Below are 56,895 nucleotides of genomic sequence, written 5' to 3'. Positions count from 1 at the left end.
TGTGTTCGGGGCTGCTGGTCGCCCTGGGCCTGTCGCCGCAGCTTGCCAGCACGCTGCAGATTCCGTTCACGATCGCGGCGGCGGGCGTGTTCTATTGCAGCTTCTATCCGTCGTACACCTCCGTGTTCGGCATCAACAGCGCCAGCCCGAACCTCGACAACGGCCACAGCGCCCAGGCATAACGCGATCCGGCGGGGCGGCAATGCCCTGCACACCTTCACCACCCGCCCCTCGCGCGACACGAACGCCACATCGATGGCATACCGCATGCCGAAGGTGTGTACCGCCCGGCACGGGACCAGCAGGATCCCCGATCGCGGCCCGGGCGGCGGGCGGCCCAACAGGCCCCGCATCCGCCCCATCGCCCCGTGGATCCGTAACAGCCTGAGCCGGCCGCCCGGCGCGCCCATGCGGCCCTTCACCCCGCCCCCCGCAGCAGTTGAACCGCAATGGGAAACGCCAGCACGATGAACGTGCAGGGAAAGATGCAGCCGATCAAGGGCAGCAGCATCTTGACCGGCGCCCGCAGCGCCTGTTGTTCGGCGCGCTGCTGGCGGACGTGGCGGCACTGCGCCACCTGCGCCCGCAATACCGGCGCCAGGCTGATGCCCAGGGCATCCGCCTGGGCCAGGGCGGTCACCCAATCGTGCACCAGCGGACTGCCGCAACGCTGGGCCATGGCCCGCAAGGCCACGGCCCTGGTCACGCCCGCCCGCATCTGCGCCAGCGCATCCGCCAGACTGTCTCGCAGCGGACCGCCCGGCCCACTCGAGGCCGCCGCCAGCAACGCCCCCTGCGCACTCAGCCCGGCCTCGACGCAGAGGATCATCATGTCGAGCACGAATGGCAACCCCCGCTCGATACGCCGACAACGGTCGACCCCGCGCGCGCGCAACCAAAGGCCAGGCAACAGGCCGGCCAGGCCCGCGCCGGCCAATATCCACGGCAGCGCGGCCGCCAGACCGCTTGCGAGAGGCATGCCAGGCAAGGCGCCATCGGTCACGCTGTCTGCCAGCCCTGCCGTCAGCCCCACGCCCGCCAACAGCGCACCGCCCACCGCCGCCAGCAGACTCTGGGCCAGGAAATGTTCGGCACGAACGGCCGCTGGCAGCCCCGCCCGCGAGACCCTGCCGGACAGCCATGCGTATCCGCGGCGCGGGCAAAGCGGCACCAGGCGGGGCGCAAGCCACGCGATCCAGGGCGCGCCCATGCGCCACCACCACGGCAGGGCCAGATCCCGCCCGATTGCCCACGGTACGCGCCGCAACAGCCGCCACGTGATCCAGGACGGCCCCCATGCCGCGCCCGCCATCGCCAACACCAGCCACATCCCGACCTCACTGTTCAGACATCGACCCGGACAACGCGCCGGATCAGCAAGACACCCAGGGTTTCCAGCGTGGCCACGAGGGCCAGCACCCCCCACCCCTGCGGCGTATGCCACAGCGGCGCCATGCTGTCGGGTTCGAGCCGCTCCAGCACGGCCAGCAACAGCAACGGCAACGCCCCCACGATCCAGGCCTGCAGGCGGCCCTGCGAGGTCAGCACCCGGACGCGATCCTGCAACTGCAGCCTGGCGCGCAAGGTCTGCGCAATGCTGTCGAGCGCCTCAGCCAGATTGCCACCGGTTCGCGCCGAAAGCCGCATGGCCGCCACCACCAGAGTGGTCGACTCGGCCGCCATCCGCGAGCTCAGGTGTTCCAGCGCTTCCTCCCAGGGCACCCCCAGGCGTTGCTCACGCAGCATCAGGCTGAATTCCTGCGCCAGCGGTCCGCCGCCATCGGCCACGACTTGGCGCAAGGCAGGCGCCAGGGCGACACCGGCACGCAGCGCCGACGCCAGCATCAGCAAGGCCATGGGCAACTGCTGCTCGAAACGCCGCACGCGGCGGCGATGCAAGGCCTTGACCAGGCGGCGCGGCACCCGCCACGCCGCCACGCCGGCAAGGGCAGCCGCCACCCCGCTCGAGGTGGCCATCAACGTCAGGGCCGCCGCCAGAGCCGCCAGCGCCACCGCGCCCGCCCACAACCGGGCCGGCTCGACGAACACGAACAACTCCTCGAGCCGGCTTCCCGCCTCCCGCGCGTAGCGCTCGCGGTGACGCAGCAACGCCGGCGCCAACCAGTGCTGTGCCTGCCATGCCAGGAGCGTGATGCAGGCCAGCGTGGTCGCCATGGCCAGCCAGATCATGGCGTCGCCTCGCGACCTGCCCCGACAGTCCCGCGATCGAGGCCGAACCACGCCATATCCAAGTCGACGCCGGCCGCCAGCCATTCCTGCGCGAAGCCGGGTACGATGCCGCAGCCGGTAAAGCCGCCCGCGCGCGTGTGCCGGAACAGCTCCTGCAACTGGATCCGTCCGCTTTCCATGCCGGTGATTTCGGCGATGGCTGCCACCACCCGCCGTCCGTCCGACAGACGCGCCTGCTGCACGATGATGTCGATGCTTGCCGCGATATGCTCGCGGATCGCCGCCAGAGGCAGATCCAGCCCCGCCATCAGCACCATCGACTCCAGCCGCGCCAGGGCGTCACGCGCGGAATTGGCGTGCAGCGTGGTCAGGGACCCTTCATGCCCGGTGTTCATCGCGGTCAGCATGTCGAAGGCCTCCGCGCCGCGGCATTCGCCGACCACGATCCGATCGGGCCGCATGCGCAGCGCGTTGCGCACCAGCTCGCGGATGTCGATCCGTCCTCGGCCTTCCTGGTTGGCTGGCCGCGCTTCCAGCGCCACCAGGTGGCCATGGTTCAGCCGTAATTCCGCCGCATCTTCGACCGTGACGACGCGTTCGCCCTGCGGAATTTCGTTCGAAAGAACGTTCAACAGCGTAGTCTTGCCGGCGCCGGTCCCGCCCGAAACCACCAGGTTCTTGCGCTGTTGCACGCACCTGGCCAGGAACCGCGCCATGGCGACGCTGAGCGTGCCCGCCGCCAGCAGATCGGACATGGCGGGCCGATGCGCGGGAAACTTGCGGATGGTCAGGCTCGCGCCCTTGAGCGCGACCGGCGGAATGACGGCATGCACCCGCGAGCCGTCCGGCAGGCGCGCGTCGACCAGCGGCGAGCTTTCGTCGATGCGGCGTCCCAAAGGCGTCACGATGCGTTCGATGACGCGGCGCACGGACTGCTCGCTGGTGAACGCAGCGGCGTGGCGCCACAGCCGCCCATCACGCTCGATGTAGATTTCGTCGTGGCGGTTGACCATGATCTCGGTCACATCGGGCGCCGCCAGCAGGGGTTCGAGCGGCCCCAGCCCGACCGCCTCGTCCAGGACCTCCCGGCACAGCGCGGCCCGATCGGCCTCCGGCGGCAGCGCCGCATCATCGGCCAGGATCCGCGTCAGCAGCCGGGCCGCCTCGGCACGCAGCATGGCATCGCTCATGCCGGCTACGTCGCGGCGGCGCAGGTCCAGCGCGGCCAGCAGCGCGGTGTGCAACCGACGGCGCAGATCCAGGCCGGGCAACGAGGATGGCGGCGCGCCAGCAGGCTCCGTGGACACGCTGCGCGGCGTTGCCGCCGGCAGCGGGGCCGCCACGGCGCCAGGGGTGTCCGGAGGGGCCGGCGCCACCCGCAGACGGCACGGCCCGATGAGGATCTCGTCATCAGGCCGGACGGGCGCGTGGCGTATTACGCGCAAGCCGTTGACGAACGTCCCGCCCAGGGCGCCGAGGTCTTCAAGCACGATCTCCGACGCCTGGCGCAGCAAGCGCGCATGCTGGCGGCCCACGCGCCAGTTGGCGATGCGCAGGTCGCAATGGCCGCCCCTGCCGATCAGCGCGGGCGCGGCCGCCCGGATCCTGCGCGTGGCGGTGTCTTCAAAAGTCATCTCGATATCAAGCATGGCATTACTCCTGTTCGGCTGAAATGGGTTTTGCGGCATCGCGAATCCATTGCGATCCCGCTCCCGCGTAGACGCTCCACCCGCCTGCGGGTAGCGCCGTGCCCAGCCGCGAGGGTTGTGGAAATGCGGCGTCGACCAGCTCGCGCCCGCGCCGCACCCGCTCGGCCATGGCGGGCTCGCTGCGCGATACGATCCGGGGCGTCACGAAGATCGCCAGCTCGGTCTCGCGCAGTTGATAGCGGCGCGACGAAAACAACGCGCCCAGGATCGGTATGTCCTTCAGCCCGGGCAGGCCGCTGGCCTCGTCGGAGCGCTCACGCGACAGAAATCCGCCGATGACCAACGTGTCGCCAGAGCGCACGTTGAACTCGGTCGATGCGCGACGGGTGCGCAGCGCCGGCCCGCCGGCCGCGGTCAGGGCCATGTCGACGGAGCTGGCCTCGACTTCGATCAGCGAGCGGATCACGCCATTGCGGTCGAGGCGTGGCGTGATCCGCAGCGACACGCCATACGGTTTGAACAACGTCGTGGGATTGCCGCGGGAATCGGTCGAGACATAGGGCACCTCGCCCCCCGCCAGGAAGGTCGCGCTGGCGCCGCTGCGCGCCAGCAACTGCGGCTGCGCCAGCATCACGGCCTCGCCGCTCTGGGCCAGCGCGGCAATGCGCGCCGACAGCAATGCGTTCACGCCGAAGTAGCCCGCCGCGGACGCAACCGGCGCGGCGGTCTCAACGACCCGTTCGCCGGGCCGGGCCATCCGGCCACGCGAGCCGGCATCCCACGCCAGGGCCGCGTTGAGTCCTCCCTGTGTCACGCCATCCCAGCGCACGCCGAGCTCACGCAATCGCGAGCTGGGAATCTCCACCACTTGCACATCCAGCAGCACCATGTTGTCCCAACCCACCTGCCCGGTGAAATCCACGACTTCGGGATACCGCTGCGCCAGTGCCGCGACCCGGGCGCGGTCGTCGTCGGACAGGTCATCCCCCTCGATCAGGAGGCGTCCGCCCACCAGGGTGCTGCGCGTGCCGGGAATGCGCGCCAGCAGGGATTCGACTTCGGCGCGCAGGCGTGGCGCACCGGCCGCCACCACCCGCACGTCGTAGCGCGTGATTCCGCCTTGCGCCCACACATGCATCGACGACACGCCTTCGGCGCGCGCCGACACCACGACCTCACGGTCATCCGTGGCCACCGCGTTCAGCACCTGGCTGTCGCCGATGGCCACGCGCGTGACGCCCGGCAACACCAGCACGCGGCTCTCGCCGACCTGCATGTCGAGCGTCTCGCCCGCCGGCCACGCCGGCGGCGCGGCCAAGCCCAGGCCCAGCGCGCACAGGATCACGATGAATCCAATCTTCATGGATGCTCCGATTCAAAATCCGCCAGGACCGCGGCTTGCGTACCTGTGCGTTCGTCCGGCCGATCGCCGTACAGGATGGTCACGCCGGGGACCCGCCGGGACGTCGGTTCCCGCTCGATCGGCCCCCACGTCTGGCGCCCCGCCGCGGCCTCGGTCTGCGCGGGATCATTGCGGCTGCGCAGCACAGCGGTCAGTGCCCCCGCCTGCCTGGCCGAGAGGTAGCGCATGGCCTCATCGGGACGGGCCGCCAACGTGATCCCGACGCCCCCCTCGCCGTCCGCGTTGGCGGTTGTGCTCAGTACCCGCAGGCCTTGCAGTACCGGCGCGATCGCCTCGTGTCCCCGGTATGACCGCGAGGTGTAGATGTCGATGGCATCGCCCTCCCGCAGCAGGCCCGCCAACCCGCCCAGGTCAGTGGCCGGCACCATGAAAGCACGCAGTCCCGGTTGGATCTGCGTGGCCAAGGAACGCGACGGTGCCGGGTCGGCCGCGCCCAGGCAGGCCCTGAGTAGCAGCTCGCCGCCGGCAAGGTCGACACCCAGCCGGGCGCCCAGCACACTGTCGATCGCCTGTGGCTCGATACTGGCCGCGGGCGCCCACACGGTCGGCACCTCGCGTACCGCCAACTGCGCGGCCTCCAGCACCGTGCCTGCCGGCAGGTCGCGGGCCGCCACCAGGCGGCGAACCAACGGCGTGCGCGCCTCGGCCCGCAGCCCCTCGACACGTTGCCGCACATGCTCGCGAACGGCCCATGCCGACACGAGACCCGCAGCCAGCGCCAGCAGCGGGACGGCCAGCTTGCGCACGCCCTGGAAAGCGACACGCGTCATGGCTCCCTCCGCCTGATCCACAGTCCACTGCCGCCATCCAGCGGTGTCAGCAGCCAATCCAACTGCTCGCCGCGGCGGCGCCATGACTGCCAGGCGCCGGCATCCGCGGCCTGGCCAGCGTCATGCCAGCCTTGGCGCTGCAATCCCTGGCGCAGGATCGGCGCCAGGCGCGCCGGGGGCAGCACATGCTGCCAGATGCGCTCGGACACTCGGACACCGGCTTCCACCGAAAGCAAATCGAACCTCAGACGCACTGGAGGCGGCAGCCAGGCCGGCCGCGGCGCATCCCTGCGATCCGCCGCCTGCAACGCCGACACGCTGCCGACGCTGCGCCCCGCCGCGGGACTTGTCAGCAACGCCACCCAGTAGGCCCCCCCCACGCGTCCGGACAAGATGGCCATCCCGGCCAGCACCGTGAGATCGCGCAACCCGGGTTGCTGGCGCGCCAGGGTTCGGATCAATTCCGGCACATCGACCGGCGCGTCGAACATCACCGCCTGCAACGGCAAGCCGTGCAACCACAGGTTATCGGACAAAGGCTCGACCCGCGATCCCGCCGGGAACCGCAACGCCGCAGGCGTCATCGCCATCGACGGCTCGGACCTCGCCAGTGCCCCCGCGCGCACCGCAACCGGCGGCACGGTCGCCACGGTGACCAAGCCGCAGATTGCCAGCCTCCGGGTCACGGTCAGGGTCAGGGCCAGCCCCTTCATGGACGCGCGCTCCCATCGTCTGCCTTCCTGTCGGCCGGCACCACGTCGGCCCAGGACGAAAGCCAGTCCAGCGACAACGCGGGCCGGCGCCACGGGACATCCACGGCCGCGATGGCCGGCGCGATGGCACGCGCCAGAATTCGGGCGTCCGCGGCCACGCGGCCCCACGCCGCCGCAGAGGCGCCAATGCGTCGCTGCGTATCCCGCTCGTCGCGCGCATTGCCCGCGTCGGCCGCGACACTCAGGCGACGCGCCAGGCGCACCCCGCCCCAGGCAGCCACGCCGGTGACGTCGGCGCGGGACGTGGCCGACACCCGGCGCACCGGCCCCCACCACCACGCGCCGGCGCCGGCCGCATCGTCCGTCACCTGAAGGCGCGCGGTATCCCTGGCGCCCGCCGGGACGCCCATGGCGATCGACATTGCAACCCGTCGGCTGGACTGGATCAGCGTCAGCGCGCGGTACTGCACCTTGCCGGTCCAGGCGATCGCCAGCAGCATCAGAATCAATACCGGCAACAGGACCAGGGCCTCGACCATGGCCTGCCCGCGCTGCCCGATGGTTCCGCCCGTCATGGTGCCTCCCCGCTCTGCGGCGCTCGCGGCGCGGGCTCGGCCGACAACCGCGCCTGCCAGTACGGACGGAACAGCGTGGCGAGTTCATCGTGGTCACCGGCGCGCCCCGACGGGCGCGCGAAATAGGTTTCGGCGGCAGTCGTGACGGTGATTGTCCGACGCTCGCCGCGGCTGCCCTCGGGCGCCACCGGCTGGCCACGCGCAGGGGTCCGCGCCATCGCGCCCAGATGCTGCCTCACGGCCAGCACGAAGCGCAGTGGCAGGGCGCCGTTCACCACCTCGTAGTCATCGGGCACCCCCTGGCCGGGCCAACGCCTGCCCTGGGCCAGGGCATAGGAATTCGCCAGCGGCGTGGCGACGCCGGCACCGAGGCTCCAAGAGGTCGATTGTTTCACCCAGCGCCAGAAATCCAGCGTGGTGAAGTCGGAGGGAGGATCCTTCGCATATTCCACCTCGGCAGGCGGCTTGGCATCCGTTTCCAACACCGCGCCCCAACCCATGCTGTATTCGCGGTAATAGCAACCCGCCCAGCGATTCCAGCGCGAGGAATGGAACGACTGCGTGTCCAGCGCTCCCCAATGTCCCTGCGCATCCAGCCAGGTTGAACCGCGACGCCGCAAGGCATGGGGCGATGCCGGGCATTGCGCATTGGGCGGCACGGCACTGTGCCGCGTGCCGTCGCGCCGGTCGAGAAAGCCGTAGCGCTGCGCCGCCTGCTCGACCGCCGACCAGACCCCGACACCGCGCGTCGCGGTGCGCCGTCGTACATATCCCGGCCAGCCATCATGCAGCAAACGCGGCACCGGCTGGCTGGCCGCCGCTTCGCCGGCGTAGTTGTCTCGCAGCACGGCCCGCATCAGGCGCTCGCGCTCGGCGGGCAACCCCGCCACCGCCGCGGCCGATCCCGCGGCAAGCACCGCGTGCGCGACACGCTCATGTTCAGCGTAGAGCCGCGCCAAATCGCGCTGTGCCGGGAGATCGGCACGCGCCGCGCGATAGGCCTGGCCGACGTCGCGGCCGAACAGGCTGGCGAGCAGGTGCCCGGGCGGATTGTTGCGCCGCCGTTGGCCGGCGAGCGTGTCCGCGAAGGCCAACGACGCGCCCAGCGTCACCAGATGCGCCATCGCGATCTGGTGCGCGATCTGCGCGCGGTTGGCGTAGGCCAGGAAATTGAGTTGCCGCGCCTGCGCCAGCGCGCCGCTGTAGGCCGCCGCATCCGCCGCGTGGGTCAGGCGCGCACGTGCCTCGACCGTTCGCCCCAGGCCGTGCAACACGACCAGCACGGCCGCCAGCACGCCCAGCAGCGGCAGGCCCAGCGCCAGCACCTGGCCGCGCTGTCCGGCCTGGCGCATGCATCCCGAGACAGGGCGGTTCATGGTTCGACCACCGCGTTGCCAGTGAAGGCCTTGAGCGAACGCGCGGCCGTCTGCCCCGCGGCCTTGCGCACCGCCGCCTGCGCGGCACGCGACTGCGCGCCGCCGTCCTCGCCCGCCAGCTCACGGGCCATGGCCGCGGTCTGCGACCGCACCACCTGGCCGAAGTACTGGTAGACGGCGATCGCCGCCACCGCCACCAGCGCCACGATCACGATGTATTCCGTCATGCCTTGCCCGGCCTGACGCTTCAGATATCCCGACACTGCCAATCTCCCCACGCGATGAAATGAGGATCCAGTGTCCGCGCCCGTGCAGACCGCCACAATTCGCGGATGCCGAGCTGGATGAATATGTCACATCGCCTTGACGGCGGGCCGCAGCGCTATCGAAAACCTCCCCAAGCGGCGCGACGCCAGGGGCCGAAGAATGTTGTAAACCGCTAATATTCATCGGGTTTTCCCTATTGTTCGGCCCCAGGCGCGGCAGTAGATTGAAGTCGCCGGGCTGTCTGACACCCATCGCGTGCGAAGCCGGGCAGGAGCGCCTCAGACTCATCTCGAGCTGGGGCGCTCTTCCATTTCGGGATTCGCCTGGCACGGCGCGCCGCTCCCGCCTGGCATTACAAAATCTATACAGAGTCGCGCAATCCCGTCACAGCACGCTGGCTAGCATGGCGTCTTTCCGTTCCAGGATCGACCGACCCATGCTTGCCCATGCCCCACCGCCCTGGGCCGCCCGCCCCGGGCATGGCCCTGCCCGCACCCCCGCCATCGATGCGCTGCGAGGGCTGGCGATCCTGTGTGTCGTGCTGCTGCATATCCAGATCCATATCCCGCAGGAACAAAGCCTGCTGGGCAAGGTGCTGCCCGCCGCCCTCTTCAATCTCGTCTTTCGCAGCGGCTACTACGGTGTCATCATCTTCTTCGTCATCTCGGGCTTTCTGGTCACGCACGCGTCCATCGCGCGCTGGGGCAGCCTCGAAGCCATGCCCTGGCGCGCCTTCCTGCGGCGCCGCTTCGCGCGCATTTATCCCTGCCTGCTGCTGTTGGTGTTGCTGCTGGCCGGCCTGCACCAGGCCGGCATGCCCGGCTTCGTCATCGACAACACCAGCGCGACCCGCGCCGTGGCCGCCGCGCTGGGATTGCATCTGAACTGGCTGGAGGCACAGACCGGTTACCTGCCGGCGGCCTGGAACGTACTGTGGTCGCTGTCCATCGCGCAAGCGTTCTACCTGGCATTTCCGTTGCTCGGCCTGCTGTCCTTGCTGGCGGGCCGACGCGCCCTGGTCCTGACCTTGCTATTGTTCGTCGCGCTCGGGCCTTTCGCACGCGTGGCCTTCAGCGATAACGCGATCTGGGCGCAGCATGCCTACCTGTCCGGCATGGACGGCCTGGCCATCGGCTGCCTGGCCGCGTTGTATGCCGCGCGCCCGGGGCTCACACATCCTGCGCCATCGCGCCGCCCCGTCCGCCCGCTGCTGCTGGCAGGGACAATGCTGTTCGTGCTGGCGTTCCTGCTGCGCAAGGCCACTGCCTCGCTGGGGCTGACGGCGCTAGGCGTGAACGTCACGGTACTGGAGATTGGCGTGGCCTGCCTGCTGATCGGCTGGACCCGACGCTCGCGCCCGCCTTGTCAGAATCCGCTCCTGGCCGCATTGCGATGGGCCGGTCACAACAGCTACGAGATCTACCTGACGCACATGTTCCCGGTTCTGTTGCTGGCGGCCGCGTCCTGCCGCAATTCCGGCGGCATGGTCTCGACCTGGTGGCGCGCGGGCGCGTTGACCGCCACCAGCGTGCTGGCCATCCTGCTGTCGGCCATGCTGGGCGGGCTGCTAGCCCGTTACTACTCGGGGCCCATGCGCCGCTGGCTGGCGGGATCGCGCTGAGTCCGCGGCCGGCCCCGCCCACACGCCGCTGACAGTCCGCCGGGGAGGCAAGCCGTCAAAAAAACCATAGGATCGGTTATCCTCCGCTGCAAAAACAGCGAGGAAAAATCACACGTGAGCCACGCTCATACCATCACGACCGGCAAGCTGGCGCTGGTGCTGTCCAACCGGCTGGGTGACACGTTATACCAGATGACCCTGGCCAACAATCTGCGCAAGGCCGGCCACGACCTCACCGTCTACGGCGTGCATGGCCATGCGCTGCGCGAGTGGTTTCCGGCTTTCGACATCCAGCCGCTGCCGCCCGACATTGGCGGCCTGGCCGGCTACGACACCATCGTGCAGATGGATCCCGACAGTCCCTTCGACGGGCTCACCCGCGTCTGCAAGCGCTTTCTGAGCACCAAGGAATGGGGCAAGATCCGCGCCGCGCCGCGCCGGCACGATGCGCCCAACGGCATCCTGGACGAATTCCGCCGTTTCTCGGCCGATGCCTTCGGCCTGACCGACTGGAGCCATGACAATGGCCTGTGCGCCCCGGCAAGGCTGAAGGCGCGTCGCCACGACAAACGTGTCATCCTGCATCCGACCTCGAGCGAAGCCGAACGCTGCTGGACGCCGGGCAAGTACGTCATCGTCGCCCGCCGCCTGCGCGCCATGGGGTACGAACCGACCTTCGTGCTGGCGCCGTCCGAGCGCGCCTTCTGGCTGCCACTGCTGGAACAGGCCCACGCCGGCCTGGTCGAGGCCCCCTCCATCGCCGGCGTTGCCGCCGAGGTGTACGAATCCGGCTGGTTCATCGGCACCGATTCCGGCATCGGCCACTTAGCCTCATGCTGTGGCCTGTCGACCGTCACCATCGTCGACCGCCCCCGCAACATGCCGCGCTGGCGCCCGGCCTGGGCCGACAACATCATCGTCAAGCCCTGGTGGCTGCCCCTGCGCTCCCTGCGCCGCAAGTATTGGCGCGAGGCCACCACGGTCGCCGCCGTGATGCGTTGCTTCGGCCGCATGGTGCGCCGGCGCGGCCACTGATCCCTGAATGCCACCGGGCCGGTTGCCCGCGCATCGGCAACCGGCCCGGTGCGTGGGCGCCACGCCCGGCGGGCGTGGTACCGCGCGGCTCAGGCGGGCGCCTCGACGTTCCGGGCCGACCTCGCCCGCTCCATCGCGGCTTCGTAAGCCCCCAGCGTCTCCGCCATTTTCTGCGACAGCATCAAGTTGCGGTCGGCAAAAGTCCGCGCCTGCCCGGCAATCCTGGCCGACTCGTCGGGATGCGCCCAGATCCACGCCAGATGATCGGCGAAACCCGCCACATCGCCCGCCGGCGCCAGCCAACCAGTGCGGCCGGGATGCACGATCTCGGGCAACCCGCCGACCGCGCTGGCCACCACCGGGCAGCGGGAGGCGTAGGCTTCCGGCACCACCCGCGACCAGGCCTCGTTGACCGAAGGCACCAGTACCGCATCAGCGGCATGGATAACGTGGGCGATATCTTCGCGATGTCCGGCAAAGGTCACGTGGCCGCCAATGCCCAATTCAGCGGCCAATGCGTGCAGCAATTTGCCGTAGGCCGCCGTCGCGCGCGTCGGCGCGCCCACCACCAGCGCGCGTGCCGGCACGCCGCGCTGGCGCAGGGTGTGCACCACGCGCAGCAGATCCTCTTGCCGCTTGTCGGGACGCAGCATGCCGATGGTCGCCACCACGAACGCGGCCGGATCAATGGCCAGTTCCTCGCGCGCCGCGCGCCGCATCGCGTCCTTGTCCGCGCCGACGAAAAAGCCCTGATCGGCCCATTCGCCCACGACACTGATACGGCCCTGGCTGGCAAAGCCCGCCGTCATAATGTCGCGTGCCCCGCCCTGGCTGGTGGTGATGACGCGGTGGCAGCCCAGCTTCCACTCCAACCGGCGGCGCCACGAGGTGCGCAACGGCCGCGAGAAATGCCAGGTCCGCACCAGCGAACACAGGTCGCGGCACAGCGCGCTGGCCTTCGCGTCGGGCGTGCCGTGCGCATCAATGACCTGAATACGCAGATCCTTCACCAACCGCCGCAGCCTGAGCACCCCCGACCAGGAATACGGGGAATTGAAATCCATGCCGACAGCCGCCAGCCCCCAACTGCGCGCCAGCTTGAGCGTCTCGCTCCGCGGCGGGGCCGCGATCGCGACCGCATGGCCGTGCTCCCTTAGCCAACGCGCCTGATCCAGGACCCGAAATTCCAATCCACCCAGGTTCGGGCCGGAGAGCGTGTGCAGAATTTGCATGAAAATGACGACCCAGGCACGGTGTCGCCCCGGCGGGCCATGGCCCCCACCGGCCCGAAACCGCCTGAAATTCTTTTTTTGTGAAATTTAGCTACGGGTCAGGAATATAGGTGGCTAAAAAGGGACGAATTAAGCAAGAGTTTTAATAATTGTTAATTTATTTGCTTATTCTGTAACTTTTTAATTCAGCCAAATTCCCCGAGCGACGAACGCGCTGCCGTCCTCGGGGGCGGGCCTGGCGTATGACGCGCTCCAGGGGCATCCCCTCCCCGCCACGATCACCCCGACGGCAATCGCCAGCCACTTGCCCCCGCGCGCGATCACTGCGGCTGCGTCACAACCCCGCCTCTGAGGGCGCGCCCGCCCCGCACCGGCAGCGCCTCGATCAACTCGTCCAACGACAAAGCCCGTTCAAAATACCAGCCCTGCACCTTGGTCACGCCATGCTGGGAAATCGCCTGCACCTGCTCCGCGTTTTCGGCGCCTTCGGCAATCACATCGAGGTGCAGTGACCTTGCCAGGTCGATGATCTGGATCGCCACCGTGCGTTTGGGCCCCTGCTCGACCATGCCTTGGGTAAACACCCTGTCCAGTTTCAAGTAATCGACCGGGAACGATCCCAGGTAAGCCAGGCTTGAATAACCTGTTCCAAAATCGTCGATCGCCACCTTCACGCCCATTTCACGTATGGCTCTGATGGTTTCGCGCGCGTTCGCTTCCAGCAACCCGCGCTCGGTCAATTCGATGAGCAGCGCTTCGGGAGGAATGCCGGTCACCTGCAGCAACCGCTCCACCAGGTCACGCCCCGAGCCCGACCGCGCTTCGTTCGCCGAGATGTTCAAGGACACGTAAAAACCGTGCACGCGCGAGGTGATCTGTGGAATGTCCCGGGCCGCCAGATCGAATACTTGCGCGGCGATCTCTTCCGACAATCCCAGCCGTTCCGCCGCGGGAATGAAAACATCCGGGCCGATCGGCTCCGCCCCGAAAGGGCGCGCCCAGCGCAACAAAGCCTCGGCGCCGATCCACTTGCCCGTGGGGATATCGACGATCGGCTGATAGGCGAGATAGAACTCGCGGTGTTTGATCGCTCTGCGCAGATGATGCGCCAGATCCTGGACGCGGCGTTGCCGCCAGACGATCAGCCCGCACAGCATCAGGCCCGTCATGGCCCCGGCCACGCCCACCGCCCAGCGGGTCGCGGCCAGATTGTGCAGATACGCATCGCGCGGAATCGCCACCAGCGCCACATGCTGAAACGTGGAAGACGGGGCCAGCGCGACCACCGTTCCCGACACCTCCGTCACCATGGCGCGGCGGCCGGCCGCCCCGAGCAGCCATTCAGGCTGCACGTATCCGACACCGAAGAAGCGATTGGTGGCGCCGGGATAGAACAGCCCCAGTGTCGCCGCGGGTTCGAGCAACATCGCCGAACTGACGAGGTCGCCACGATTCAGGAAGATCGTGTAGCCATTGCGCGCCAGCGCGATGTATCGCAGGCTCGGCGCGGCCGGCAGCACCACCTCCGGCCAGACGCGGATGCCCTGCGCCGTGACGAAGTCCGGCGTGCCCAGATCGGTTCCATCCAGGCTGCGGCCCAGCGATGAACAGATGACCCGGCTGTCTTCGGTGTAGGCAATCGCGCGCAGCACCGGCGATTGCAGCACCAGGCGCCCCATTTCGGCCTGAATGTATGAAGCGCACGGCAGCGTGCCACTGAGCCCCCCCAGCGATCCGCTCACACTCTCCAGTTGCCGCGTGACGCTGTCGGCGCGCGTGAGCATTACCTCGGATAGGGCGGCGGCCTGAACCTTCGCCTTCTGGACGGCAAAATAGGTAAGCAACTCCAGCCCGATATAAATCGGCACGGTCGCCGCGAACAGCAGGCCGGCGGTGAACACCAGCGTTGTCACAACTTTTCCCATGCGACCAACACCTCTATCAAGTGTTTGACTATGACCGCAAGCTTCCGGATCATTATCAGCGAAAATCAAATCGCATAGCGAGAAACTGAATCTTCCGGCATTCTGGATCCGGCACAATCACGAACCCCCTGTCGGTCGAGAAATCCATGGCGGAAACCGATTCTGCGAATGCCCCCACGCCAAAACTGCCCTCCATCCGGCGTGCCCTGCTGTGGCTGGGCATCGCCTGTACGGTACCCACCATCCTAGTAGCCTCGGCCGCCACTTACGAGGCCTATCTGCTGCGCAAGGAACGGGTCTACGAGACGGCCGTGATCACCACCCGCACCCTGGTCGCGGAACTCGATCGCGAGTTGCGCGCCATCGAGGCCGGACTGCGGATACTGGCCACCTCCGAAGAGTTGCAGCAAGGCCGGCTCGGCGCATTCCACCGGCGGCTCCAGGACGCGCTGCAACTGCAGAACGTCGACGGCTATGTTCTGCTGGATCACCAAGGCACCCAGGTGGTGAACAGCAACGCCCCGTTTCCTGGCCCCACCATCCACACGGCCCTGCCCGACGCCGTGCTGCGCGAAGCGCAGTCGCCACAGGGCGTGGTCACCAATCTCTTCAATACCGCATTGCGCGGCGAGCAGACCATCGCGGTCGGCATACCCGTCTCGCTGCAGGGTCAGGTGCGCTACAGCCTGTTCGCCGAAGTCAAGCCCCAGCGCATCAGCCAGGTACTGCGCCGGCAGGCGATGCCGGAAGGCTGGGTCGCCGCCGCACTCGACAGCCAGGGGCTGATCGTGGGCAGGACCCGCGACGAGGCCCGCTATGTGGGCCAGCACGCCGTACCGTCGCTCAGAGCCGCGATCGCGGACTCGCCGGAAGGCACCTTACGCAGCGAGACCAAAGAGGGCAATCCGGTGCTGACGGCCTTCAGCCACAGCCGCGACCGGCTCTGGGCGGTGGCGGTGGGCGCGCCGATCAGCTCCTTGCAATCGGATCTGTGGCGCTCCATGGTCTGGGTAATCGGAGTGGGCCTGACGATCATCGCCATGGGTATCTGGGCGGCGTACCGGCTCGCGCTGCAGATCCGCGCATCCATCACCTCATTGAGCGAACCGGCCATCGCGCTGGGGCGGGGTGGCGCGGTCTCGGTGCCCGCCACCCAATATCGCGAAACCGCGCTGCTGGGCGACTCGCTGCTGCGCGCGGGCCAATTGCTGTCGCACGCACAGCAACTGGCCTACCAGGACCCGTTGACCTCGCTGTGCAACCGCGTCCTGTTCACCGAACTCGCCGCCCACGCCCTGGCTGCCGCCGCCAGGGTCTCGCGCCCGGTCTCGATCCTGGCGGTCGACCTGGATAACTTCAAGGCGGTCAACGACACCTACGGCCACAAGACCGGCGACCTGGTGCTGAAGATCGCCGCCGAGCGCATGACCGGGGCGCTGCGCGAGGCCGACGTCCTGTCGCGCTTCGGCGGCGACGAATTCGTGGTGCTGCTCGACGCCACCGACGGCGCCACCGCCGAACAGGTGGCGGCAAAACTGAACGCGGCGCTAGCCGCGCCCTACCCTGGCGTACGCGTCGCGGTAACCGGTTCAATCGGCATCGCGACCTATCCGGTCGACGGCGACAGTCTTGGCCAGTTGTTGCAGGAAGCCGACAGGGCGCTCTACGAAGCCAAAGCCGCCGGCCGCGATCGCTACACCAGCGCATCCCCTTCGCTCAGGGCCGCCACCCTGGATCAATACGACATGTCGTAAGTTCTTGGGCAACCCGCGCCGCACAAGCCCCCTCGTCCCCTCATGCCACGGGCGTGCCGATGTGGAACCGCAATTACAAGATCGCCAATCTGGGGTAAAAAGCTGTCCTGACACAAACCTTAATTCAGCTACCCCGCGAACCCGATGCTGCGCTCGTCTGCCCTGAACCCGCGCCCGCGATCCACGGAGCCTCCCCCCGCGTCCCCCAGGTTTCATGTCAGGCTCGACAGCGCCACCATGCCCGACGCGGCGGACGTCTGGCGCACGCTGGTGCGCCCCTACGTCGATGCGCGCATCGAGTCCGATCCGCGACAGTTCTTCGGCGAAATGGCCGGCACGCATCTGGGCGACAGCATGATCAGCCGCAGCACCAGTGCCGCCACCATGGCCAACCGGCGCCACGCCCTGGATATCCGCCTCGGACAGATGGACCACTTGCTGATCCAGTTGCTGCTGGCCGGCAGCATCCGCGGCCAATATGGCAAGCGCAAGGTCGACGTGCCACCCGGCTCGATCAGCCTGCTCGACCTGGGGCAGACCCTCGATACGCGCACCGACAGCCTGACCACCATCACCCTGACCGTGCCCCGTGACCGGTTGCCCACTTCGCTGCGTGGCCGCAACCTGCACGGCATCGTCCTGCCGCCCGAAGACGGGGCGACGCAATTGCTGGCATCGCACCTGCAAGCGCTGATGACGCACGCCCCCCGGCTCACCCACACGGCCATGGCCGCCCACGTCAATGCCGCGCTGATGATGCTGTGCGGCGGCCTGTCGCAACCCGTGCCGGCCACCGCCGATACCCAGGAATCCGTGCGCGACAGCATGCGCAGGCTGGCCCAGCGCCAAATCGAACGCCATCTCGATTCCGACCAGATCTCTCCCGAGCACATCGCCACAGCGATCGGCGTTTCGCGTGCCGCCCTCTACCGCCTGTTCGAACGCGACGGAGGCGTGCGCGCCTATATCCAGGCACGCCGGCTGGATCGCTGCTTCGACGAACTGCTGCTATCGACCGGCAGCCGCATCATCATCGCGGATCTGGCGTATCGCCACGGATTCTCCAGCGAAAGTGTGTTCAGCCGGGCGTTTCGCCGACGCTTCGAAATGAGTCCCGGCGAGGTTCGCACCCGCGCCCAACGGGCGCGCGCGAGCCAGCACCTGGACACCAACGGCACCCCCGACGTAACCACGGTCAGAGCTTGGCTGGAGAGCATCCGCGGCTACCCGGCCGCCACGATCCAAACGGGCTGATCCGCGGCAGGCGGGTGATTTACACGACGGATGAAATTGACAAGGCCCCAAGCAATCCTTTTATGAACTCCGTGTTGCGCAGGCATTCCTGACTGCAACTCCAAGGCGCGCAGCTTGTGTGCGGTCAGGTCACGGGTTGGGACGCTTCCATTAAGCCACGCATTTACCACGCCCGATAGCAGTATCCACCAACCCCGGATGGCTCACTCTTTGATCCCAACACTAAACAAAACAATAACGTCCGGCGGTAGGGCAATATCCTCCATAGGTACCTGAGGAACTCTGATTGTGTCGCTCCTAGCGTGAAGCGCATATGCCCCTGGCAACAGAAAAAATTCTTCACTCCATCGGCCGTCGCGACCAATATGGCCTTTAATAGGCTCAGATTGCCGGCCCTCCTTCCACAATACCAACCGCAGCGGGGCACCCGGCGTACCCGTTCCAGTCACAACTAGCGCCCCTTCCCCAACCGTTAAATGCTGCGTCGGATACACGATAGCAAAGTCAGACATAGCTCTTCCTAGGACGTTAGTGGCAAATTGGTATTAACGCCTCTTTTGCTACAACTCCCTTTTTGATAGCTGACGATTTCAATTTGATTTCGTGCACCACTACTAGTGTCAATAATCCCATCGTCCTGAAATTGCGCTCACCTCGCCCCACCCAGCTTGCCCGCCACGCAGAGGACGTCAAGATTACGTCAATGTCGGCGCTGGAAACGAAACAGCCGCCATTGCTGGCGGCTGTAGCTGCCTGATTGCTCAGGACTTTTTTGGTAGGCCCCCCGAGAGTCGAACTCGGCACCAACGGATTATGAGTCCGCTGCTCTAACCAGGCATGAGCTAGAGGCCCAGGAAACGATTACTGCCCTTCCAGGAAGCTCTTCAGCTTGTCGGCCCGGCTGGGGTGACGCAGCTTGCGCAGCGCTTTAGCCTCTATTTGGCGGATGCGCTCGCGCGTGACGTCGAATTGCTTGCCCACTTCTTCCAGGGTCTGGTCGGTGCTCATTTCGATGCCGAAACGCATGCGCAGGACCTTGGCTTCACGCGGGGTGAGAGAGTCTAGCACTTCCTTGACGACATCGCGCATCGAACCATGCAGCGCCGCATCCGAAGGCGCCAGCGTGGACGTGTCTTCGATGAAATCGCCCAGGTGCGAATCGTCGTCGTCACCGATGGGCGTTTCCATGGAGATCGGTTCCTTGGCGATCTTCAGGATCTTGCGGATCTTGTCCTCGGGCATGTCCATCTTCTGCGCCAGGGTCGCGGGATCCGGCTCGGCGCCGGTTTCCTGCAGGATCTGGCGGCTGATCCGGTTCATCTTGTTGATCGTTTCGATCATGTGGACCGGGATACGGATGGTGCGCGCCTGGTCGGCGATGGAACGGGTGATGGCCTGACGGATCCACCACGTCGCGTAGGTCGAGAACTTGTAGCCGCGACGGTACTCGAACTTGTCCACGGCCTTCATCAGACCGATGTTGCCTTCCTGGATCAGATCCAGGAACTGCAGGCCGCGGTTCGTGTACTTCTTGGCGATCGAGATCACCAGGCGCAGGTTGGCCTCGGTCATTTCGCGCTTGGCCTTGCGAGCCTTGGCTTCGCCGGTGGCCATGCGCTTGTTGACGTCCTTCAGGTCCTTCAGCGGCAGCACGACGCGCGTTTGCAGGTCGATCAGCTTTTGCTGCAGTTCCTGCACGGCGGGAATCTGGCGCTCCAGCGTTTCGGCGTACGGATGGCCGGCGGCCACTTCGTCGACGACCCACTGCAGGTTGGTTTCGTTGCCCGGGAACACCTTGATGAAATGCGTGCGCGGCATGCCGGCACGATCCACACACGTGTGCAGAACCGCGCGTTCGAGCTGGCGCACTTCTTCCACCTGGTTGCGCAGTGTGTCGGCCAGCTTCTCGACCATCTTGGCGGTGAAGCGGATGCCCATCAGTTCGTTCTGGATCGACTCCTGCGCGCGCACGTAGACGTCCGACTTGTAGCCGTCCTTCTCGTACGACAGGCGCATCTTGTCGAACTGCTTGCCGACCTCGTCGAACTTGGCCAGCGCCTTCACGCGCAGGTCTTCCAGTTGCTTGCTGGACATGCCGCCGGCGGGGCCGTCGTCGCTTTCGTCTTCATCCGCGGTGACACCGGCGCCGGCGTATTCCTCGCCGTCTTCCGGATCGACCAGACCGTCGACCACTTCGTCGATCTGCGCCTGACCTTCACGCACGCGCATGACGTGGGCAAGGATTTCGTTGATGGTGGTCGGGCAAGCCGAGATGGCCATGACCATGTGCTTCAGGCCGTCTTCGATGCGCTTGGCGATCTCGATTTCGCCTTCGCGCGTCAGCAGCTCGACCGAGCCCATTTCGCGCATGTACATCCGCACGGGGTCGGTGGTGCGGCCGAAGTCGGAGTCCACCGTGGTCAGCGCGGCTTCGGCTTCGTCTTCGACGTCATCGTCGTTGGAGGCGACCGGCGCGTTTTCGCTCATCAGCAGCGTTTCGGCATCGGGCGCCTGGTCGTAGACCGCGATCCCCATGTCGCTGAACGTGCTGATGATGCCGTCGATGGCCTCGGCATCGACCAGGTCATCGGGCAGATGGTCGTTGATTTCGCCGTAGGTCAGGTAGCCGCGATCCTTGCCCAGCTTGATCAGCTGCTTGAGGCGGTTGCGGCGGGCTTCGTACTCTTCGGCCGAAACAGGGCCGCGGGCGATCAGATCCTTGGGATCGGCCTTGCCGCGCTTGCCACCGCGCTTGGGCGGCTTCAGATCGGGCAGGACTTCGCCTTCGCCGTCCATGGTGTCGTCGAAACCGTCGGAATCGTTGTTGGCGTTCTTGGCCGGGCGACCCGGACGGCGGCCGCTGGGGGCCGGACGCGCGCTGCCGACCAGGTCGGCAAGCTTGTCCTCGGCCTTCTTGGCACGAGCCTTGGTCACCTTTTCGGGCTTGTCTGCCGCCGCCGTCTTGGCAGCCGCCTTCTTGGCGGCCGTCTTGGCGGCGGGCTTGGCGACCTTCACCGCCGTCTTGGCGGGCGCTTTTTCCGCCGCCATGCTGACGACACGCTTGGCCTTCGTGGCCTGCGTGTCGGTCGCATCAATTGCAGAGGAGGATTTGCCGGTGGATTTGGTCATAGTCGCTTCCGTGGTCGTCGCAACCCGTTCGGGCATGTTGCACCGCATGATGCCGCTGCCGGGCAAAGGCCCTTCGCGGTATCGATACGGGTAAATCCGGTGAATCGGCGGAAGCCTTGCGGCTGCGTTGTTCGCAGCACCAGCTCTTGCGAGCCCGCCTGGCGTCGTTGCGGTGCGTGACCGGCTGGACGCCTGACGTGCAAGGCTTCATCCCGCGGCGGACTCCGGGCATCGAGGGGGGCTGCCTGCCTATAAATAGGCGTTGCTTGCCTGGCGGGCCTTGCCCTTGGCAGCTAGATAGACACAGCACCCAAACCTCAGACGCGACGCGAAGATAACCGCCGCCGGACTGCGTGATTCACCACTCAGCTATAGTAATTAACTATGTAACAAATTTGACGCGCCCATCCGCTTTTTTTCGCGCTGGCGCATGGGGCGTTCCCCACCGGGCTTCCCGCCCCAGGGCTTACCGGTCAACCGGTACCACCCTGCTCGCCAACCCGCACACTTCAGCCGACCTGCCCGTCAAATCCTTAAAACCATTAGATTCCGGCGACGCAAATAGATTCCGCCCGCCGCATTTTTTTTGCCGCAGCCCGTTGTCACTGCCGCACAATCACATTCGCACTCTCAGCCACTACTGCCCTGCCGGCCGCGCTCCCTGCCGCCTGCCTGCATTCCCGGCGGCCTTCATTCCTGGCCCATCATTCTTGGCCCATCATTCTTGGCCCATCATTCTTGGCCCATCTTTCCCGGCCGCTTTTCTTTCCCGGCCGCTTTTGATCCACAGGCCCTTCGGCTCGCGGTGGAAAACCCTTGATTTTACCGCATTTAGCGTATGCCGGCACCTTTTAGCACCAGCATGCGGCTTGACAGCTCCAGGTAACGCTTGCGCGCCTCCTCGGTCGCCAGGCCAGCCGCCGCCAGCTTGGCCACTTCCGCCTTGGCCGCATCGAATTCGATGCGGCGCAGCGCGTCGTCCCACTCGGTCTGCGGATCCGGCAGATCCTCCTGGGACAGTATGTCGACCCGCAAGCCCTTGAGCACCGTCGCCAGATCCGAGTCCGGGTCGGCGGCTTCCAACAGCGCACCCACATGGCGCGCCCCGCTGGTTTGGGCCAACATGATCAGATCCCTTACCAACCCCAGATGGGGGCCGTGGTCGATGACTTCAAGCTGCTGGTCGCCCATCGAGTCCACCAGCTCCGGGTGGGCCAGCAACAGGCTCAACAGGCGCTTGGCCAGCGACGGCATGGTGCGGCGCCCTTCGAAGCCGCCGACATCATCACGCCTGCCCTTCCAGTTGCCCTTGCCGCCCTTCCAGTCACTCTTGCCCTTCCAATCATTCTTGCCCTTCCAATCCCCCTTCCCCTTCCAGCCCTGCTGGCCGGCACCGGCGTTCCAGCCACCGCCCGGATCGCCGCCCGGCGCGGAAAACTGGCCGTAGTCGGTGTATTCGCCGTCATCGGCCGGGATGTCGTGAAAATCATGGCCGCCGAAGTCATAGCCAGCTTCCGGCGGCGCGCCATCATGCGATGCCACGGCAGCGCCCCCGCCCGCTTCCGCGGCGCCTGGCCGGACCGGCGCGCCGAACGGCTTGGCGGGTTGCTGCGCCAGCACCTGCGCCATTTCTTCGGGCGTCAGTTGCACCAGCTTGGCCATCTCGCGCTCGATCTGCACGCGCAATGCGCACTCCGGAATCGATGCCAGCAGCGGCTTGGCCTCGTGCAGGCAACTGGCACGGCCTTCGGCCTCGTCCATGTTGTGCCGCGACGCCAGCTCATCGAGCAGGAAGCGCGACAGCGCCACCGCCTCGCCCAGGCAGGCGCGAAAGGCTTGCGGCCCCAGTTCGCGCACGTACGAATCGGGATCGTGTTCGCTCGGCAGGAACAGGAAGCGGATGGCGATATCGTCGCGCAGCACCGGCAGGCACGCCTGCAACGCGCGCCACGCGGCACGCCGGCCGGCGCCATCGCCATCAAAGCTGAAGATGACCTTGTCGCTGGTGCGCAGCAGCTTCTTGACGTGATCCGGCGTGGTCGCGGTGCCCAGCGTTGCCACGGCGTTGGCGATCCCTTGCTGCGCCAGCCCGACTACGTCCATGTAGCCTTCGACCACGATGACCTGCCCTTCCTGGCGGATCGCCTGGCGTGCCTCCCACAGGCCGTACAGCTCCTGGCCCTTGGAAAACAACGGGGTTTCCGGCGAATTCAGGTACTTGGGTTCGCCTTTGCCGATGATGCGGCCGCCAAAGCCGATCAGGCTGCCGCGCGCGTTGCGGATCGGAAACATGATCCGTTCGCGGAAGCGGTCGTAGCGACGGCCGTCTTCGGACTCGATCACCAAGCCCGATTCCACCAACGTAGGATCTTCGTAATTGGGAAAAACCTGCGACAGCCCGTGCCTGTCCGTGCCGGACCAGCCCAGGCCGAAATGCGCCGCGATCTCGCCGGTCAGGCCGCGCTGCTTCAGGTAGCGGATGGCCGCGGGCGAGGCACGCAACTGCTTCAGGTAATGGGCCTGGGCCGCGTCCAGCACTTGCGTATGGCGGGATTCCTCGGCCTTGCGGCGCGCGGTTTCCTGCTGCTGGCGGGGACTGCGATTTTCTTCGGGAACCGTCATTCCCGCCGAAGCCGCGAGCGTGCGCACGGCCTCGGGGAAACTGGCGCCCGTGTGTTCCATCAGGAAAGTGATGGCACTGCCATGCGCTCCACAACCGAAGCAGTGATAGAACTGCTTGGTGGGGCTGACAGTGAATGACGGACTTTTTTCGTTATGAAAGGGGCACAGGCCAAGCAAGTTGGCCCCACCCTTTCGCAACTGCACATACCGCCCGACTACATCAACGACGTCGACCCGGGCGAGTAGTTCCTGGATGAATGATTCTGGAATCAATAGATTCGGGAATCAAAAATCAATACAGGCGCGGGGGCAGTTGCTGGCTACGGATGCGCTTGTAGTGGCGCTTCACGGCGGCGGCGTGCTTGCGCTTGCGCTCGGCCGTGGGCTTCTCATAGAACTCGCGCGAGCGCAGTTCGGTGAGCAAACCGGTCTTTTCGATGGTGCGCTTGAAGCGACGCAGAGCGGCTTCAAACGGTTCGTTTTCCTTCAGTCGAACGATAGGCATAAAGTGATTGGCCTGCTTGTAGGGTAACAAAAGTTGATGACAAACCTGGCTTGCTTACCAGCAACGCCACGGGGGTTCCCGGCGGCGACCCGCCTGTCAGCCCAGGCCGCAGACCATGCATACGCGAATATAGTAATCGGGCATGCCCATCCGGGCCAAGAGAACCGCGCCCCCGGCTTGCGCCCTGGCACCGATCCCTCATTTTGCGCTTCCAGGCGGCTACGCCAAGAGCCTTGCAGCGCTAAAGTCGCTGGCGGTTTCCGTTACCCAAAGACTACCCAGAGAGTAACAAGCCAAGTTCGGTTTAGCGATAACCAGCGATTCTAGCATGGTCATGGCCATTTTGACTACAGGGAGGACAGTCTGGCGCCATCTCGCGATCCGCCCGGCCCAGGCCAAGCACGGGCAGCATGGGCTGGCCGATTATCCGTCCCCGTATGGCTTCAGCCCTTCGATCCTTTGCGGATCCAGGCTTCCAACTGATGCGGACGCAGGCTGTCGTAGTCTTCGAACGGCTGGTGAATCCAGGGGTTCGTGGGCAGCTTGTCGACGTAATAGTCGGGCTGCGCCTGGGAATGCCCCTTCCACCACAGCACGGCGCTACGCAGTTCGGTGATGTCGGCGAACTGGCTCTTGAGGTGGTCGTACACCTTCATGAAGGTCTTGCCGGTATCGACCATGTCGTCCACTAACAACACCCGCCCGGACAGGGTGCCGCGCGTGATAGTGATGAACTGCGCGATATCCATATCGCCCTGCTTGGTGCCCGCGGCTTCACGGTAGCTGCTGGTCGCCAGAATGCCCAACGGCACATCAAAAATCCGGGACATGACGTCGCCCACGCGCATACCGCCACGCGCCAGGCACAGAATCTTGTCGAACTGCCAGCCCGACTGATGTACCTGCAAGGCCAGGCGCTCAATCAAACGGTTGTAGTCGTCCCACGTCACCCACAGATGGCTATCGTCACTGGTTGGCGCGCTCATAGGCAAGGATCTCCTGCGTAGAAATACGAAAAGGCCGCCGCCGGTATGAGCCGGCGGCGGCCTTGCGAATAATAACCCGATGTCAGCCCTTCAGGGGATGACGCAGCACAATGGTTTCGTTGCGGTCGGGGCCGGTGGACACGAGATCGATCGGCACGCCGCAGACTTCGGCCACGCGCTCCAGGTAGCGGCGGGCGGCCTGGGGCAGCTTGTCGTACTCGGTGATGCCGACGGTGGATTCACTCCAGCCCGGCAGTTCTTCCAGCACCGGCTGGGCTTGCGCCACCGCGTGCGCGCCATACGGCAACACGTCGCGGAATTCACCGTTGACGCGGTAGCCAACGCCCAGTTGGATGGTCTCCAGGCCGTCGAGCACGTCCAGCTTGGTGATGCACAGACCGGTGATGCCGTTCAGGCGCACCGAGCGCTTGAGCGCGGCGCCGTCGAACCAGCCGCAGCGGCGCGGACGGCCGGTGACCGAGCCGAATTCCTTGCCGATGGTGGCCAGGCGAGTGCCGATCTCGTCGACCAACTCCGTCGGGAACGGGCCCGAGCCGACGCGCGTGGTGTAAGCCTTGGTAATGCCCAGGACGTAGTCGAGCGACTGGGGGCCGACGCCCGCGCCGGCCGAGGCGGCGCCGGCGACGCAATTGCTGCTGGTGACGAACGGGTACGTGCCGTGGTCGACATCGAGCAGCGCGCCTTGCGCGCCTTCGAACAGCAGGCGCTTGCCTTCCTGCTGCATGGCGAACAGGGTGCTGGAGACGTCCGCCACCATCGGAGCGATGGCCGGCGCCAGCGCCATGGCCTGATCGCGCACTTCGTTGGCCGACACCGCTTCGGCGCCCAGGTACTGGGTCAGCACGAAGTTGTGGTAGTCCAGCACTTCGGCGAGCTTCTCGTCGAACAGCGCGGGGTTGAACAGATCCTGCACGCGCAGCGCGCGGCGGGCGACCTTGTCTTCGTAGGCCGGGCCGATGCCGCGACCGGTGGTGCCGATCTTGCCATCGCCCTTGCGCGCTTCGCGAGCCTTGTCGACAGCCACGTGGTAGGGCAGGATCAGCGGGCAGATCTCGGAGATGCGCAGACGCGAGCGCACGTCCAGGCCGGCGGCCTCGAGCTCTTCGATTTCCTTGAGCAAGGCCTCCGGCGACAGCACCACGCCGTTGCCGATGAAGCAGGTGACACCGGGATGCATGATGCCGGACGGGATCAGGCGAAGAATCGTCTTCTTGCCATTGATCCACAGCGTGTGGCCGGCGTTATGGCCGCCCTGGAAGCGGACCACGCCCTGGACGGATTCCGCCAACCAGTCAACGATCTTGCCCTTGCCCTCGTCACCCCACTGGGTGCCGATTACGACTACGTTCTTGCTCATGTTACGAATCAATATCGAGTTTCTCGGGAAATCCGGAAATCTCCCCGCGGCCCTCTCGTTGCCGAGAGGGAGTTAGTCACAGCGTTCTGACCGTCCAGGCGCCATCCTGCAGCGCCAGCTCGCGATCGCAAACGAATTCGTCCTGATCCTGCTCGTGACCGGGCAATACCTGAACGACGATTTCCCCTGACCGGCGCAGGCGGCGGACCGCCTCGACCAGGGCCGGGGCTTGCCCCCAGGGCGCGCGAACCGCACGCGCCCGCTCCGCCGGCGGCAGACCCGCCGCCAGCTTGCGTAAATCCAGACTGAAGCCGGTGGCCGGACGCGCGCGCCCGAACGCCAGGCTGACGTCATCGTAGCGGCCGCCGCGCACCAGCGCATCGCGCCAGCCCTCGGCGTACAGCGCGAACTTGATACCCGAGTGATAACCATAGCCGTCGACATCGGCCAGGTCGACACCGATGTCGACGTTGGGCATGCCATCGACCAGCACCTGCAGCGCGTCCAGCGCAGCGACGACACCGGGCAGCAGCGGCAGGTCATGACGAGCCCGTTTCAGCACCTCGGGGCCGCCGTAAAGCTTGGGCAGCCGTTGCAGCGCATTCCACGTTTCGGCACGCATGCCGGGGGTGCGGGCGGCCAGTTCCGTCAGACCCGGCACGTCTTTCTCGCGCATCAGGCGGATGACCTCCTGGGAGACGGCGGCGGCGGCGGGATCGGCTTCGACGATGCCGCGCAACACGCCGGGATGGCACAGCACCAGCCGTGGGCTGCGCACCCCTGCGATGGCCACGGTTTCCAGCACCAACTGGACGATTTCGAGGTCGGCCTCAAAGCCGGCATGACCGTAGATTTCAGCGCCGATCTGTAGCAGCTCGCGGCTGGACAGCAGATCCGCCGGGCGCGCATGCAGCACGTTGCCGCAGTAGCACAGGCGGGTCACGCCGGCGCGGTTCAACAAGTGCGCATCGATGCGCGTGACCTGGGGAGTCATGTCGGCGCGGACGCCCAGCGTGCGCCCCGACAGCTGATCCACCAGCTTGCAGGTACGCAGATCCAGATCGCTGCCGGTGCCGGACAACAATGAATCGATGTACTCGACCAGGGGCGGCGCGACCAGCTCGAAGCCGTAAGTGCGGTACAGATCGAGAAGTTCGCGGCGCAATTCCTCGATGCGCCGGGCCTCTGCCGGAAGTACGTCGGCAAGGCTCTCGGGCAGCAACCAGTTACCCATGAATGTTTACCTGAATAACGCCTAGAGATGCGTGGGCGTCGCCCAAACGAAAAAGCGGCTGAGGGGGCGTAAGCCCGCTCAGCCGCTGCGGAATGTTTTCTAGCTTACGCGGTATTGTACATGGTTCGGCCCGCCGTGCCAGCCGGGGCCCGCCGCGCCCGCACCCGTCCCCGGATTACCCGACCCCCCCGTCCGTCGGGCGGAAAAAAGCCCCTTGGAACATCAAGGGGCTTCGGGATGCCGCAAGCGGCGCCGCCTTACCTGGCGGGAGGCACGGTCACCGGCGCCAGGGCCTGACCGGCGGGATCCTTCATGAACTGGAAGAAACTGGAGCTGGGGTCGACCACCAGCACGTCGCCCGGCTTCGAGAACGAAGCACGATAGGCTTCCAGGCTCTTGTAGTACGTGTAGAACTGCGGGTTCTTGCCGTAGGCCTGCGAGTAGATCGCGGCCGCCGCGGCGTCGCCCTCGCCCATGATCGCCTGAGCCTTGGCGTAGGCCTGGGCCACGATCACTTCGCGCTGGCGATCGGCTTCGGCGCGGATCTTCTCGCCCTCGGCGGCACCGATCGAACGCAACTCGTTGGCGACGCGGGTACGTTCGGCTTCCATGCGGCGGTACACCGATTCCGAGATCTCGGGCGCGAACTCGATGCGGCGCAGGCGCACATCGACGATCTGCACGCCCAACGGCTCGGCGCGCTTGGCGACGTTGGTCAGGATTTCGGCCATGATCTTGTCGCGTTCGGTCGAGACCACGTCGCGCACCGTGCGCACGTTGACCGAGGCGTTGAGCGCGTCGCGGATCAGGGCCTGCAAGCGCTCCTGCGCCACGCGTTCGTTGCCGCCGGTGGACACGTAATACTGACGCGGATCGGCAATGCGCCACTTGACGTACGAATCGATCAACAGGTTCTTCTTTTCGGAAGTCTGGATGCGTTCGGCTTCGTTGGTTTCGATGGTCAGGATGCGCTTGTCGAGCGTGACGACATTCTGGAACGGCGGCGGCGCCTTGAAGTACAGGCCGGGCTCGCTGATGACCTTGCGCACTTCACCCAGCGAGAACACCAGGGCGTAGTCGCGCTCGCGCACCACGAACACGCAGGAAGAGAGGGCGGCCAGCACGATGAGCAGGCCGACCAGGATGGGCATAAGACGTTGCATGATCAGAAATCCTCCGGGTTAGCGCGACTGGCGGTCGCGGGGCAGCGCGTTGCTATTGCTGCTGCCGGAGGGTTGCGGGGCCGGCGCCGCGTTGCCGCGCAGCGGCGCCTGGAGCGGCGGGCTGACCAACGCGGGCGATCCGGGATTGCCCACCGCGGACTTGCTGGCGTCCTGGGCGGCCAGATGCATGATCTTGTCCAAGGGCAGATACAACATGTTGTTGTTGCTCTTGGTGTCGACCATGACCTTGCTGGCGCGCGTGAAGATGTCCTGCATGCTCTCGAGATACATGCGCTGGCGCATGACCACGGGAGACTTCTCGTATTCGCCCAGGATGCTGGTGAAGCGCGCGGCATTACCCTGCGCGTCGCCCGTCACCTTGGCGCGATAGCCCTCGGCCTGCTCCAGCATGCGCGAGGCCTGGCCACTGGCCAGCGGCACGACCTGGTTGGCATAGGCCTGGCCTTCGTTGATCTGGCGTTCGCGATCCTGGCCGGCCTTGACGGCGTCGTCGAACGCGGCCTGCACCTGCTCGGGCGGCTGCACGTTCTGGATGGCCACGGTACTGACCTGCACCCCGGTCTGGTAGCGGTCGAGGATCTGCTGCATCAGCGTCTGGACCTGGCTGGCGACCGCGGTCCGGCCTTCGTACAGCACGAAGTCCATGGACTGCTTGCCGACCACCTCACGCATGGCGGTTTCGGAGGCCTGGCGCACGGAGTCGTCCGGGTCGCGAGTCATGAAGAGATAGTCGGGCGCGCCGTCGGCACGCAGGCGGTACTGCACGACGAACTGCATGTCGACGATGTTCTCGTCCGTCGTGAGCATCAGCGCCTCGGGCAGCACCTTGTTGCGGGCGCCGCCACGAAAACCGACTTCGAACGTGCGCAGTTGCGACACGTTGACCATTTCATGGCTCTGAATGGGGTACGGCAGGCGCCACTGGAAGCCGGCTTGTGAAGTGCTCTTGTATTTGCCGAACTGCGTGACGACGGCCACCTGGCCTTCTTGGACGATGTAGAAACCGCTGGCCGCCCAGATGCCGACCGCGACCAGGGCGATCACCCCCAGCCCGATGCGCGCACCGCGCGGCGACGGCGGCGTCATGCCGCCGCGATTGCCACCGGGGCGATTGTTGCCACCCCCGCCCTTGCGGCCGAACAACGATCCGATGCGATTATTGAAATCGCGCCAGACCTCGTCGAGGTCTGGGGGACCGTCTCCGTTGCCTTGGGGCCGCTTGGGCGGCGGCTCGGAGCCATTATTGTTTCCACGACCCCAACCGGGGTCATTCAGATTGAAGAGTTTGATAATTCGAGGCATTGTTTCCCACAATCTGTCCGGTCTCCGCAATTGCCCCGCGCAACGCGTCCAAACCGGCGCGCTCGGTGGCGCTTACAAATACTCGCGCAATCGTACCATGGGCGTCACGCTCCGCCCGGGGTTCCAGGCCAGCGCGGTCGATCTTGTTGTATACCAGAATGGTGGGAATCGCGGCAGCCCCGATTTCGGCCAGGACCTTGTTGACCTCGAAGATCTGCTCGTCACGCTGCGGGCTGGCGGCATCGACCACGTGCAGCAGCAGGTCGGCATGCACGGTCTCTTCAAGGGTGGCGCGAAAGGCGGCGATCAGGTCGTGCGGCAGGTCGCGGATGAAGCCGACGGTGTCGGACACCACCACGTTGCCGGCGCCTTCGATCCAGATACGGCGGGTCGTCGTGTCCAGCGTGGCGAACAGTTGGTCGGCGGCATAGGTGTCGGCCCGGGTCAGGGCATTGAACAGCGTCGACTTGCCGGCATTGGTGTACCCCACCAGCGACACCGACAAGGCGCCGCCACGAGCCCGCGCGCGCCGCTGCGTGACGCGCTGGCGCTCGACCCGGTCCAGGCGCTCGCGCAGGGTCTTGACCTTGGCGCCGATCATGCGGCGGTCCATTTCGAGCTGCGACTCACCGGGACCGCGCATGCCGATACCGCCGCGCTGCCGTTCAAGGTGGCTCCACATGCGGGTCAGGCGCGTGGCCAGATGCTGCAACTGTGCCAGCTCGACCTGCAGCTTGCCCTCGTGGCTCTTGGCGCGCAGCGCGAAAATATCGAGGATCAACGCCACGCGGTCCACCACGCGCAGGTTGAAGACCCGTTCCAGGTTGCGCTGCTGGGCCGGCGACAGAGGCTGATCGAACAGCACGATGTCGGCCAGCAGCGCCTGGGCCATGGCCACGCCCTCGTCGGCCTTGCCGGAACCGATGAAGAACTTGGCGTCGGGGCGGTCGCGGCGGGCGGTGAGCGTGCCGACGATTTCCGCGCCCGCGCCCTTGGCCAGCATGGCGAATTCCTCGGCGTGGGCCGTGAAGTCGGGATCACCCAGATCCACGCTGATGATCAGTGCGCGCATTCATGCACCATTTTGGAGCCAAAGCGAAAATGCCCGCCGACGTCGACCGTCCGGCGGGCAATAAAAGGTACTGCGGGAGCGAGATTATTCAGCAGGGACTTCCACCTGGAAATTCACGGCGCGGGCGGGAACGACGGTGGAAATGGCGTGCTTGTAGACCATTTGCGTGACCGTGTTACGCAGCAGCACCACGTATTGGTCGAAAGATTCGATTTGCCCTTGAAGCTTGATGCCGTTCACGAGGTAGATCGACACGGGCACATGATCCTTGCGCAGCGTGTTCAGGAACGGATCTTGCAGAGTTTGCCCTTTATTGCTCATTGGCCAGGCTCCATTTGTTTGTTATTGAGTGGTGACGCGCTTTTTACAGGTGGGGCACGCCGAAACATGTACTCTACAGGGTTTTCCCGGCCCGTGCTACTTGTGTCGGATGCAAAGTTGACACCAGAGTTTTCCGCCGGAAAAGCCCGCCGGCGGCGGTTCAGAGGATGTCGGCAAGCGCCTTGAGAAGCAAGTCGCACTGCGCGTCCGTACCCACTGTAATACGCAGAAACTGGTCTATGCGCGGCAGGCGGAAATGGCGCACGATGATGCTGCGCTCGCGCAGGCTGGCCGCCAGTTGCGCCGCGTCGCGCGACGGATGGCGCGCGAACACGAAGTTGGCGCTCGACGGCAGCACCTCGAAGCCCAGCGCCGCCAGGCCCGCGGCCATGCGCTCGCGGGTCTGGATCACCGCCTGGCGGGTTCGCTCGAAATAGTCGACGTCTTCCAACGCGGCCACCGCGCCGGCTGAGGCCAGGCGGTCCACCGGATAGGAGTTGAAGCTGTTCTTGACACGCTCCAGGCCGTCGATCAGCGCCGGGCTGCCGACCGCGAAGCCGACCCGCAGGCCGGCCAGCGAACGCGACTTGGACAGCGTCTGGATCACCAGCAAGTTGTCGTAACGCGCGGTCAGCGGGATGGCGGATTCGGCGCCGAAGTCGACATAGGCCTCGTCCACCACCACCACGGTATCCGGATTGGCCGCCACCACCCGCTCGATCTCGGCCAGCGTTAGCGCGCGGCCGGTGGGCGCGTTGGGATTCGGGAAGATGATGGCGCCGGCCTGGCCATGGCGGCCCGGCAGGTAGTCTTCGACATCGATGCGGAAATCGTCGGTCAGCGGCAGGGTTTCGTAGTCGATGCCGTACAGGCCGCAGTAGACGGGATAGAAACTGTAGGTGATGTCGGGAAAGCGCAGCGGCCGCTCATGCTTGAGCAGCGCCAGGAAGGCATGCGCCAGGACTTCATCCGAACCGTTGCCGACGAATACGCTGCCCGGCGCCACGCCGACCGCCGTCGCCACCGCCTGGCGCAGGCGGTCGGAAGACGGATCGGGATAGAGCTTGAGCGTGTCATCGCACGCCGCGCGGATCGCCTCGAGCACCTTGGGCGACGGGCCGTAGGGATGCTCGTTGGTGTTCAGCTTGACCAGGTTCTGAAGCTTGGGCTGCTCGCCCGGGACATACGGACTGAGCGTCCCGACCACGGGACTCCAGAAACGGCTCATGGATCAGCTTTCCTGCGCGTAGGGGTTGTGCGACGACTTGAATTCGATCCGCAGCGGCGTGCCGGCCAGATCGAAGGCATTGCGGAAACGGGTTTCCAGGTAACGGCGATAGGAATCGGGCACCGCGTCCAGCGCGTTGCCGTGGATCACCACCAGCGGGGGATTCTGCCCGCCCTGGTGCGCATAGCGCATCTTGGGACGGAAAATGCCCTTGCGCGGCGGCGGCTGCTGCTCGACGGCGGCCTGCAGCTCGCGCGTCAGCTTGGGCGTGGACAGCTTGGCGAAGGCCGCGGCATGGGCCGCGTTGACCGACTTGAGCAGCGGCTTGATGCCCTGCCCGCGCAGCGCCGAAATGGTGTGCACGCGGGCGAACGACAGGAAGCGCAGCTTGCGCATGAATTCGCGCTCGATGCGTTCCTTTTCCTCGCCGTCCAGGCCGTCCCACTTGTTGATGGCGACCACCACGGCGCGCCCGGTTTCCAGCACGAAACCGGCGATGTGGGCGTCCTGCTCGGAGATCTCGGTCTGGGCGTCCAGCATCAACAGCACCACGTTGCTGGCCTCGATGGCCTGCAGCGTCTTGATGACGGAAAACTTCTCGACCGCCTCGAACACCTTGCCGCGCTTGCGCAGGCCGGCGGTGTCGATCAGCGTGTAGCGGCGGCCGTCGCGTTCGAAGTCGATCTCGATGGCGTCGCGGGTGGTGCCGGGCATGTCGAACGCGATCACGCGCTCTTCGCCCATCAACGTGTTGATCAGCGTCGATTTGCCCACGTTCGGCCGGCCGACGATGGCCAGTTTGATGCGGTGGTCGTGCTCGCCTTCTTCGACCGGCTCTTCCTCGGCGGGCGGCTCGGCCAGATCCTGCAACGCGAGTTCGATCAGGTCGACGATGCCATCGCCGTGCGCCGCCGAGATGGGATAGGGTTGGCCAAGGCCAAGCTCGTGGAATTCGGCGATGGCGGCGCCCGCCCCCATGCCTTCGGCCTTGTTCACCGCCAGCAACACGCGCTGCTGCCCGGACTTGCGCAGCAGCGTGGCGATCTCGTGGTCATGCGCGTTGATGCCGGCGCGGGCGTCCACCAGGAACACCACCACGTCGGCCTCGGCGATGGCCTGCCGGGTCTGGCGCGCCATTTCCAGCAGAATGCCGTCCTTGGCGACCGGCTCGAAACCACCCGTGTCGATGACGATGAACGGGATTTCGCCCACCCTGCCCTCGCCGTAATGGCGGTCGCGGGTCAGGCCGGAAAAATCCGCCACCAGCGCGGCGCGCGATCGCGTCAGGCGATTGAAAAGGGTCGATTTCCCCACATTGGGGCGGCCGACCAGGGCAACGACAGGCTTGAAAGACACGGTGTAAGGCTTTGTTCTTGAGGGTTTAGTTGGTGCCGATCAGGACGAGATTGCCATTGCCCGTCTGGACCAGCACACCTTGGGAAGTCGTCTGCGGCGGCGACACGACCGCGCCACCGCCCACCGACAGGCGCGCCATCAGGCTGCCGTCGCTGCGCGACAGGAAATGCACATAGCCGTCCAGGTCGCCAACCGCGAGCGCGCCGCCCAGCAGGGCCGGCGCCGTGAGCTGGCGGTTCTTGAGCGCGGCCTGTTTCCAGACGTTGCCGCCGTTGTCCAGCGCGAACGCATTGACCACGCTGTTCTGGTCGGCCGAGTAGGCAAAGCGCTGATCCAGGGTCATGCCGCTGACGCTGGAGAAGTCCTTGGCCCAGATCGGACGGCCGCCGGCCGTGACGTCAAAGCACACGATACGCCCTTGATAGGCCACCGCGCAAAGCAGGTTGCCGGCGATGCGGGGCGCGCCGACCACGTCGGTCAGGCGTTCGAGGTCGCTGGCGCCGCGCGGGGTGGCGACGGTACCTTCCCATTGCACGTTGCCGCTGTCGGCGGCAATGGCCAGCATCTTGCCACCCGGCAGGCCGGTGATGACGAGACCTTCGGCCAGCACCATCTGCGCGGCGCTGCGCAGGGCCAGCGCCGGGCCGGGGCGCTGCACGCTCCAGAGGCGCTCGCCGTTGTTGGCGTCGAAGGCCTGGATGCGGTAGTCGCCGCTACGGACCACGACGATGCCATAGCCCACCACCGGCGGGATGTTGACGTCGCTGGTGGCGCGCACCTTCCACTTGACCTTGCCGCTGTCGTCGAACGCGACCACGTCGCCGTCCGGCGAGGCCACCGCGGTGGTGGTGCCGTCGCTGCCGGCGCCGGCCGTCAGCTTCACGCCCGCCTGCGACTTCCAGATGGGACGGCCGCTTTGCAGGTCGAACTTGCCGACTGAACCGTCGGGCGTGGCGGCGTAGACCGCGTTCTCGAGCACCGTGGGCACGAAGCCCAGGCCGGATCCGCTGCCGACCGAGGTCGACCAGACCTGGCGCACCGACATGCCGGCCTTGTACTCGGTCAGGGGAGCGGGGTCGTAACGGCCGTCGTCATGGGAAAACAGGCCGCAGCCACCCAGGGCCAGCAGGCCCGTCAGGCAAACCGCGCCACGCCACGTACGGCCAAAGGCAAATTTACGCATTCCAGTCACGCTCCGCTCAGGGCATCCAGTTTCAGTTGCACGACCTGGGTCAGCGGACTCGCCGTGCCCAGGCCATCAATGGCGCTTTGCCATGCGGCACGCGCCTCATCGCGCTTGCCTTGCGCCGCGAGGATATCGCCGCGGCGGTCGGCGAACAAGGCGGCAAACGCGGCCGGCGCATTGTTCAGTTGGCCCAGGGCGGCATCGTACTGCTTCTGGTCGAGCAGCAGGCCCGCCAGGCGCAGCCGGGCCACGGCCTGCATCGAGGGATTCTTGGACTGGCCGGCCAGCCATTCTAGCTGTTGGCGCGCGCCGTCGATGTCCTTCTGGGCCTGCAGCGCCTGCGCCGCCACCAGCGCGCCGCGAGTGGCGTAGCCGGTCGAGCCGTACTGGTCGCGCAGGGTCGCCGCAGCGGCCTTGATACGCACCGACGAATCGGCGCCGCCCAGGCGGGCCGCGTCTTCGAGCGCCTCGAAATAACCCATGGCCTGGTTCGCCTTGTGCGATTGGTAGGCCTTCGAGCCCCACCAGCCGCCCCAGGCCACCGCCACGGCGGCCACCAGCGACAGCACCAGCGTGCCGTAGCGGGCCCACCACGCCTTGATCGCGTCGAGTTTTTCCTGTTCTTCCAGATCGTATGCCATGCTAACCCTTGATATTCAATACGTCGGCCAAGCCCGCCAACGGGACTTGCTGCTGCGCGCAATCGCCTTGGGCGTCGGCGCGCAGGAACTTGATGCTGGCGGTCTGCGAAGCCACTTCATCGGCGCCAAGGATAACCGCAACCCGGGCACCGCTGGCATCCGCGCGCTTGAATTGGGACTTGAAGCTGGCGGCGCCGGCGTGCACCACCACCGACAGGCCGGCATCGCGCAGGGTTTCGCCGACCCGGGCGGCCAGCCGCTGCGCGTCCTCGCCCTGGTGCACGATGTAGACCTCGCACTCGGCCGGCGCCTCGACCTGCACGCTCTGTTCCCACAGGTCCAGCAGGCGCTCCATGCCGATGGCAAAGCCGACCGCGGGCGCGGGCTTGCCGCCCAGCAGTTCGATCAGGCCATCGTAGCGGCCGCCGCCGCATACCGTGCCCTGCGAGCCCAGACGGTCGGTGACCCACTCGAAGACGGTCAGGTTGTAGTAATCCAGGCCGCGCACCAGGCGCGGGTTGAGACGGTACTCGATGCCGGCGTCGGTCAGGCGCTGGCAGACGCCTTCGAAGTGCGCGCGCGATTCCTCGCCCAGGAAGTCGAACAGGCGCGGCGCGCTGTCGGCCATTTCCTGCATGGCGGGATTCTTGGTATCCAGCACGCGCAGAGGGTTGGTATACAGGCGGCGCTTGCCGTCCTCGTCCAGGATGTCGCTGTGCTTTTCCAGGTGCGCGATGAGGGCGGCGCGGTGGGCCGCGCGCTCGGCCGGCTGGCCCAGCGAGTTCAATTCCAGGCGCACGTCGGTCAGGCCCAGCAGCTTCCACAGGCGCGCCAGCATGACGATCAGTTCGGCGTCCACATCGGGGCCGGCGAAGCCCAGGGCCTCGACGTCGATCTGGTGGAACTGGCGGTAGCGGCCGCGCTGCGGGCGCTCGTGGCGAAACACCGGGCCGATCGAGTAGACGCGCTGCGGCCGGTCGTACAGCAGGTTGTGCTCGATGGAGGCGCGCACGATGCCGGCGGTCATCTCGGGCCGCATGGTCAGCGATTCGCCGTTGAGCGCATCGGTGAACGTGTACATCTCTTTTTCGACGATGTCGGTCACTTCGCCGATGCCGCGCGTGAACAGGCGCGTATGCTCAAGCACGGGCGTACGCACGTTGCGATAGCCGTAGCCGCGCAGCCAGCCGCGCACGATTTCCTCGAATTGCTCCCAGCGGGCGCTGGGCCCCGGCAGCACGTCATTCATGCCGCGGATGGCGGCGACTTTCTGGAAAGCTTGAGTCATCTTGATCATGCCGCCCCGCGCGCTGGCAGCGCGCCTCGCGGCCACACCCTTTCTTTTAATGAGAGGCGAGCGCGCCGTAGCGACGCGCGACGTAGTCTTCAACGATGGCCTGGAATTCTTCGGCGATGCGGTCGCCCTTGAGGGTGACCGTGCGCTCGCCGTCGACGAACACCGGCGCGGCCGGCACCTCGCCGGTGCCCGGCAGGCTGATGCCGATGTCCGCGTGGCGGCTTTCGCCAGGCCCGTTGACCACACAGCCCATGACCGCGACGTTCATGCTTTCGACGCCGGGATATTGGGCGCGCCACACCGGCATCTGCCGGCGCAGGTAGGACTGGATACTGTCGGCCAGTTCCTGGAAGAACGTGCTGCTGGTGCGGCCGCAACCGGGGCAGGCCACCACCATGGGGGTGAACGCGCGCAGGCCCATGGTCTGCAGGATTTCCTGCGCCACCACGGCCTCGCGGCTGCGGTCGCCGCCGGGTTCCGGCGTCAGCGAAATACGGATCGTGTCGCCGATGCCCTGCTGCAACAGCACGGCCAGCGCGGCGGTCGAGGCGACGATGCCCTTGCTGCCCATGCCGGCCTCGGTCAGGCCCAGATGCAGCGGATAGTCGCAGCGCGCCGACAGGTCGCGGTAGACCGCGATCAGGTCCTGCACGTGGCTGACCTTGCACGACAGGATGATGGCGTCGCGGCGCAGGCCGAGTTCCTCGGCGCGCTGGGCGTTGCTGATGGCGGACACCACCAACGCGTCGCGCATCACCGCCTGCGCTTCCCAGGGCTGGGCGCGGCGGCTGTTCTCGTCCATCTTGCGCGCCATCAGCTCGTGATCCAGGCTGCCCCAGTTCACGCCGATGCGCACCGGCTTGTCATAGCGACAAGCCACCTCGATCATCTGCGCGAAGTTGTCGTCGCGGCGCTTGCCGCCGCCCATGTTGCCGGGATTGATACGGTACTTTGACAGCGCCTGGGCGCAGTCGGGGAACTGCGTCAGCAGCTTGTGGCCGTTGTAGTGAAAGTCGCCGACCAGCGGCACGTCCACCCCCATGCGGTCGAGCTGTTCGCGGATCGCCGCGACCTCCTTGGCCGCCTCGGGCGTGTTGACCGTGATCCGCACCATTTCGGAACCGGCCAGTGCCAGCTCCTTGACCTGGATCGCCGTGGCGATGGCGTCGGCGGTGTCGGTGTTGGTCATGGACTGGACCACCACCGGCGCGTCGCCCCCGATACGGACGATGCGGCCGCCCCACTTCACCGCCACCGAACGCGTGGCGCGGCGGGCGGCCGCGCCCACGGCGGGCGGCGGCGCATCCTGGCAAGGCAGAGAGGAATCTTGCATCGGTTGAACCGGTATTTACTTGGACAGCTTGGGAAGCCAGTCGAACGCCAGCCAGTGCTGCGGCAGCCAGCCCTGCCAGAAGGCATAGGCGACGCCAGCGGCTAGCACCAGCACGATGGCGATCAACCAGCCCCAGGAGGTCGAGGACGCGCGATCATCGTCGGCGCCGGACTGGGGAATGGAATGCGCCGAATGCAGCGCGCCCGGACTCAGCTTGACCGGGCCGGTGACACGGGCCTTGGGGTCGAGCGAATCGACGATGGCCTGGGAATCGGCGCCCAGCATGCGGGCGTAGTTGCGGATCAAGCCACGCAGCGAAACGCCGGTGGGAAGATCGTCCCACTGTTCATTTTCGAGGGCATCGATCTGCTTGGCCGAAAACTTGATGCGGCTGGACACTTCATCGAGCGACCAGCCCTTGGATTGGCGCAGCGCGCGCAGCGCCGAGCCCACATTGCCCGACCCGCCCGCCCTCGCGGACGTCCCTGAAACTGCAGAAGCGATATCCTGCGTCATGCATGCACCTGTCTAATTGGTATGGTCTGGCGCTGCGCCGCGTTCCGTTCGGTGATCCGGGTACGGTCGCGCACTTCTCCGGCCAGTTGACCACAAGCGGCATCGATATCGTCCCCCCGGGTCTTGCGCACCGTCGTGATGATGCCGGCGTCCATCAGGCGCTGGGCGAACACCTTGACGCGGGCCGAAGGCGAACGCTTCAGGCCGGACGCGGGGAAGGGATTGAACGGGATCAGATTGAGCTTGCAGCGGATCTGGCGTGCAATGTGTATCAATTCCTTGGCGTGCTGATCGGTATCGTTGATGCCGTCCAGCATGCAATATTCAAACGTGATGAAGTCGCGCGGGGCGAAAGCCAGGTAGCGTTCGCACGCGGCCAGCAACTCCTTCAGCGGGTATTTCTTGTTCAGCGGCACCAGCTCGTCGCGCAGCGCGTCGTTGGGCGCATGCAGCGACACGGCCAGCGCCACCGGACAGTCCTGCGACAGGCGATCCATCATGGGCACCACGCCCGAAGTGGACACCGTGACGCGGCGGCGCGACAGGCCATAGGCGTTGTCGTCGAGCATCAGGCGCAGGGCCGGCAGCACCTGGTCGTAGTTGAGCAGGGGCTCGCCCATGCCCATCATGACCACATTGCTGATGACGCGGGTATCTTCGGTGGCGCGGGCGCCTTCCAGGCGCGCGGTGCCGATGTCGGCTTCCAGCACGCGCTTGGCCCACCACAGTTGGCCGATGATCTCGCTGGTCTTGAGGTTGCGGTTGAACCCCTGATGGCCGGTCGAGCAGAAACGGCAGTTCACCACGCAGCCGGCCTGGCTGGAGATGCACAGGGTACCGCGATCGTCTTCGGGGATGAAGACGGTTTCGATGGCGTTGCCCTGCCCCACGTCGAACAGCCACTTGCGGGTGCCGTCCGACGAACGCTGTTCGGTATTGACCGCCAGCGCCTCGATGACGCAACGCGACGCCAACTGGCCGCGAAAATCGCGCGCCAGGTCGGTCATGGCGTCGAACGAATCGGCGCCGCGCTGGTGCATCCAGCGCTGCAACTGACGGGCGCGAAACGGCTTGCCGCCCCACTGCCCGACGAGTTCGGACAGGGCGGAGCCATCCAGCCCCAACAGATTGATTCGTTCGACGGTTTCCATGACCTGGGTATTGCGATGACGCTAAAACGATTTCCGGGAAATCAACGGCTGTGGATGTTGATTTCGGGGAAGAAGAAAGCCACTTCGACAGCGGCCGTTTCCGGCGCGTCCGAGCCGTGCACGGCGTTGGCGTCGATGCTGTCGGCGAAGTCGGCGCGGATGGTGCCCGGGGCGGCCTTCTTGGGGTCGGTGGCGCCCATCAGGTCGCGGTTCTTCTGGATGGCATCTTCGCCTTCCAGCACTTGCACGAACACGGGGCCCGAGACCATGAAGTCGACCAGGTCCTTGAAGAAGGGGCGCTCCTTGTGGACGGCGTAGAAACGCTCGGCGTCGGCGCGCGACAGTTGGGTCAGGCGGGCGGCGATGACCTTCAGGCCGGCTTGCTCGAAACGGCCGACGATCTGGCCGATGACGTTCTTGGCGACGGCGTCGGGCTTGATGATCGAGAGGGTGCGTTGGACGGACATGAGAACTCCAAAAACGGATTGCTGACTGGTTTCTATGATTGCCTGGCGTGGCCTGCGTCTGTTGGTGTCACCCTTCAAACGGCATCGCGCCATGGGCGCGCAAGCGACTCGGAACTGCCGGGTCGCGACAGCGGCTGCGTCGCGACGACATTTCCGGGCCGTCCCGGCCGCCTGTGCCAAGGCGGGGATTCGACACTGCCGACCCTTCGGAGGGATCCCGCATTGAATGTTCGCTCGGTTCATTGTGCTGAAATCCTCAGCGTTTTTTCAATGAACTTTTGGCGAAATCCCAATGAATTCAGGGACTTCTAAAAGGTTTACAGTAACCCGGTATTCTAACACGCCGATACGACCGCATTACATCTTAAAATGAGCGGTTTGCTTGCCCGTTTCCATCGACCGGGCGCCCTGTCTGCCGGAACCCTGTAATGACTCAAGCCGCTCCCCCGAACGCCGCGTCCGCCGCGACCGACTCCCCGGAACTCTCCAAGAGCTTCGAACCCGCCGAACTCGAATCCCGCTGGTACACCGAGTGGGAAAAGCGCGGGTACTTCGCCGCCGGCTCGCACGTAAAAACAGGGACGGAAAGCCGGCCTCGCGGCGAGCCCTACGCCATCCAGTTCCCGCCGCCCAACGTGACCGGCACCCTGCACATGGGCCACGCGTTCAACCAGACCATCATGGATGGCCTGATCCGCTACCACCGCATGCTCGGCAACGACACCGTCTTCATTCCGGGGACGGACCACGCCGGCATCGCCACGCAGATCGTGGTTGAAAGACAGCTCGACGCCCAGAAGGTTTCGCGCCACGACCTCGGCCGCGAGAAATTCGTCGAAAAAGTCTGGGAATGGAAGGAAAAGTCGGGCAACGCCATCACCGGCCAGGTGCGCCGGCTGGGCGCCTCGGCCGACTGGCCGCGCGAGTACTTCACCATGGACGAGCGCATGTCGCGCGGCGTGGTCGAGACCTTCGTGCGGCTGCACAAACAGGGCCTGATCTACCGCGGCAAGCGCCTGGTCAACTGGGACCCCAAGCTGCTGACGGCCGTGTCCGACCTGGAAGTGCAGTCGGAAGAGACCGACGGTCACATGTGGCACATCCTCTACCCCTTCGTCGACGGCCCGCAGACCATTGTCGACAAGGACGGCCAGACGGTCACCCTGCGCGGCATGACCATCGCCACCACCCGCCCCGAAACCATGCTGGCCGACGGCGCGCTGTGCGTGCATCCCGATGACCCGCGCTACAAGCACCTGGTCGGCAAGGAAGTCGAGCTGCCGCTGTGCGACCGCAACATCCCCATCATCGCGGATGACTTCGTCGATCCTGAATTCGGCACCGGTTGCGTCAAGATCACCGGCGCGCACGATTTCAACGACTACGCCTGCGCGATGCGCCACGACCTGCCGCTGATCGTGATCTTCACGCTCGACGCGCACATCAACGAAAACGGCCCCAAGCAGTTCCAGGGCATGGAGCGCTACGAGGCCCGCAAGGCCGTGGTCGCCCAACTGGAGGCCGAGGGCTACCTGGTCAAGGTCGAACCGCACAAGATGATGCAGCCCAAGGGCGACCGCACGGGTGTCGTGCTCGAGCCCATGCTGACCGACCAGTGGTTCGTCGCCATGAGCAAGCCGGCCCCCGAGGGCACACTCAACCCGGGCAAGAGCATCACCGAAGTGGCGCTGGAAGTCGTGGCCGACGGCCGCATCCAGTTCTACCCGGACAACTGGACCACCATCTACAACCAGTGGCTCAACAACATCCAGGACTGGTGTATTTCGCGCCAACTGTGGTGGGGCCACCAGATCCCGGCCTGGTACTCGGAAGACGGCCAGGTGTTCGTCGCGCACGACGAGGCCGAAGCGCTCCAGCAGGCCCGCGCTGCCGGCGTCACCGGCGATCTCAAGCGCGACCCCGATGTGCTGGACACGTGGTTCTCGTCGGGCCTGGTGCCCTTCACCACGCTCGGCTGGCCCGACAACACGCCCGACCTGCAGCGCTACCTGCCGTCCAGCGTGCTGGTCACCGGCTTTGACATCATCTTCTTCTGGGTCGCGCGCATGGTCATGCTGACCACGCACCTGACCGGCCAGATCCCGTTCAAGCATGTCTACGTGCACGGCCTGATCCGCGACGCCGACGGCCAGAAAATGAGCAAGTCCAAGGGCAATACGCTCGACCCGGTCGACCTGATCGACGGCATCGACCTGGAAGGCCTGGTGGCCAAGCGCACCTACGGCCTGATGAATCCCAAGCAGGCCGGCGCCATCGAAAAAGCGACGCGCCGCCAATACCCGGACGGCATCCCCGCCTTCGGCACCGACGCGCTGCGCTTCACCATGGCCGCCTACGCGACCCTGGGCCGCAACATCAACTTCGACCTCAAGCGCTGCGAGGGCTACCGCAACTTCTGCAACAAGCTCTGGAACGCCACCCGCTTCGTGCTGATGAACACCGAAGGCCACGACCTGACCGGCCCCGACGCCGGCGAAACGTCGTTCGTCGACCGCTGGATCGTCAGCCAGTTGCAGGCGCTGGAGGCCGATGTGGCGCGCGGCTTCGCCGACTACCGTTTCGACAACGTCGCCAATGCGCTGTACCGCTATGTCTGGGACGAATACTGCGACTGGTACCTGGAACTGGCCAAGGTGCAGATCCAGACCGGCACGCCGGCCCAGCAACTGGGCACCCGCCGCACGCTGATCCGCGTGCTGGAAGGCGTGCTGCGCCTGGCGCACCCGATCATTCCGTTCATCACGGAAGAGCTGTGGCAAAAGGTCTCGGTGGTGGCCGGCAAGCGCAAGCAAGGCGTGGCCGACAGTGTCAGCGTGCAGCCGTATCCGCAGGCCAATCCGGCCGCCGTGGACACCGCCGCCGAAGCCGAGGTAGCCGAACTCAAGGCCCAGGTCGAAGCGGTACGCGCCCTGCGCGGCGAGATGAACCTGTCGCCGGCGCAGAAGGTGCCGCTGTGCGCCCAGGGCGACGCGCCCACGTTGACGCGCAACGCCCCCTACCTGGCCGCGCTGGCCAAGCTCAGTCAGGTCGACGTGCTAGACGCCCTGCCCGACGCGGGCGCGCCGGTGCAGGTGGTGGGCACCAGCCGCCTGATGCTGCACGTCGAGATCGACGTCGCCGCCGAGCGCGTGCGCCTGGACAAGGAAATCGCGCGCCTCGAAGGCGAGATCGCCAAGGCCAACGGCAAGCTGTCCAACGCCAGCTTCGTCGAGCGCGCCCCGGCCGCCGTGGTCGAACAGGAAAAGGCCCGCCTGACGCAATTCGGCGAGACGTTGCAGAAGGTGCGCGAACAGCGCGGCAAGCTGGGCGACTGAGCGCCCGGCAAGCGCTCATGCGAACCAGCCCCGGACCCATCATGTCCGGGGTTTTTTTTGGCGGCGGTCGTGCCGCGCTACACGCCGCCGTCGGTCATGCGATACCACGTGACCACCGCGTTGACGTACAGGCGGCGCAGGCCATACAACGGGAACGACTTCACCGGCGACAGCGGCACCGGCAGCGCCTTGGCGTCGCCGCTGACGAGATACTGCGCCATGGCGCGGCCCATGCTGGTCTGTAGCCCCACGCCACGCCCCTGGCAGCCGATATCCACCAACAGGCCCGGCTGCGGCTCGTGCAGGTGCGGCAGATAGTCGCGCGTGATGGCCACGCGGCCACACCAGCGGTACTCGAACGGCGTGCCCGCCACCTGCGGGAACATCTTCATCATCACGCGTTCCAGGTGGGCCCAATCCTGCGGCCCCTTGGGCTCGCGGAACGGGCCGCGCCCGCCCATCAACAGCCGGCCCTGGTGGTCGAGACGGAAATACAGCAGCAGGTTGCGGGTATCGGACGTGACATGACCTTCCGGGAAAATGCCCGCGCGCAGCCGCTGCGGCAACGGCGTGGTGGCCACCTGGAAGGTGTTGGCGTCAATGATGGAGGTCTTGAGCCCGGGCAGCAGGTCGCCGCCGTAGGCATTGGTGCACATCACCACGCGGTCGGCCGTCACCGTGGCGCCGGCCGCGGTGGTGGCGATCCATTTGCCGCCCTCGCGCTTGAGACCGGTGACAGGCGTGTCGGTGTGGATCACGGCGCCAGCATTCAGGGCCGCCCGCGCCAGTCCGCGCGCATAGCTCAACGGCTGCACCGCGCCCGCGCGCCGGTCGACCCAGCCGCCCAGGTAGCGATCGGTGCCGATCAATCGCGCCACCTGCGCCTTGTCCAGCGGTTGCGTATCGGCGCCATGGCGCGCCCACTGCGCGGCGCGCGCATGTGCCAGCGCCAGCGCGGCAGGCGTGTGGGCACCCTGGATCCAGCCATGGCGCACGTGGGGCACGTCCATCGCGTGTCGCTCGATCAGGTTGAACACCGAATCGGCGGTGGCGCCGGCAAAGCGCACCAGGCGCTCGCCCCGCTCGGCGCCGAACATCGAGATCAGCGCGTCGGGATCGTATTTCAAGCCCGGAATGACCTGGCCGCCATTACGCCCCGAGCCGCCGAAGCCGATCTCGCGCGCCTCCAGCAGCACCACGCGCACGCCCTGCTCGGCCAGGTGCAGCGCGGTGCTCAGGCCGGCGTAGCCGCCGCCCACCACCAGCACGTCGGCCTGCGCGGACTGCGCCAGCGGCTGCGTGTCCGGCGGTGGCGCCGCGGTGGCGGCCCAGAGCGACGGGGAAAGCGGGAACGGCGTCTGCGACATGATGATTCCTCACATGGGATGCAGCACGCGGCGCAGGAAGTCCTGCGTGCGCGGGTGCTGCGGATGATTCAGCACTTCACGGGCGGCGCCCTGCTCCACCATCACGCCGCCGTCAAAGAACATGACACGATCGGCCACTTCGCGCGCAAAGCTCATCTCGTGCGTCACAACCACCATCGTCATGCCGGCCTCGGCCAGCTTGCGCATCACGCCCAGCACGTCGCCCACCAGTTCGGGGTCGAGGGCCGAGGTCGGTTCGTCGAACAGGATCGCCTTGGGCTGCATCGCCAGCGCCCGCGCAATCGCCACGCGCTGCTGCTGGCCGCCGGACAACTGCGGCGGATGGGCGTCGGCCTTGTCGGCCAGGCCGACGCTGGCAAGCAGTTCACGGCCCCGCTCCAGTGCCTGCGCGCGCGGCTCGCCCTTTACGTAGATCGGCCCTTCCACCACATTTTCCAGCGCGGTGCGGTGGGGAAACAGGTTGAAGCGCTGGAACACCATCGCCACCTGCGTGCGGATGGAGACGATGGACGGCGCATCGCAATCCACCAGCTCGCCATCGACAGTGACGCGGCCGGCGTTGTAGCGCTCCAGTCCGTTGATGCAACGCAGGATGGTGGACTTGCCCGAGCCGGACGGCCCGATCACGCACACCACCTCACCCTTGCTGACCTCGGCGTCGATGCCCTTGAGCACCTCCAGCGACCCGAAGCTCTTGCGCACGCCCTTGAGTTCGATCATTTGGCGGCACTCCTCTTTTCCAGATGCCGCACCAGCAGGATCAGCGGCACGCACATCACCAGGTACATCAGCGCCACCAGCGAAAACACCGTGGCATTCTTGAACGTGGAAACAGCGATCAGCTTGCCCTGCAACGCCAGCTCCGCCACCGTGATGGTGGAGGCCTGCGACGAATCCTTGAGCATCATGATCATGATGTTGCCGTAAGGGGGCAGCACGATCTTCACGGCCTGCGGCAGCACCACGCGGCGCATGGTCATGCTCCAGCTCATGCCCATCGCCATGGCCGCCTCGATCTGGCCGCGGTCGATGGCTTCGATGCCGGCGCGGAAGTTCTCGGCCTGGTAGGCCGAGTAGGCGATGCCCAGACCGATGATGGCGGCCTGCACCGCCGTCAGCGCAATGCCCATGTCCGGCATCACGAAATAGATGTAGAACAGCAGCACGATGATGGGGATACCGCGCAGCAGGTTGATCACGCCCGCGCTGAAGCGGGACAGGTACTTGTTGCCGGACACCCGCATCAGCGCCCATACCAGTCCCAGCAAGGTCGACAGCACCAGCGACCCCAGCGTCACCAGGATGGTGAGCTTGGCGCCCTGCAACAGTATCGGCAGGTACTCCGCCGCGTCTTTGAAGAATTCCGTCATGACTACCCTCTGCAAGACCGCATGCCGCGGCCACCGGTCGCGCCCGGCCCGCGCGCGGACACGCGGGCCGGGCGGACGCCCGTCGCCTGGCGGCGCCCGCCCTCAGGAGGGCATCAGCCGCCCAGCCCCCACTTCTTCAGGATCCGGTCAATCGCGCCATCGGCCTTGAGCTTGGCCAGCGCCTTGTTGATGCGATCGAGCAAGGCGGTGTCATCCTTGCGCGTGGCCAAGCCGAGGCTGCCCATCACGGTGGGCTGGTAGGACTGCGCCATTTTCAGATTGGGGTAGTTGCCCTGTGTCAGGATGTAGGCGGCGATGGGATAGTCCATGAAGCCGCCCTGGATGCGGCCGGCGTTGGCGTCGCGCATCATGTCCGGCGGGCTGTCGTACAGCTTCACTTCCTTGAACACGCCGCTTTTCTGGATCGGCTCGACAAAGGCGGTGCCGACCTGCACGCCAACCGTCATGCCCTTCATGTCGGCGAATGACTTGTATTCCTTGTTGTCGCTCTTGAGCACCATCAGGCCTTCGCCGTAGCGATAGACCGGCTCCGAGAAACTCACCACCTGCTGGCGCTGCGGCGTGATGAACATGGCCGCCGAGACGATATCGATGCGCTTGGAGGTCAGCGAACCGATCAGCGCGGAAAACGCCATGGGCTCGATCTGCACCTCGAAGCCGGCCTCCTTGCCGACCGCCTTGACGATGTCGACCATCACCCCTTCAATGGAGTTGGTCTTGGTGTCGAGAAAGGTGAACGGACTGCCGGTGGGCGTGGATCCCACCTTCAATACCGTCTGGGCCTGCGCGGCCGTGGCCGTGGACAATGCTGCGAATACAGAGACCATCAGAGTCTTGAATTTCATGACATTTCCTCATCTAGGCAAAGAGTTCCGGAGCGAGCCCGGAAGGCGGATGATCCCCAGTGTCATCGCGCCGCTTCACTGCCCGCGCGCTCAAGGCGGCGGTTGCGTCCCATCCCCCGCGGCCAGGTTGATATTCGAGATGGCCCAAATGACCTCCGTCACCTGCGCGCCCGGATTGCGCCAGCGGCGTGGCGTGCTGCTGGCATAACAGAAACTGTCGCCTTGCCTGAGCAGCACGACGCGGTCGCCCACCCAGAGCTCGAGCGTGCCCTTGAGCACCACGCCGATCTGCTCGCCCTGCCCGGTCACGAACAGTTCTTGGCCGGTCGAGCCGCCAGGCTCGATGGTGGCGCGGCACAGATCCATGCTGCGGCAGGCCGGCGGCGTGTACATCTCCTTGACGATCCCTTTCTCGCGCAGGTCGATGTAGCGGTGCGTTCCGGCGCGAGCGACTCGGCCGCCATCCTCGCCCTCGGTGTGCTCGGCATTGCGCAGCAGCGTATTGACCGAAACGCCAAACTCGCGCGCCAACTGATGCAAGGTCTTGACCGATGCGGAGCTCAGCCCGCGCTCGATCTGGCTGAGCAGTCCCACCGACATGCCGCAGGCGCGCGCCACATCCGCGAGCGAGCGGCCAAGCTGCTTGCGAAGCTGGCGCAACTGCTGGCCCAGCCACATGTCAACGGCGGACTCCGGGCGGCCCGCCACCAGCGCCGGCTCGGACAGCGGTACGTCGGCAAGCGGAAGGGAGGAAGATCGGCGCATATGAAAATTTCATTTTTATGTAATTTTCAATACTAAGGAGCCTGGCGGTACGCCACAACCTAGGAGCATCCCTAGGCCGATCCCGTCCGCAAGCGCGTGCACAGGGATTGCGCAAACGCGCGGTTGCGCGCAATGGATCGACGCCCGGATCGGCGGGCGCGCCTTGGCGCTCAGACGGGCTTGGCCTCAGACGGGCTTGGCCTCAGACGGGCTTGGGCTTGGCGCCGCGGCGGCGCTTGGCGGGCAGTGGCGGCAAGGGCTCGCCGGCCAGCTCGGCCAGGAAGCGTTCGTCGGACAGCGACAGCCATCCCCGCGCACGAGCGGATTCGATCAGCTCGGGGCGGCGCGCGGCGGTCAGCGCCAGCGAGCGCTCGCGGCGCCAGCGCGAGATATTGGCGTGGTGGCCGCTGAGCAGCGGTGCCGGCACCGGGGCGCCCTCGTACACTTCGGGGCGCGTGTAATGGGGGCTGTCCAGCAGGCCGGAGAGCGTGTCGTTGAAAGAGTCCTGCAGCGCGGAATCGCCGTCGTTCAGCACGCCTGGCAGCAGGCGCACTGCGGCATCGATGACGGCAAGCGCCGCGATTTCACCGCCGGACAAGACAAAGTCGCCCAGGGAGATTTCATGCGTGACGCAGCGCTCGATGAAGCGCTGGTCGACGCCTTCGTAGCGACCGCAGATGAGAATCAGGCCGTCGCTGGCGGCCAGCGCCTCGGCGCCGGCCTGATCGTAGCGCTTGCCCACGGGCGCGAGCAGCGCCACCGGGGCAGGCCCCAGACCTTGGACCGCGCGCGCCGCCTGGGCGGCCTTGACGGCGGCCTCCAGTGGCGCGGCCATCATCACCATGCCGGGACCACCACCATAAGGGCGGTCGTCCACGGTACGGTGAGGATCACTGGTGAAATCACGCGGATTCCACGCATGCAGGGCCCACCGGCCCTGGGCGTGAGCCCGGCCGGTGACACCCAGGTCGCGCACCACCCCGAACATCTCGGGAAAGAGCGTCACGACATCAATGCGCATCAGAGATCCGCGGGCCAGTCGCTGTCGATGCGGCGCGCGGCCAGATCGACGGCGTGAATGTGCGCGCGCACGAACGGAACGAGCATTTCGGCGGGCTTTCCCTTGGCGTTCAGCAGGGTTTCGGGGCCGTCGCCCCCCACCCTCTGGCGCAAGACCTTCAAGACGGCGTGAGCGCCGTTATCCAGGACTTCATCGACCACGCCAAGCAGCGTGGCCTCGCCATCCGCCGTGGTATACAGCGAGCAGCCAATGAGATCGACCCAGTAGTATTCGTCTTCCTCGGGCGCGGGAAAGGATCCGCGCGGCGCCTGCACGGAAAAACCGCGCAGCGCTTCGGCCTGGTCGCGGTCGGCGATGCCGGCCAGCTGGGCCACCACGGTGGCGCCCTGCGAGCGGGCTTGCACGACCTTATATGCGACGGGCGCAGACGCGACAGCGCCCCGCGCCAATTCAGGCACAGGGCGAGTCAACCACCATTGAGAAGCTGAGAGCAGCACTTCGGCATTGGCCGAATGCGGCTGCACCTTGACCCAGCCTTTCACACCGTAGGCCGCACTGATGCGGCCCAGCTCGATCAAGTCCGCAGGCGCCGCGTTTGAAGTTGCGGCATCAGACATGTGTCGGGCTATCGGTTTCGTACAGCGTAGCTAGAAACTAGCAGGGTTCAGGCGTGCGACGCGGGCATCAAGCCGCGGCGGAAACCTTGGCCGAGTAGTCCTTGACCAGACGCTCGACGGCCGGCGACAGCTGGGCGCCGTTGCTGGTCCAGTGCTGCACGCGATCCAGCGCGATGCGCAGGTTTTCCGCGCCTTCGTTGCCGACGGGGTTGTAGAAACCCACGCGCTCGATGAAACGGCCGTCGCGACGGTTACGCGAATCGGTGGCCACCAGGTTGTAGAACGGACGCTTCTTGGACCCACCGCGGGCCAGGCGAATCACCACCATAGGTAATCCCTTGAATTAGTTGTGAAAAACGGGAAATTCTAGCACTTAAACAAGCCGACTGGCAAATGCCCGTGCTGAACATGGGAAGTCGCGGCGCGATTTGTACGCGAAAACACCACACATGCGCCGCATGCGGGTATTCTACAAAATATGGGCCGGAGCCCGCCGCTGCAGACAGAGTGTAGCCCGTCACGGGCCGCTGTGCTGCGCCGGGGCTCACGAAAATCGCCCCGCGGCGGCGTCCCCGCGAGGGCGCGCCCGCCGGGCCAGCGTCCTTCGCCAGCGCGTTTGAAGCATTCAACCGATTGGAGAGATCGGAATGTCATCGTACGCCACCGCCGCAAGCCCGCCTCTTCCGACCACGCCACGACGGCATTGCCCTGCCCCATTTCCCCGCGCATCGCGTGTGCGCAAGCGCCCGCGGCTGCGCCGCCGCTGACTCCACCCGGTTTTCTCCCCGCGTTTCCCAACTTCCTCTACCGGAGGGTGCTCCATCATGAAGAACCTTAAGACTGTCTTCACCCCTGTCGCGCGCCTGGCGGCCACGGGTTTGCTGGCGAGCCTGCTGGCGCTGCCGCTGGCGGCCCAGGCCCGGGTGGTCGGCGCGGCGCTGACCACCGCCACCGGCAAGGTCACCGCCGTCGATCCGGCCAGCCGCACCATCACGCTTCAAGGCAGCAATGGCAATGTGGTCGATATACAGGCTGGGCCGAACGTGCGCAATTTCAAGCAGATCAAGCCGGGCGACACGCTTACGCTGGACTATTACGAGTCGGTCGCCGTCGATGTGCGTCCGGCGGGCTCCGGCGCGCCCGAGGTCGTCACCGAGACCGCCAGCACCCGCAGCGCCAAGGGAGCCAAGCCGGGCGGCGCGATGGGCCGGCAGACCACCATCACCGCCGAAATCTGGCACATCAACAAAAGCGCCAATCTGGTCACGCTGAAAGGGCCGCAAGGCGGACTGCGCACGATCCAGGTGCAGGACCCCGCGCTGCGGGCCAGGCTGGCGCAACTCAAGGAGGGTGACCTGGTGGATTTCACCATCACGCAGGCAGTGGCGGCGGCGATCCACAAGTAAGGTTCCAAGCCACAGACAAAAAGGCCAGCCCGGGGAGGCTGGCCTTTGCTTGCGCGGCGCCGCGATCGCGTGGCTAGCGGCGGCGCAGGAAATGCACGCCGCGGCCTTCGGCCTCGTGCTGCGCGACCAGCACATTGCCGCTCTGGCGGGCGAACGCCTGGAAGTCGCGGACGGCGTTGCGGTCAGTGGTGACGACCCGCAGCACCTGACCGCTTTCCATCTGCGCCAGGGCTTTCTTGGCCCGCAGGATGGGCAGGGGGCAGGTCAGGCCGCTGGCGTCGACATCCTGGTCGAAGGCCGGCACGGCGGACGCGTTTTCCAGGTCAGAGGCGCTCATCGACCCACTTCTGCACGCTGGCGATCGCGGCGGGCAGCGCCGCCAGGTCGGTGCCCCCCCCCATGGCCATGTCCGGACGACCGCCGCCCTTGCCGCCCACCTGGCTGGCAACGAAGCCCACCAGGTCACCGGCCTTGATGCGGTTGGTCAGATCGGCCGTCACGCCGCCGACGACGCTGATCTTGCCATCGGCCGAGCCGGTGGCCAGCAGCACCACGGCGGGCTTGAGACGATCCTTCAGGTTGTCGACCATGCCGCGCAGGGCCTTGGGATCGACGTCGCCGATGCTGGCGGCCAACAGCTTGATGCCCTTGACCTCGATGGCCGCGGAGCTGGCCAGGTCGTTGCCGGCATTGGCGGCCAGTTTGCTGCGCGATTGCTCCAGGTCTTTTTCGAGCTGCTTGACCTGCTCCTGCACCTGCGCGATACGGGCCGGCAGGTCGGCGGGCGTGCTGCGCAGCATGCCGGCCACCTGGGCCAGCAAGGCGCTCTGGTTCTGCACCCAGGCCAGGGCGTTGTCGCCCGTGATGGCCTCGATGCGGCGCACGCCGGCGGCCACACCGCCTTCGGACACGATCTTGAACAGGCCGATATCGCCGGTGCGGCTGACGTGCGTGCCGCCGCACAGTTCGCGCGAGAAACCGATGTCGAGCACGCGCACGGTGTCGCCGTACTTTTCGCCGAACAGCGCCATGGCGCCGCCCTTGACGGCGTCGTCATAGGCCATGACCTGGGCCACGGTGGGCTGGTTGGCGAGGATCTCGGCGTTGACGATGGCCTCGACGCGGGCGATCTGCTCGGCGGTCAGGGGCGCGTCCTGCGCGAAGTCGAAACGGGTCTTGTCGGGGTCGACCAGCGAGCCGCGCTGTTGCACGTGCGCGCCCAGCACCTGGCGCAGGGCCTTGTGCATCAGGTGGGTGGCCGAGTGGTTGCGCACGGTGCGGGCGCGACGCACCGCGTCCACGCGCGCCAGCACGGTGTCGCCCACCGCCAGCTTGCCCTCTTCCAGCGTGCCGTGATGGCCGAACACGCCGGACTGGATCTTCAGGGTATCGCCCACGGCGAAGCGCACGCCGGCCGCTTCGAGCAGGCCGGTATCGCCGACCTGGCCGCCGGATTCAGCGTAGAACGGGGTGGCGTCCAGCACCACCACGGCGCTCTGGCCGGCCTGGATCTGCTGCACCTGGGTGCCGTCGACGTACAGGGCCGTGACCTTGACGTTGTCGAGTTCGAGCTTTTCGTAGCCTTCGAAACGCGTTTCGGCGCCTTCGTAGCTCAGGCCTTCGGCCATCTTGAACTTGCCGGCGGCACGGGCCTGATCGCGCTGGCGCTCCATGGCGACCTCGAAGCCGGCCATGTCGACATCGACCTCGCGTTCGCGGCAGATGTCGGCGGTCAGGTCCACCGGGAAGCCGTAGGTGTCGTACAGCGTGAACAGCGTGGTGCCGTCCAGTTGGCCGCCCTTGGGCACATTGGCCAGCGCGCCGTCGAGGATGCGCATGCCGTGCTCCAGCGTTTCGCCGAAGCGTTCCTCTTCCTGCTTGAGCACCTGCGCCACGCGCTCGGCGGTGGCGGCAAGCTCGGGATAGGCTTCGCCCATCTCGGCGACCAGATCGGGCACCAGGCGGTGGAAGAACGGCTTGGTCTGGCCCAGCTTGTAGCCATGGCGCAGCGCGCGGCGGACGATGCGGCGCAGCACGTAGCCGCGGCCTTCGTTGCTGGGAATGACGCCGTCGACGATCAGGAACGAGCAGGCGCGGATGTGGTCGGCGATGACCTTGAGCGAATTGTTTGCCAGGTCCTTGACGCCGGTTTCGCGCGCGGCGGCGGCGATCAGGTGCTGGAACAGGTCGATTTCGTAGTTGGAATGGACGTGCTGCAGCACGGCCGCGATGCGCTCCAGGCCCATGCCGGTATCGACACAGGGACGCGGCAGACGCGTCATGTTGCCGGCGGCGTCACGCTCGAACTGCATGAACACCAGGTTCCAGATCTCGATGTAGCGGTCGCCGTCTTCCTCGGGCGATCCCGGAGGGCCGCCCCAGATTTCGGGGCCGTGGTCGTAGAAGATTTCCGAGCACGGGCCGCACGGGCCGGTGTCGGCCATCTGCCAGAAATTGTCCGACGCGTAGCGGGCGCCCTTGTTGTCGCCGATGCGGATGATGCGCTCGGTCGGCACGCCGACTTCCTTGGCCCAGATGTCATAGGCCTCGTCGTCTTCCTGGTAGACCGTGACCCAGAGCTTCTCGGCGGGCAGCTTGTAGACCTGGGTCAGCAGTTCCCAGGCGTACTGGATGGCGTCGCGCTTGAAGTAGTCGCCAAAGCTGAAATTGCCCAGCATTTCGAAGAACGTGTGATGGCGGGCGGTGTAGCCCACGTTCTCCAGGTCGTTGTGCTTGCCGCCGGCGCGCACGCTGCGCTGCGACGACGTGGCACGCGTGTACGACCGCGATTCCTTGCCCGTGAAGACGTCCTTGAACTGGACCATGCCCGAATTGGTGAAAAGCAGGGTCGGATCGTTGCCCGGCACGAGCGACGACGAAGGAACGATGGTGTGTCCCTTGGACTTGAAGAATTGCAGGAACTGCTGGCGAATCTCGGAGGATTTCATCGTGGATGAAGCAGGATTTAGGCGAATCGTTGATTATAGAGGGTTGTCGGCGGCTTGCACCTTGGGGGCCACCCCATCCGTGCCGTCCGGGCCCGCCCCGCCCGCTGGCGGTGCCGGGCGGGCCCGGGCCAGCAACCTGCCGCCGCGAAATACCAGCGCCTGCCAACGGCCCGCCACCACGACGTACGGGTCGCGGCGCGCATAGGGCAGAACGCGCTCGCCGTCCGCCGCCACGCCCAGGATGGCGGGCAACGGCTGCCCGGGCGCGAATTGCAGCCAGGTCTCGCGACCGTCGTCGAACACCTGCATCGGCGCCACGGCGGGATCGCCGGACAGCCGCCAGTCGAAGCGAAACCCGGGGACGCCGGCGGCGGCGGCCCGCCAGCCCGGCCCGGCCGCCGAGGCGCCGCCGGACGGCCAGGCGCAGCCGGCCAAGCCAGACAGCGCGCCGATGAAAAAGAGGATACGAACCATGCCCAGCCCCCTGAAACGGCGGCCCCGGGAACGGGCCGCATCATGCCCGGCATGGTGAACCCATGCTGGCCGTGGCGGCAGACCGGCATGTACGCATGGATCGAAATGCCCCGCCCTCGGCAGCCGCGGGCAACGCGGGAGCAAGAAAAAAGCCCGGTTCGGAAACCGGGCTTGCGGACGGCGGCCAGGCGCGGCGCAAGGGCGCCGGCCGGCGAATGCCCTTAACGCTGGGTGGCGATGCTGCGCGCCTGGCTGGCGGCGTTGTTCAAGGCCGACACCGGCGGCGTCTTGCCTTCGAGCGCATCGTTGAGCTGCTGGTTGAACACCGGTTCGATGCGGTCGTAGTTGGCCATGCGGAAACCGCGGCTGTTGGCGGCCGGCCGGTTGCTCATGGAAGCCACCACTGCCTGGGCCCCGGGGATGCTCTTGTAGAACGACACATCCGAGGCGCGGAACGCGGCTTCGGTCAACGGCAGATAACCGGTGCGCTGGTGCCATTCGGCGGCGATGACGGGCTTGGACAGCCACGCCAGGAACTGCGCCGTGGCCTTTTCCTCGTCCTTCGGACGACCTTCCAGCGCCCACAACGCCGAACCGCTGACGAACGGCTGGCCGCCGTTCTGGGTGACCTGATCGTAATAAGGCAGCGGCGCCACGCCGAATGCCAGCGACTTGGTGTTCAGGAACTGGCCGAACGAGCCCGAGTTGCCGGTCAACACGGCGCATTCGCCCTTGGCGAACAGCTTGTCGGCGCTGTTGTCGGCGGTGTGCGCCATGAACAGCAGCGAACGCTTCCAGCTGACCATCAGCGAGATGTGGCGCATATAGAGCGTGTCGAACTGCATCGCCGGCGCGGCGCTCTTCTTGGTGACCGCGTCCAGGCCGTTGTTGTTGCTGGTGTACTGCTGGTTGTTCACCGGCGCCAGGTTTTCCAGGTGAACCGAGACCTGGTCGCTGGACGCGTAAGGACAGTCGAGGTCGGCCACGTCGCGCAGCTTGAGCAGTTCGCCCTGCAGCGCGGTCCAGGTGCGGGCCGGCTTGTTGGGGTCGAGGCCGGCCTTCTTGTAAGCGGCGGTGTTGTAGAACATCACCGGCACTTCGGCCATCCAGGGGAAGGCCAGCAGGCGGCCCTTGCCATCGCGCACGAAGCTGCTGGTGGCCGGCACGAACCAGTTCAGGTCCTTGATCGGGTACTTGGCCAGCAGGTCGTACAGCGGCAGGATGGCCTTGTGCTCGGCCACCACTTCAGGCGAGTGATTGTCGTTCAATTGCACCAGGTTGGGGGCCTTCTTGGCCTTGACCGCGGCAGTGGCTTCCTGCTGCAACTGCGCCTGCGAGGAGAAGGCGCGCAGGGTCACTTTGACCTGATCCTGTTCCTTGTTGTACTGCTTGGCCAGCTTTTCGAATTCGGCCTTGTTGGCGTCCGGCAGCGTGTGCCAGATCTGGATCTCGACGGGTGCCGCGTGCACCGCGCCCGCGACCGCCATGGCGGCGCCAAACACCCATGTCCGCCGGCTGGCGAACATCGCGCGGGCAATGCCCGCCAATTGCAATTTCTTCATAGGTTCATAGACCAAGAAAAGGGAATTCCGGTTCTGGACGACGTCCGCTCAGCAGATCGGCCAGTGCCCGGCCCGAGCCAACGCCCATCGTCCAGCCGAGAGTACCGTGTCCGGTATTGATATACAAATTCGGAATGTGACTGCGGCCGATGATGGGCACGTTCGAGGGGGTGGACGGGCGCAGGCCCGACCAGTAACTGACGCGCTCGAAATCGAGCGCGTCGGGAAAGAGTTCGCGGGCCAGCCGTGTCATGGCTTCGCAGCGGCCGGTGTTCAAGCCCCGCGAATAGCCGGACAGCTCGGCGGTGCCGGCCATGCGCAGGCGCTCGCCCAGACGCGAGAACACCACCTTGTGACTGCTGTCGGTCAGGCTGACCGTGGGCGCGGCATCGGGCTTGAGAACCGGGAAGGTGGCCGAATAGCCCTTGGCCGGATAGACGTTGCAGGGGAT

50 protein-coding genes, 1 tRNA gene and 1 pseudogene (2 of these 52 only partly in view) are annotated in these 56,895 nt (G+C 66.2%); 7 read left to right on the top strand and 45 right to left on the bottom strand.

Going from position 1 to position 56,895, the window contains the following annotated elements:
• On the top strand, positions 1–182 hold the end of the coding sequence (locus ACN6O8_RS09325) for a BPSS1780 family membrane protein (protein WP_427990782.1). 622 nt of this gene lie to the left of the window's left edge; 182 of the gene's 804 nt are visible here — the last part of the coding sequence; the start codon falls outside the window, past its left edge; it ends in the stop codon at positions 180–182.
• Between the two features lie 6 nt (positions 183–188).
• Here ACN6O8_RS09325 and ACN6O8_RS09320 read toward each other — a convergent pair.
• From ACN6O8_RS09320 to ACN6O8_RS09275, 10 genes and pseudogenes are all read right to left on the bottom strand, one after another.
• Positions 189–353: pseudogene (locus ACN6O8_RS09320) on the bottom strand (DUF192 domain-containing protein); the annotation flags it as partial.
• A gap of 65 nt (positions 354–418) precedes the next feature.
• A complete protein-coding gene (locus ACN6O8_RS09315) occupies positions 419–1,330 on the bottom strand; it encodes a type II secretion system F family protein (protein WP_427990781.1) in 912 nt (303 codons plus the stop codon).
• A gap of 14 nt (positions 1,331–1,344) precedes the next feature.
• A complete protein-coding gene (locus ACN6O8_RS09310; RefSeq protein WP_427990780.1) occupies positions 1,345–2,190 on the bottom strand; it encodes a type II secretion system F family protein in 846 nt (281 codons plus the stop codon).
• Positions 2,187–3,839, bottom strand: coding sequence for an ATPase, T2SS/T4P/T4SS family (locus ACN6O8_RS09305; protein ID WP_427990779.1), 1,653 nt, complete (start codon positions 3,837–3,839; stop codon positions 2,187–2,189). Before ACN6O8_RS09305 ends, ACN6O8_RS09310 begins: the two co-directional genes overlap by 4 nt.
• A gap of 4 nt (positions 3,840–3,843) precedes the next feature.
• Complete coding sequence (locus tag ACN6O8_RS09300) at positions 3,844–5,202, bottom strand: type II and III secretion system protein family protein (RefSeq protein WP_427990778.1); 1,359 nt, start codon at positions 5,200–5,202, stop codon at positions 3,844–3,846.
• Positions 5,199–6,032: a Flp pilus assembly protein CpaB gene (gene cpaB, locus ACN6O8_RS09295; RefSeq protein WP_427990777.1), complete on the bottom strand. Its 834-nt coding sequence runs from the start codon at positions 6,030–6,032 to the stop codon at positions 5,199–5,201. The genes ACN6O8_RS09300 and cpaB overlap by 4 nt, the downstream gene beginning before the upstream one ends.
• Entirely contained in the window at positions 6,029–6,745 is a 717-nt protein-coding gene (locus ACN6O8_RS09290) for a hypothetical protein (protein ID WP_427990776.1), read from the bottom strand. The genes cpaB and ACN6O8_RS09290 overlap by 4 nt, the downstream gene beginning before the upstream one ends.
• Entirely contained in the window at positions 6,742–7,320 is a 579-nt protein-coding gene (locus ACN6O8_RS09285) for a TadE/TadG family type IV pilus assembly protein (RefSeq protein WP_427990775.1), read from the bottom strand. The genes ACN6O8_RS09290 and ACN6O8_RS09285 overlap by 4 nt, the downstream gene beginning before the upstream one ends.
• Positions 7,317–8,696, bottom strand: coding sequence for a hypothetical protein (locus tag ACN6O8_RS09280; RefSeq protein WP_427990774.1), 1,380 nt, complete (start codon positions 8,694–8,696; stop codon positions 7,317–7,319). Before ACN6O8_RS09280 ends, ACN6O8_RS09285 begins: the two co-directional genes overlap by 4 nt.
• Positions 8,693–8,923 carry a hypothetical protein gene (locus ACN6O8_RS09275; RefSeq protein WP_427991139.1) on the bottom strand — a complete coding sequence of 77 codons (231 nt, stop codon included), beginning with the start codon at positions 8,921–8,923 and terminating at the stop codon, positions 8,693–8,695. Before ACN6O8_RS09275 ends, ACN6O8_RS09280 begins: the two co-directional genes overlap by 4 nt.
• A gap of 476 nt (positions 8,924–9,399) precedes the next feature.
• Between ACN6O8_RS09275 and ACN6O8_RS09270 the strand changes: the two genes are divergently transcribed.
• Both ACN6O8_RS09270 and ACN6O8_RS09265 read left to right on the top strand, forming a co-directional pair.
• A complete protein-coding gene (locus tag ACN6O8_RS09270) occupies positions 9,400–10,584 on the top strand; it encodes an acyltransferase family protein (protein WP_427990773.1) in 1,185 nt (394 codons plus the stop codon).
• Between the two features lie 114 nt (positions 10,585–10,698).
• Positions 10,699–11,619: a glycosyltransferase family 9 protein gene (locus ACN6O8_RS09265; protein ID WP_427990772.1), complete on the top strand. Its 921-nt coding sequence runs from the start codon at positions 10,699–10,701 to the stop codon at positions 11,617–11,619.
• 89 nt (positions 11,620–11,708) lie between these two features.
• On the opposite strand, the gene ACN6O8_RS09260 is transcribed toward ACN6O8_RS09265, so the two are convergent.
• Both ACN6O8_RS09260 and ACN6O8_RS09255 read right to left on the bottom strand, forming a co-directional pair.
• Positions 11,709–12,851, bottom strand: coding sequence for a glycosyltransferase family 4 protein (locus tag ACN6O8_RS09260; RefSeq protein ID WP_427990771.1), 1,143 nt, complete (start codon positions 12,849–12,851; stop codon positions 11,709–11,711).
• A gap of 320 nt (positions 12,852–13,171) precedes the next feature.
• Complete coding sequence (locus ACN6O8_RS09255; protein ID WP_427990770.1) at positions 13,172–14,776, bottom strand: EAL domain-containing protein; 1,605 nt, start codon at positions 14,774–14,776, stop codon at positions 13,172–13,174.
• Positions 14,777–14,922: 146 nt separating this feature from the next.
• On the opposite strand from ACN6O8_RS09255, the gene ACN6O8_RS09250 reads away from it, so the two are divergent.
• Positions 14,923–16,530 carry a diguanylate cyclase gene (locus ACN6O8_RS09250; RefSeq protein WP_427990769.1) on the top strand — a complete coding sequence of 536 codons (1,608 nt, stop codon included), beginning with the start codon at positions 14,923–14,925 and terminating at the stop codon, positions 16,528–16,530.
• Between the two features lie 237 nt (positions 16,531–16,767).
• Positions 16,768–17,784 carry a helix-turn-helix domain-containing protein gene (locus tag ACN6O8_RS09245; RefSeq protein ID WP_427990768.1) on the top strand — a complete coding sequence of 339 codons (1,017 nt, stop codon included), beginning with the start codon at positions 16,768–16,770 and terminating at the stop codon, positions 17,782–17,784.
• A gap of 773 nt (positions 17,785–18,557) precedes the next feature.
• Here ACN6O8_RS09245 and ACN6O8_RS09240 read toward each other — a convergent pair.
• From ACN6O8_RS09240 to ndk, 20 genes are all read right to left on the bottom strand, one after another.
• Positions 18,558–18,636: transfer RNA gene (locus ACN6O8_RS09240), tRNA-Ile, on the bottom strand.
• A gap of 9 nt (positions 18,637–18,645) precedes the next feature.
• Positions 18,646–20,913 carry an RNA polymerase sigma factor RpoD gene (gene rpoD, locus ACN6O8_RS09235; protein WP_049075163.1) on the bottom strand — a complete coding sequence of 756 codons (2,268 nt, stop codon included), beginning with the start codon at positions 20,911–20,913 and terminating at the stop codon, positions 18,646–18,648.
• A gap of 831 nt (positions 20,914–21,744) precedes the next feature.
• Positions 21,745–23,808, bottom strand: coding sequence for a DNA primase (gene dnaG, locus ACN6O8_RS09230; RefSeq protein ID WP_427990767.1), 2,064 nt, complete (start codon positions 23,806–23,808; stop codon positions 21,745–21,747).
• Positions 23,809–23,827: 19 nt separating this feature from the next.
• Positions 23,828–24,040 (bottom strand): 30S ribosomal protein S21, encoded by a 213-nt coding sequence (gene rpsU / locus ACN6O8_RS09225; protein ID WP_006218592.1) that lies wholly within the window; start codon positions 24,038–24,040, stop codon positions 23,828–23,830.
• Between the two features lie 443 nt (positions 24,041–24,483).
• A complete protein-coding gene (locus ACN6O8_RS09220; RefSeq protein ID WP_427990766.1) occupies positions 24,484–25,026 on the bottom strand; it encodes a phosphoribosyltransferase in 543 nt (180 codons plus the stop codon).
• Between the two features lie 82 nt (positions 25,027–25,108).
• Complete coding sequence (locus tag ACN6O8_RS09215) at positions 25,109–26,404, bottom strand: adenylosuccinate synthase (RefSeq protein WP_427990765.1); 1,296 nt, start codon at positions 26,402–26,404, stop codon at positions 25,109–25,111.
• 76 nt (positions 26,405–26,480) lie between these two features.
• Complete coding sequence (locus ACN6O8_RS09210; protein ID WP_427990764.1) at positions 26,481–27,638, bottom strand: ATP phosphoribosyltransferase regulatory subunit; 1,158 nt, start codon at positions 27,636–27,638, stop codon at positions 26,481–26,483.
• A gap of 257 nt (positions 27,639–27,895) precedes the next feature.
• Positions 27,896–28,801 (bottom strand): protease modulator HflC, encoded by a 906-nt coding sequence (hflC, locus tag ACN6O8_RS09205; protein WP_427990763.1) that lies wholly within the window; start codon positions 28,799–28,801, stop codon positions 27,896–27,898.
• 18 nt (positions 28,802–28,819) lie between these two features.
• Positions 28,820–30,124, bottom strand: a complete 1,305-nt coding sequence (gene hflK / locus ACN6O8_RS09200; RefSeq protein ID WP_427990762.1) for an FtsH protease activity modulator HflK — start codon at positions 30,122–30,124, stop codon at positions 28,820–28,822.
• Entirely contained in the window at positions 30,090–31,196 is a 1,107-nt protein-coding gene (gene hflX / locus ACN6O8_RS09195; protein ID WP_427990761.1) for a GTPase HflX, read from the bottom strand. The genes hflK and hflX overlap by 35 nt, the downstream gene beginning before the upstream one ends.
• Before the next feature lie 84 nt (positions 31,197–31,280).
• Positions 31,281–31,517 carry an RNA chaperone Hfq gene (hfq, locus tag ACN6O8_RS09190; RefSeq protein ID WP_006218585.1) on the bottom strand — a complete coding sequence of 79 codons (237 nt, stop codon included), beginning with the start codon at positions 31,515–31,517 and terminating at the stop codon, positions 31,281–31,283.
• Positions 31,518–31,677: 160 nt separating this feature from the next.
• Positions 31,678–32,745, bottom strand: coding sequence for a histidinol-phosphate transaminase (hisC, locus tag ACN6O8_RS09185; protein ID WP_427990760.1), 1,068 nt, complete (start codon positions 32,743–32,745; stop codon positions 31,678–31,680).
• Positions 32,746–32,748: 3 nt separating this feature from the next.
• On the bottom strand, positions 32,749–34,101 hold the full coding sequence (gene der, locus ACN6O8_RS09180) for a ribosome biogenesis GTPase Der (protein WP_427990759.1): 1,353 nt from the start codon (positions 34,099–34,101) through the stop codon (positions 32,749–32,751).
• A 25-nt stretch (positions 34,102–34,126) separates the two neighbouring features.
• Positions 34,127–35,284: an outer membrane protein assembly factor BamB gene (gene bamB / locus ACN6O8_RS09175; protein ID WP_427990758.1), complete on the bottom strand. Its 1,158-nt coding sequence runs from the start codon at positions 35,282–35,284 to the stop codon at positions 34,127–34,129.
• Positions 35,285–35,289: 5 nt separating this feature from the next.
• Positions 35,290–35,928, bottom strand: coding sequence for a YfgM family protein (locus ACN6O8_RS09170; RefSeq protein WP_427990757.1), 639 nt, complete (start codon positions 35,926–35,928; stop codon positions 35,290–35,292).
• Between the two features lies 1 nt (position 35,929).
• Positions 35,930–37,216, bottom strand: a complete 1,287-nt coding sequence (gene hisS / locus ACN6O8_RS09165) for a histidine--tRNA ligase (protein ID WP_427990756.1) — start codon at positions 37,214–37,216, stop codon at positions 35,930–35,932.
• A 55-nt stretch (positions 37,217–37,271) separates the two neighbouring features.
• A complete protein-coding gene (ispG, locus tag ACN6O8_RS09160) occupies positions 37,272–38,558 on the bottom strand; it encodes a flavodoxin-dependent (E)-4-hydroxy-3-methylbut-2-enyl-diphosphate synthase (protein WP_427990755.1) in 1,287 nt (428 codons plus the stop codon).
• Between the two features lie 15 nt (positions 38,559–38,573).
• Complete coding sequence (locus ACN6O8_RS09155; protein WP_427990754.1) at positions 38,574–39,074, bottom strand: helix-turn-helix domain-containing protein; 501 nt, start codon at positions 39,072–39,074, stop codon at positions 38,574–38,576.
• Positions 39,071–40,225, bottom strand: a complete 1,155-nt coding sequence (gene rlmN / locus ACN6O8_RS09150) for a 23S rRNA (adenine(2503)-C(2))-methyltransferase RlmN (RefSeq protein ID WP_427990753.1) — start codon at positions 40,223–40,225, stop codon at positions 39,071–39,073. The genes ACN6O8_RS09155 and rlmN overlap by 4 nt, the downstream gene beginning before the upstream one ends.
• 41 nt (positions 40,226–40,266) lie before the next feature.
• On the bottom strand, positions 40,267–40,692 hold the full coding sequence (gene ndk / locus ACN6O8_RS09145; RefSeq protein ID WP_427990752.1) for a nucleoside-diphosphate kinase: 426 nt from the start codon (positions 40,690–40,692) through the stop codon (positions 40,267–40,269).
• A gap of 428 nt (positions 40,693–41,120) precedes the next feature.
• Between ndk and ACN6O8_RS09140 the strand changes: the two genes are divergently transcribed.
• Positions 41,121–44,027, top strand: coding sequence for a valine--tRNA ligase (locus ACN6O8_RS09140; protein ID WP_427990751.1), 2,907 nt, complete (start codon positions 41,121–41,123; stop codon positions 44,025–44,027).
• Positions 44,028–44,104: 77 nt separating this feature from the next.
• Here the strand turns inward: ACN6O8_RS09140 and ACN6O8_RS09135 are convergent, their stop codons facing one another.
• The 8 genes from ACN6O8_RS09135 to rpsP all read right to left on the bottom strand — a co-directional run bounded on the left by ACN6O8_RS09135 (position 44,105) and on the right by rpsP (position 50,382).
• A complete protein-coding gene (locus tag ACN6O8_RS09135; RefSeq protein ID WP_427990750.1) occupies positions 44,105–45,394 on the bottom strand; it encodes an NAD(P)/FAD-dependent oxidoreductase in 1,290 nt (429 codons plus the stop codon).
• Between the two features lie 9 nt (positions 45,395–45,403).
• Entirely contained in the window at positions 45,404–46,135 is a 732-nt protein-coding gene (locus ACN6O8_RS09130) for an amino acid ABC transporter ATP-binding protein (protein ID WP_427990749.1), read from the bottom strand.
• The gene (locus ACN6O8_RS09125; RefSeq protein WP_427990748.1) at positions 46,132–46,785 is read right to left on the bottom strand and encodes an amino acid ABC transporter permease; all 654 of its coding nucleotides are present in this window, start codon (positions 46,783–46,785) and stop codon (positions 46,132–46,134) included. The genes ACN6O8_RS09130 and ACN6O8_RS09125 overlap by 4 nt, the downstream gene beginning before the upstream one ends.
• A 113-nt stretch (positions 46,786–46,898) precedes the next feature.
• The gene (locus tag ACN6O8_RS09120; RefSeq protein ID WP_427990747.1) at positions 46,899–47,651 is read right to left on the bottom strand and encodes an ABC transporter substrate-binding protein; all 753 of its coding nucleotides are present in this window, start codon (positions 47,649–47,651) and stop codon (positions 46,899–46,901) included.
• Between the two features lie 90 nt (positions 47,652–47,741).
• Positions 47,742–48,416: a helix-turn-helix domain-containing protein gene (locus tag ACN6O8_RS09115; protein ID WP_427990746.1), complete on the bottom strand. Its 675-nt coding sequence runs from the start codon at positions 48,414–48,416 to the stop codon at positions 47,742–47,744.
• A gap of 202 nt (positions 48,417–48,618) precedes the next feature.
• Complete coding sequence (gene trmD, locus ACN6O8_RS09110) at positions 48,619–49,437, bottom strand: tRNA (guanosine(37)-N1)-methyltransferase TrmD (RefSeq protein ID WP_427990745.1); 819 nt, start codon at positions 49,435–49,437, stop codon at positions 48,619–48,621.
• Complete coding sequence (gene rimM / locus ACN6O8_RS09105; RefSeq protein WP_427990744.1) at positions 49,437–50,054, bottom strand: ribosome maturation factor RimM; 618 nt, start codon at positions 50,052–50,054, stop codon at positions 49,437–49,439. The genes trmD and rimM overlap by 1 nt, the downstream gene beginning before the upstream one ends.
• A gap of 67 nt (positions 50,055–50,121) precedes the next feature.
• Positions 50,122–50,382, bottom strand: coding sequence for a 30S ribosomal protein S16 (rpsP, locus tag ACN6O8_RS09100; protein WP_006387841.1), 261 nt, complete (start codon positions 50,380–50,382; stop codon positions 50,122–50,124).
• Positions 50,383–50,878: 496 nt separating this feature from the next.
• On the opposite strand from rpsP, the gene ACN6O8_RS09095 reads away from it, so the two are divergent.
• On the top strand, positions 50,879–51,460 hold the full coding sequence (locus ACN6O8_RS09095; RefSeq protein WP_427990743.1) for a hypothetical protein: 582 nt from the start codon (positions 50,879–50,881) through the stop codon (positions 51,458–51,460).
• 73 nt (positions 51,461–51,533) lie between these two features.
• Here ACN6O8_RS09095 and ACN6O8_RS09090 read toward each other — a convergent pair whose 3' ends face one another.
• The 5 genes from ACN6O8_RS09090 to ACN6O8_RS09070 all read right to left on the bottom strand — a co-directional run.
• Positions 51,534–51,797, bottom strand: a complete 264-nt coding sequence (locus ACN6O8_RS09090; RefSeq protein WP_427990742.1) for a sulfurtransferase TusA family protein — start codon at positions 51,795–51,797, stop codon at positions 51,534–51,536.
• Positions 51,784–54,408 (bottom strand): alanine--tRNA ligase, encoded by a 2,625-nt coding sequence (gene alaS / locus ACN6O8_RS09085; protein ID WP_427990741.1) that lies wholly within the window; start codon positions 54,406–54,408, stop codon positions 51,784–51,786. The genes ACN6O8_RS09090 and alaS overlap by 14 nt, the downstream gene beginning before the upstream one ends.
• Before the next feature lie 33 nt (positions 54,409–54,441).
• Positions 54,442–54,882 (bottom strand): TrbG/VirB9 family P-type conjugative transfer protein, encoded by a 441-nt coding sequence (locus ACN6O8_RS09080; protein ID WP_427990740.1) that lies wholly within the window; start codon positions 54,880–54,882, stop codon positions 54,442–54,444.
• 221 nt (positions 54,883–55,103) lie between these two features.
• Positions 55,104–56,444 carry an extracellular solute-binding protein gene (locus tag ACN6O8_RS09075; protein ID WP_427990739.1) on the bottom strand — a complete coding sequence of 447 codons (1,341 nt, stop codon included), beginning with the start codon at positions 56,442–56,444 and terminating at the stop codon, positions 55,104–55,106.
• 4 nt (positions 56,445–56,448) lie between these two features.
• A protein-coding gene (locus ACN6O8_RS09070; RefSeq protein WP_427990738.1) for a D-amino acid dehydrogenase crosses the window boundary here: on the bottom strand, positions 56,449–56,895 show its final stretch. It continues 810 nt past the right edge of the window; 447 of the gene's 1,257 nt are visible here — the last part of the coding sequence; the start codon falls outside the window, past its right edge — the gene reads right to left on this strand; it ends in the stop codon at positions 56,449–56,451.

The sequence above is a fragment of the Achromobacter sp. genome (genome assembly GCF_050285565.1).
Taxonomy (GTDB): domain Bacteria; phylum Pseudomonadota; class Gammaproteobacteria; order Burkholderiales; family Burkholderiaceae_B; genus Achromobacter.
This window is presented reverse-complemented; position numbering and strand designations above follow the sequence as displayed.

Coding starts and splice junctions, on each gene's coding strand:
- ACN6O8_RS09120 (WP_427990747.1), bottom strand. CDS start 47,651: ATGAAATTCAAGACTCTGATGGTCTCTGTATTCGCAGCATTGTCCACG.
- ACN6O8_RS09095 (WP_427990743.1), top strand. CDS start 50,879: ATGAAGAACCTTAAGACTGTCTTCACCCCTGTCGCGCGCCTGGCGGCC.
- ispG (WP_427990755.1), bottom strand. CDS start 38,558: ATGCAAGATTCCTCTCTGCCTTGCCAGGATGCGCCGCCGCCCGCCGTG.
- ACN6O8_RS09250 (WP_427990769.1), top strand. CDS start 14,923: ATGGCGGAAACCGATTCTGCGAATGCCCCCACGCCAAAACTGCCCTCC.
- ACN6O8_RS09115 (WP_427990746.1), bottom strand. CDS start 48,416: ATGCGCCGATCTTCCTCCCTTCCGCTTGCCGACGTACCGCTGTCCGAG.
- ACN6O8_RS09140 (WP_427990751.1), top strand. CDS start 41,121: ATGACTCAAGCCGCTCCCCCGAACGCCGCGTCCGCCGCGACCGACTCC.
- rlmN (WP_427990753.1), bottom strand. CDS start 40,225: ATGGAAACCGTCGAACGAATCAATCTGTTGGGGCTGGATGGCTCCGCC.
- ACN6O8_RS09300 (WP_427990778.1), bottom strand. CDS start 5,202: ATGAAGATTGGATTCATCGTGATCCTGTGCGCGCTGGGCCTGGGCTTG.
- hisS (WP_427990756.1), bottom strand. CDS start 37,216: ATGACTCAAGCTTTCCAGAAAGTCGCCGCCATCCGCGGCATGAATGAC.
- ACN6O8_RS09275 (WP_427991139.1), bottom strand. CDS start 8,923: ATGACGGAATACATCGTGATCGTGGCGCTGGTGGCGGTGGCGGCGATC.
- ACN6O8_RS09270 (WP_427990773.1), top strand. CDS start 9,400: ATGCTTGCCCATGCCCCACCGCCCTGGGCCGCCCGCCCCGGGCATGGC.
- ACN6O8_RS09280 (WP_427990774.1), bottom strand. CDS start 8,696: ATGAACCGCCCTGTCTCGGGATGCATGCGCCAGGCCGGACAGCGCGGC.
- ACN6O8_RS09130 (WP_427990749.1), bottom strand. CDS start 46,135: ATGATCGAACTCAAGGGCGTGCGCAAGAGCTTCGGGTCGCTGGAGGTG.
- ACN6O8_RS09220 (WP_427990766.1), bottom strand. CDS start 25,026: ATGAGCGCGCCAACCAGTGACGATAGCCATCTGTGGGTGACGTGGGAC.
- ACN6O8_RS09210 (WP_427990764.1), bottom strand. CDS start 27,638: ATGGGTAACTGGTTGCTGCCCGAGAGCCTTGCCGACGTACTTCCGGCA.
- ndk (WP_427990752.1), bottom strand. CDS start 40,692: ATGTCCGTCCAACGCACCCTCTCGATCATCAAGCCCGACGCCGTCGCC.
- ACN6O8_RS09310 (WP_427990780.1), bottom strand. CDS start 2,190: ATGATCTGGCTGGCCATGGCGACCACGCTGGCCTGCATCACGCTCCTG.
- hisC (WP_427990760.1), bottom strand. CDS start 32,745: ATGAGCCGTTTCTGGAGTCCCGTGGTCGGGACGCTCAGTCCGTATGTC.
- hflC (WP_427990763.1), bottom strand. CDS start 28,801: ATGCAACGTCTTATGCCCATCCTGGTCGGCCTGCTCATCGTGCTGGCC.
- ACN6O8_RS09255 (WP_427990770.1), bottom strand. CDS start 14,776: ATGGGAAAAGTTGTGACAACGCTGGTGTTCACCGCCGGCCTGCTGTTC.
- ACN6O8_RS09290 (WP_427990776.1), bottom strand. CDS start 6,745: ATGAAGGGGCTGGCCCTGACCCTGACCGTGACCCGGAGGCTGGCAATC.
- alaS (WP_427990741.1), bottom strand. CDS start 54,408: ATGAAATCCTCCGAGATTCGCCAGCAGTTCCTGCAATTCTTCAAGTCC.
- ACN6O8_RS09170 (WP_427990757.1), bottom strand. CDS start 35,928: ATGGCATACGATCTGGAAGAACAGGAAAAACTCGACGCGATCAAGGCG.
- hflK (WP_427990762.1), bottom strand. CDS start 30,124: ATGCCTCGAATTATCAAACTCTTCAATCTGAATGACCCCGGTTGGGGT.
- rpsP (WP_006387841.1), bottom strand. CDS start 50,382: ATGGTGGTGATTCGCCTGGCCCGCGGTGGGTCCAAGAAGCGTCCGTTC.
- hfq (WP_006218585.1), bottom strand. CDS start 31,517: ATGAGCAATAAAGGGCAAACTCTGCAAGATCCGTTCCTGAACACGCTG.
- ACN6O8_RS09315 (WP_427990781.1), bottom strand. CDS start 1,330: ATGTGGCTGGTGTTGGCGATGGCGGGCGCGGCATGGGGGCCGTCCTGG.
- ACN6O8_RS09080 (WP_427990740.1), bottom strand. CDS start 54,882: ATGGTTCGTATCCTCTTTTTCATCGGCGCGCTGTCTGGCTTGGCCGGC.
- ACN6O8_RS09090 (WP_427990742.1), bottom strand. CDS start 51,797: ATGAGCGCCTCTGACCTGGAAAACGCGTCCGCCGTGCCGGCCTTCGAC.
- ACN6O8_RS09215 (WP_427990765.1), bottom strand. CDS start 26,404: ATGAGCAAGAACGTAGTCGTAATCGGCACCCAGTGGGGTGACGAGGGC.
- ACN6O8_RS09305 (WP_427990779.1), bottom strand. CDS start 3,839: ATGCTTGATATCGAGATGACTTTTGAAGACACCGCCACGCGCAGGATC.
- hflX (WP_427990761.1), bottom strand. CDS start 31,196: ATGCGCGCACTGATCATCAGCGTGGATCTGGGTGATCCCGACTTCACG.
- cpaB (WP_427990777.1), bottom strand. CDS start 6,032: ATGACGCGTGTCGCTTTCCAGGGCGTGCGCAAGCTGGCCGTCCCGCTG.
- ACN6O8_RS09075 (WP_427990739.1), bottom strand. CDS start 56,444: ATGAAGAAATTGCAATTGGCGGGCATTGCCCGCGCGATGTTCGCCAGC.
- ACN6O8_RS09285 (WP_427990775.1), bottom strand. CDS start 7,320: ATGACGGGCGGAACCATCGGGCAGCGCGGGCAGGCCATGGTCGAGGCC.
- ACN6O8_RS09260 (WP_427990771.1), bottom strand. CDS start 12,851: ATGCAAATTCTGCACACGCTCTCCGGCCCGAACCTGGGTGGATTGGAA.
- ACN6O8_RS09245 (WP_427990768.1), top strand. CDS start 16,768: ATGCCCGACGCGGCGGACGTCTGGCGCACGCTGGTGCGCCCCTACGTC.
- bamB (WP_427990758.1), bottom strand. CDS start 35,284: ATGCGTAAATTTGCCTTTGGCCGTACGTGGCGTGGCGCGGTTTGCCTG.
- rpsU (WP_006218592.1), bottom strand. CDS start 24,040: ATGCCTATCGTTCGACTGAAGGAAAACGAACCGTTTGAAGCCGCTCTG.
- trmD (WP_427990745.1), bottom strand. CDS start 49,437: ATGCGCATTGATGTCGTGACGCTCTTTCCCGAGATGTTCGGGGTGGTG.
- ACN6O8_RS09125 (WP_427990748.1), bottom strand. CDS start 46,785: ATGACGGAATTCTTCAAAGACGCGGCGGAGTACCTGCCGATACTGTTG.
- ACN6O8_RS09135 (WP_427990750.1), bottom strand. CDS start 45,394: ATGTCGCAGACGCCGTTCCCGCTTTCCCCGTCGCTCTGGGCCGCCACC.
- ACN6O8_RS09155 (WP_427990754.1), bottom strand. CDS start 39,074: ATGACGCAGGATATCGCTTCTGCAGTTTCAGGGACGTCCGCGAGGGCG.
- rpoD (WP_049075163.1), bottom strand. CDS start 20,913: ATGACCAAATCCACCGGCAAATCCTCCTCTGCAATTGATGCGACCGAC.
- rimM (WP_427990744.1), bottom strand. CDS start 50,054: ATGTCTGATGCCGCAACTTCAAACGCGGCGCCTGCGGACTTGATCGAG.